Source organism: Thioalkalivibrio sp. ALJ24 (genome assembly GCF_000377785.1).
Lineage (GTDB): Bacteria > Pseudomonadota > Gammaproteobacteria > Ectothiorhodospirales > Ectothiorhodospiraceae > Thioalkalivibrio.
Genome location: NZ_KB898730.1, coordinates 112,769 through 170,439 on the forward strand (window position 1 = coordinate 112,769; position 57,671 = coordinate 170,439).

A 57,671-nucleotide genomic window follows, 5' to 3' on the forward strand; every position below is an offset into this window, starting at 1 on the left:
AGGTGCGGGAATCGCCCCGGTTCCGCATGACCCTGCCCAAGCACGGCATTACTGCGTATGGCCAGGAGACAGAGGGGGAGTTCTTTGTGCTGGAGGGCTCTCAGGCGCGATCCGCGTGGGTAGGGCCAGCCCACGGCTATCAGCGCCTGCACCAGCAACTGTGTGAAGAAGGGGTCGTTGCGGAAGGCGGGGATGGCCTGCTCCGGTTCACGCGAGACTATGCGTTTTCCAGCCCCAGTGCGGCGGCTGCTATGGTGAGCGGAAGGACAGCCAACGGCCGTGCGGAATGGAAGCGCGAAGACACCGGCCAGTCCTACGGGGAGTGGCAGGACGAGTTGGTCAGCGAGGCGGCCGGGGCCGACGCCGACGAGTCTTAATTTCGGGGAGCATTATGGCGGACAGCAGGGAAGCCCAGTTTCAGCAGGACATCATCGACGCGATGACCGCCGATGGCTGGCTGACCGGTCCGGCCAGCGGCTATGACGCCGCCCATGCGCTGTACACCGAGGATCTGGTGGCCTATCTGCAGGAAGCTTGGCCGGAACGGTGGGAGAAGTTCGCCGCCAAGAACCCGCAGGACCCGCAGAAGGCCCTGGTGCGCGCGGTCACCCGCGAGCTGGAGCGCGGCGGCACGCTGGACGTGCTGCGCCACGGGGTGAAGACCCCGGGGGTGAAGCTGGAGCTCTGCAGCTTCAGGCCCGACCACGAGATGAACCCCGAGTCTCTGGCGCGTTACCGCGCCAACCGCCTCCGGGTGGTGCCGGAGGTCTCGTACTCGCCGCACGCGCGCAGCGGCGAGTACAACCCGCGGCTGGATCTGGTGCTGTTCGTCAACGGCATCCCCACCGCCACGCTGGAGCTGAAGAGCGAGTTCAAGCAGTCGGTGGAGAACGCCAAGCGCCAATACCGGCGCGACCGCCCGCTGAAGGATCCGGTCACCCGCAAGCCCGAGCCGCTACTGACCTTCAAGCGCGGGGCGCTGGTGCATTTCGCGGTCAGCCAGGACCAGGTGGCGATGACCACGCGCCTGAACGGCAAGGACACTGTGTTCCTGCCCTTCAATCGGGGCACCGAAGACGGCGGCGCCGGCAACCCCGCACCCCCGGACCCGAACAGCTACGCCACCGGCTACCTGTGGCAGCGCGTGTTCCAGCCTGATGCCTGGCTCCGGATCATCGGCCGCTTCCTGCACCTGGAGCAGAAGACCGAGGAGGACTTCCACGGCAAGCGCCGCAAGAAGGAAGCGTTGATCTTCCCGCGCTTCCACCAGTGGGACGTGGTGAACCGCCTGATCGAAGCCACGCGCGAGGAAGGCGCCGGGCAGCGCTACCTGATCCAGCACAGTGCCGGCTCCGGCAAATCCAACTCCATCGCCTGGATCGCGCACCAGCTCGCCGCGCTGTACGACGAGGCGGGCGGCAAGCTGTTCAACTCCGTGGTGGTGGTCACCGACCGCACGGTGCTGGACAGCCAGCTCCAGGACACCATCTACCAGTTCGACCATGCGCACGGTGTGGTGCGGCCGATCACCCGCGATGTCGGCAGCCAGAGCAAATCGGAGCAACTGGCCGAGGCGCTGGCCGAGCAGACCCGCATCATCATCGTGACCATCCAGACCTTCCCGGCGCTGTTCGACGCGCTGGACAAGCGCCCGGACCTGGCCGCCGGGCGCTACGCGGTGATCGCCGACGAGGCGCATTCCTCGCAGACCGGGTCCTCCGCCACCAAGCTGAAGGCGATTCTCGGAACGGACAAGCCGGAGGACGAGGAGATCAGCGCCGAGGAACTGCTGGACGCGGCCGTGGCCGCGCGCAAGCCGGCCGAGCGCATCAGCTACTACGCCTTCACCGCCACCCCCAAGGCGAAGACCCTGGAGCTGTTCGGCCGCCCGCCGGATCCGGAGCTGCCACCCTCGACGGATAACAAGCCCGAGCCCTTCCACCTGTACTCCATGCGCCAGGCCATCGAGGAAGGCTTCATCCTCGACGTGCTGAAGAACTACACCACGTACTCCACCGCCTGGAAGCTGGCGCACCCGCACGCCGACGACCAGGAGGTGGAGTCGCGCAAGGCCTCGACGAAGATCGCCCGCTGGGTGCGCCTGCACCCCTACAACATCACGCAGAAGGTCGAGGTGATCGTCGAGCACTTCCGTGCCAACGTGCGCCACCTGCTGGATGGCCAGGCGAAGGCCATGGTGGTGACTGGCAGCCGCCAGGAAGCCGTGCGCTACGCGTTGGCCATGCGCGAGTACATTCAGGGGAAGGGCTACCCCGACGTACACGCGCTGGTCGCCTTCTCCGGCTCCGTTCCGCCGGACGAGGTGATCCCCGAGGAGGTAACCGAGACCAGCTCGCTGTTGAACCCGGGGCTGAAGGGCCGCGACCTGGCCGAGGCCTTCGACACCGACGAATACAACGTGATGATCGTTGCCAACAAGTTCCAGACCGGGTTCGACCAGCCCCGGCTCTGCGCCATGTACGTGGACAAGAAGCTGCAGGGCGTGGAGTGCGTGCAGACCCTCTCGCGGCTGAACCGCACCTTCCCGGGCAAGGAGGACACCTTCGTCCTCGACTTCTTCAACGACGCCGAAGACATCCTTGAGGCCTTCCGCCCGTACTACAACAAGGCCGAACTGGCCGACGTCTCCGACCCGCAGATCGTCTACGACCTGCAGAAAAGCCTGGACGCCACCGGCATCTACCACTGGGACGAGGTCGAGAACTTCGCCCGCGCGTTCTTTGATCCGAAGGCCGGCGCCAGCCAGCTCAGCTACTACTGCCAGCCCGCGAAGGAGCGCTACCACGCCCGCTACAAGGCGGTGCTGGAGCAGATCCAGACCTGGAAGGCCGCCTACGACGAGGCCGAACGCAATGGCGACAAGCCGGGTCTGCACCGCGCCGAGCAGGAGCTGAAGGACGCCCACACCACCCGCGACGAGCTCGACCTGTTCCGCAAGAACCTGCAGAGCTTCGTGCGCAGCTACGAGTTCCTGTCACAGATCGTCGACTTCGAGGACCACGAGCTGGAACAGCTCAACGTCTACGCCCGCGCCCTGCATCCGCTGCTGCGCATCGAGAACCTCGAAGAAGAGCAAATCGACGTCGACGAACTGGAGCTGACCCACTACCGCCTGAACAAGCGCGCCGAACAGCGCCTGAGCCTGGAAGAGGAGGGCGCCGATTACGAAGGCCTCAAGCCCGTCTCCGACGTCGGGTCGGGCAAACCGCACGACCCGGAGAAGAAACGCCTCTCCGAGATCATCGACCAGCTCAACGAACTCTTTGGCGCCGAGGTGAGCGACGAAGACAAGCTCCAGTTCGCCAACGGCATCGCCGACCGCATCCGCCGCGACGATGCCGTGATGGCCCAGGTCGAGAACCACAGCCCCGACCAAGTGATGCACGGGCTGTTCCCCAAACGCGTCACCGACACCGTCCTCGACGCCATGACCGAACACGAGAAATTGTCCATGCAGGTCCTAGACGACCCGGAGCGGCAGCGGGACTTTGCCCTCGTGATCCTGCGCCTGCTGACCGGCGCGCCAAGGGAACAACGAACTGCGACCACCTGGCCCGGACAATGAATAAGTGCTTCAGTACATCGTGGCCCCCGTTAACAGGAAAGCGAAAGCCACAATGCTGCCATGCCGTCATTCGTTTTCGCACGGAGTCTCGCATGTGCGCATAGCCAACCGAATCGGATGGAACCTAGATCGCGGAATATCACGGCTATATCTGTGTTAGCCAGATTCTGTCTAATACACTTTTAGGGGGTATGCCCTTGGAAAGTGAGCTGCAAATTGTAGTGACATCGGGATGGACGGGAATTATCACTGCCTTTGCTACTACAACAGCGGTAATAGTCGCCCTTGGATTACATTTCCATAGGCTTTACCGGGATCGCCAGGACGCAACAGCGCAAGCTGATAAAAACGCTACCGTTGCACTCCAAGCAGCTTATTCAGAGATTAGAGCGTTAGATACCTACTTCGGTCTCGTGAAGCTGAATTTACACGATCTCAGCGATTCTGCGGCTGTAGATATCCTGCTCACAGTGGCGGATCCCGAGAATCAGCTTGATCCAGATCTCCCAGTGGTCGTTGTGGAAAGTCGAATGGAAGTGGTTTCCCGGCTGCCGACGAAGCTTTCCGGCGTGTATTCCGGTGCAATGGCGAGGTACCGAATTGTTAGAGAACATTCGGAACGATTAATTAAGCACTACAATGGAAGCAAAGAGGAGCTAATTGCTGATCAAAGCAGAGGGAGTAAGTCCGCGAATTTCCTTCGTGTGGCCGCATTTGTAAGGAAGGCTGCAACCGAAGGAGAAGAATACACTGGGCTGTTGATTGCTGAAGCGGAAAAACGTGATCCGGACTTAAAGCCAGTTAAAGTGTCTGGTAAAGAGGTCATGGATGAAGCAAGCCGGCAAGAAAGTGATAACCGCTAACCATCGGTTGCAGGTGACACTCGTACCTCGCGTACCTGAACCGGAGTGTTAGGTAGAAAAAGCGTCGGAAGCCATGGGTGAATATAACCTAGAATTTGCGGAAGCTATGGCTGAGGCCAGCAATCTAATTCTTCATAGCGAATCCTTGCACGAGGAAGGACAGCGAGCCGCTTTGTATACAGCTTTGGTTGCGTGCGAGATAGCGCTTAAATATGCACTATCTGAGGCAGGGGTAACGGTACCCAAGACGCACGATCTTTCAAAGCTCATGGGTCTCGTGTCAGATTGCTCCATTGAGGACGTGGATTCAAACGGGGCTATCAAGCGCGTCCCGGCGAGTCGCATACGGGGTGTCTCCGCCAGCGACAATTATAGTGATGCCACGCTCGGTAATTTGCTTGAGGCAGAGGAGTTTGGCGCATCTAAATTTCCCAACGAAATTCGCTATGGTCGTACGCTAGAGCACTTCCCAGCATCGGTCATGCAGCAAGCCAGTCTTAAGCTTATTGCCTGGGTTAAATGCTATGCTCCAAGCATTCAAGCCTAACAAAGCGCATCAATAAGGGGCTGACGGGCGCCGGACGCCCTTTTCGTTGAGTCTGCGCATCCACTACAAGGGCGCCGTTGTGCGCTGGCGTTATCAATAAGACCGACGGATCATGATGACTTGGTGGGGGAGAACCGGCTGGCTTATCGGGTGCGCGCTACTCGCATCGATATTGACTGCTGTGGTTGCTGTCGTGTGGCTCGCGCAAGCCTCGATCGGAGTGGACCCGCCGCACTTGTATACTCTAGTCGCAGCTTCTTTCGGTCTCATCATAGCGGTCTGGAGCGGATCGATCTCGTTTAGGGTTTCAAAACAAGCTGAAAGAGATCGATACCCGTTTCCGCTGCCTGAAATTGACCTTCGGAGCAGGCCAGTTCTATACCTGTTTCGCGTAAAAACTACGGAATCAGCGCAGCCAAGAATATTTTTATTAAATGGGATAACGAAGACTACCCAAAGCATAACGATGGCGCAGCGCCGTTTTCTCGAGACGATGGGGGGAGCTATATGCCCGCCCTTGGGGCTGGCCAATCAATTGCGGGGTATCTGGGTTCGGTTGTGGATAAGGAGCGGGCCTTGGGGTATCAATGGAGTGGTGTCGTGAGATTCGAGACTACATTAGGTAAATCTTGTGCGGAGCCCTTCGTGATCGGTGACTCTCAATATAAGAAGCCGCTTTGTACGATACAGAGTGGACAGGAATTGTGGCCGCACTGTCTAAATTCATCCTGATTATCAATGAAGCTCATCCAGGCTCACTGAGTGAGCCACCCCCGGGCGTACGCTGGAGGTCCACATCCAGCGGAGAGCGGCATCATGGCGCAGAACCGGATTCAGTTTCAGCAGGGCCTGTCGTTGCCGGCGTTCCTGGCGCGTTACGGCACGGAGGCTCAGTGCGAATCGGCGCTCGAGGAGGCCCGCTGGCCGGACGGCTTTCGCTGTCCACGCTGCGGGGGCGGGGCCCACTGCGTACTGCACAGGCCGCGCAAGTGGTTTCAGTGCCAGGTCTGCCGGCACCAGGCCTCGCTGACCGCCGGCACCGTGATGCAGGGGACCAAGCTGCCGCTGACCACGTGGTTTCTGGCCATCTATCTGATCGGTCAGGACAAGACCGGGCTTTCGGCCCTGGAGCTGAAGCGTCAGCCGGGAGTCAGCTACCCCACTGCCTGGGCACTGCACCACAAGCTGATGAAGGCGATGGCCGAGCGGGAGGCACACTATACGCTCGACGGCATCGTGCAGGTGGATGATGCCTATCTGGGCGGCGAACGGACCGGGGGCAAAGTGGGACGCGGGTCGGAGAACAAGGTGGCGTTCGTGGCGGCGGTCTCGCTCGACGACGCTGGGCATCCGCGACGAGCCAAGCTGACGCCGGTGAAAACCTCCAGCGCCGAAGTCATGGGCCAGTGGGCCCGCACCTGGCTGGCGCCGGGCAGCACCGTCCGCTCCGACGGTCTGGGCTGCTTCCGGGCGGTCACGCAGGCCGATTGCCGGCATGAGCCCACGGTCGGGGGCGGCCGCAAGTCCCGGGATCTGCCCGAGTTCCAGTGGGTCAACACGGTGCTTGGCAACCTGAAGACCCGCCTGAGCGGAGCGCACCATGCGTTTGCGTTCGTCAGGTACGCCGAGCGATACCTCGCGGCCTTTGCCTATCGCTTCAACCGCCGTTTCGATCTGGCGGCATTGCCCAAGCGGCTGCTAGTCGCTGCCGTGGGCTATGGGCCCGCACCCCTCTGCTCCCTACGGTCGGCGGAGTCTCATTGATAATCAGGAAATTCATGGCGCGTAGACCGAAAAAAGGAGAATGCTAACAAAGGCGTCAACTTGGACTGGCTTAACCTTCGTCTTCGCTACGGGTAAGCTAGCCGGTTACGGTAGGGTTGGCATGCTTGGAGTACCCGTGTGAAAACAGGCGAATACCCAGATCTGTTCTCATCAGGCGATGGGTCTCATGATTGGCAGTTGACCGCATGTCTGAACTTCTCGTTAGACCAACGCCATGGCTACGTTGAGGGATACAAGCGAGCGGCGGAGGTGCTCATCGCCCATGTTGGCGAAGAGCGGCAAGACCAAGACTATTTTGTATATCCCATTGTTTTTATGTACCGGCAGCACTTGGAGTTGCAGCTAAAGGGGATCATTCTCCTCGCGCGCAGGCTTCTACAAAGACCCGAAGAAGGGCATCCAACCCATCACAAACTTAACTGTTTGTGGTCACTAGCCAAAGGCTTGGCCAGGGACGTCTGGGCAGATCATGGTGACCCACCGGAGTTCGCGGCTGCGGATCACTTCATAGAACAGTTTTCCACGGTTGACCCCGAATCCATGGCTTTTCGCTATCCAGATAAGAAGGATGGGTCCCCCTCACTTCCGGGAATCACGCATATCAACTTTGACCATCTGCAGCAATGTATGAACCAGATTATACCATTCCTTGATAGCATTGCATGCGGCGTTGAGAATAAGCTTGATGAAATGGAGAGCCACCCCAACGATTAGTTCTAATGTAGGATGCCAGCAATACGCTCGAGCGGACGCGTTGGCGCGCCACTCAGCGCTAACGTTAGGATTGACAGCAGCCAGGTGAAGGATTCATGAACACGTGCATGACAATTACCTGTGGTACGTGTGAGCAAGATACCGACTGCAGGATTGGATATTCGAATCGACTCATTCAGCCAATCGAGTTTTCATGCCCACATTGTCATTCGCAACTGGAAATCATATTAGACATCTCCGACGCCCCTCGTGCCAAATTCAGTTTTAATGGGTGTGAACCATCTATGCACCAAGCCAATGGCCCTTTCTCCGGGGCAAACCCTTTTGTCGACCTTCATTTGGATTTCCCGGTTAAATTCGGCGAGTATGTGCAAGGCGGCACACCATGGTTTTCTTCACTTGCGCAAGTGGAGGAAGCGACGGGCGGGGACCGAAGGAAAGCTTTTGAGATGTCCCAGTTTCATTCGGATAGGTTGCATGCTCTGAATCAGCTCTATCCAAAGTCCGAAGAGCTGAAGCGGATAATCAATCTTTATCATGGAAAGAATAAGCAACTTTTCCAGCGAAGGGCGGCAGAATATCTTGAGGAAGATGAAGAGCAATCCCTTCTTCCACAAGATCTGAATGCTACCCTTTATCGGGTTATAGCCAAAGCCTTCTTCCCATTTGTCGTGCATGAACATGGGAGGGAGATTTCGGAAAAATTGCCGAGGATGCTCTTCGCACTCGACAGAGCGGCCTTGGATTCGTTTATTGATGAGATATTTAGTTCAGGATTCATAGATGCCCTTCAGAGAGATTGTCTGAAGATATACCCAAAGATATTTGATGCGGAGCTACCATTGCGGCCTGCACTATTTCTAGACCTTATCAAGGGAGAAGAGTCAGAAATTGTGGCTGGGCGCGTTTCGTCAAGCGACTTTTATAGCTTCAAGGACCTCTACAAAGATATTCTAGAAGTTATCGGTAGGCAACTCGTGCTTGTCTCCGGGATAAATAATCTTTTACATAGAGGAGATGCAAACTCGTTTAGGACTATTGATGGGGGCGCATTGAGTAGTCTGCAAAAATTCTCCGAAAAGACTCTTTCCGACAAGTTCAAGTACCTAGATGACTGCTGGTACGACTTCTCCCAACACGTTTTTAACCTTGGGCTGCGCAATGCCGTCGCCCACAATAACGTTCTGTACAACCAATCAACACAGGTTATTACCTATTTTCCAGATGGTGGCCGACTTGATAACGCTCAAGGGGAAGACCTTGCGTTTCTTGATTTCATGCGTTTGCTGCTCATCTCATTCCGAGAAATGCATAATCTACATCACGTCATTAAGTCTCTTTATTATTACAAGTTTCTAATCTACGACCAGCGACCTGCCCATGAACAATCCTAATAATGGCGTGAATGCGGATGATCAAGAACGGCGCCGCCTTGCTCAGCTGTGTTCGGCTGCCGGTTACGCGAAGTGTTAGCTTCCGCGATGAAGTCAAATCTTTCCTTTCGGGTGCTGGAATGTGGCGGCCTTCCGAGCCGATACAATCGATACCGGGGCCCTGTGCCAAAACACCGGAGGCGCCGTTATGACGGCTTCTAGGGGAGCTTCGCACGCAGTTTACTTGAGGGTGGGATCAACAGGTGGGCTTCCCTTGCTGCGAGTAGTCAGGGTTTTCGATGGAAAGCGGTGGCGCAAGAAGCGGATGGGGTCGTGGAGTGGGCTATCGCGGCATCCGCGGTTGACGGCGAGATAAAGCAATACCATTCGATGAACGATGGTGCTTTGAAGTACGGATACACGTTTGGGGAGCGCCTCCGTCGTAGTCCGGTGGGTCGGACCCCGATTGTTCATTCGGAGATAGAGAATGTGGATGTTGCGTCCGCGGTAGAGGGATACCCTGGATATATTGAATTATTTCGGGGTGTTTTGGACCCTGAGAAGTGTCTTGGTGGTGTTCGTTTTTTAGGCTAGTCCTTATGTTTTATATATAAAATGGATTAGGGTGGCTTTCGGATAAGAAGCAAGACGGTCGGAGGAGAGAGGGAAAGCGAATGCTCCAGTCGAAACTCGCTTGGCTTGACCACGACGCGGATGCGCGTGAGCGCAGTATGCGCGTCCTGGCGATGTTCGAGGAGCGCGATACGCGTGACGAGCTGGGTCTCGGTGCGATTCGGGACAACCTGGCGGATCTGCTTTTTCCGGGCACGAGTACGATCCAGACGCGCTTGCGCTACATGCTGCTGGTGGCGTGGGTGTATCAGCAGGTAGAGGCGGAGTTGGCGCAGGGGGCGCTTGCGGCGGAGAAGGTGCCGGCCCGGGCGGCGGATCTGGAGTTTCGCATTGTGGATGTGCTGCGTGAGTCGGACGACCGGGCCGGAGTGTTCGGCATCGGATCCGGCCGTACGCTGCAGCGATTACCCAGTTCGGTGTATTGGGCGGGGCTGGCTTCGTGGGGCATTCGCAAGGTGCCGCTGTCGCAGGAGCGTTACCACCGGAGTGTGGCTGGCCTGGTGGAGCAGCGGCGAGAGTATGGTCGCCTGGAGGGTCAGGGTGGCTCCGGTTCCGGGGATTCGGAGTACCGTACCTGGCACCCGGGCTTGCCGAAGCCACCCGACGGCTTCCCGGGCGGGGTGTCCCTGGCGCTCGAGGTTGGGGAAGCGGAGTTTCTGCTGGACCGGGTGCGCGAGAGCCACCCCACCAGTCTGCTGGCTCACCTGTTCGAAGGTTGCGCCCCGGCGGACGTGACTTATCCCTGGGAGCATCCCGATCGGGCGAGTTTCAGTGAGCGGCAGCAGGCACTGCTGGATCAGGCGGAGAAACTTGCGGTGCTCGCCCAGGGGGCGTTCCTGCTCTACAACCTGGCATTGTCGGAACGTCGCGAACGCGAGGAGTGGGTGGAGTACTACCAGCAGTGGCTGGACGACTGGACCGAGTCGGCTCACGCATTGCCATTCGCGGAATGGAACCTCGACGAACTCTTCGCGCTGACCGAGGTGGGGGCGCTGCGGGTGCCCGAAGGCGCAAGGCGCTTTTTGCGGGACTGGCGGGAACGCGTCGTGGCTTGCGGCAGCGACGGGGCGCGGTTGCGGGCCGATGAGGCGGCGCGTGATCTGGTACGGCGGCGCGAAACACTGCTGAAAAAGGCGCGCTCGCGCTTTACCAACCCACAGGCGCTGACGCAGTGGAGCGGCCAGTCGGGAGCCCATCGCTACAACTATCGGTGGCCGACGGTGATGCGTTTCCACCGGGATCTGCACACGGCGTTGTACGGCGAGGAGGGGTAATGCTGGACCCCAACGGGCGCAACCTGTACACCAGCCTGCTTACGCCACCGCCCGGTTACTCGCTGGACCAGGCGCTGGGCACCACTTTCTCGCTCGACATTCCCACGCTGCTGACCATCCCGGTCCATCTGTCGCTGCTCGGAGCCGGGCGGAGCGATGACGGAATCGCGGTGTACGAATCGGTCCGGCGCACGATGGATCGGGTGACGCTCTATCTCCAGCGCGGCCAGATGCGCGCGCCGAAGGACGGCAACCATCTTTTCGGGCTGCTGGAGCCGTGCATGGTGGAGGTGGACCCGCCCGGCGACGGGGTGTTTCACCCCAAGGTCTGGGTGCTGCGCTTCCAGCCGGACCCGGGGGTACAGGAACCGCCGCTGCTGCGGGTGGCGATCCTGTCGCGCAATGTCACCGATGATCGCTCCTGGGATCTCTCGCTGCAGCTTGATGGCGTGCTGGGCGAGGAAAGCATTGAGTCGAACCGGCCCCTGGCGCGGTTGGTGGAGAGTCTGCCGGGGCTGGCGACGCGGGAATTGGATGCGGATCGGCACGCGCAGGCCCGGGATCTGGCCCGCGATCTGATGACTTGCGACTTCGCGTTGCCCGATGGCGCCGAAACCCTGGAGTTTGTGGTTCCGGGACTGCCGGGGAAGCGCTGGGAATCCGAGCCGGGCGGCCGCCTGGCGGTGATCTCGCCGTTTCTGAAGGATGCGGCGCTGCGTCGGCTGGCCGATGCCAGTTCCGAACCGGTGGCGTTGATTTCGCGGCCGGAGGAGCTGGAGCAGGTATCGCCGGAAGTCTGCGGTGCGTTCGATGCTTGTTATGTGCTGCATGAAGCGGCCGAGACAGAAGACAACGAGGGCGAGATCGACCACGACACTCACGGTCTGCATGCCAAGGCGTGGATCCGCGAGCAGGGCACACGCACGTCGATCACCCTGGGCTCGGCGAACGTGACGGATGCCGCATTGCTGGCGCAGCACAACCTCGAGGTGATGGCGACTTTGACCGGGCCGCGCCGCAAGCTGGGCGGTATCGACGACCTGCTGGGCGAAAAGGGTCTCGGGAGTGTGCTTCAGCACTGGGCACCCGGGGAGGATGTCTCTGACGAGGACGTGGAAAAGGTCCGGGCGCGCGAGCGGCTGGAGCAAGTCCGTACGGCGCTGGCCCGTGGCGGGTTGAAGGTTGTGTGCGAGCCCGGCAGTGCCCAGGGTATGTGGCGTTTGTGGCTGGCCGGGGGCGTCGAGGTGCCGGAATCGGTGGCCTGCCGCGCGTGGCCGGTGAGCCGGCGGCCGAATGAGGCGGTGACGCTTGAGGCGGCTCAGGAAGAACATCGGACGGAGCTGGCCCATGGTGGACCCGCGTACCTGACCGGTGTGATTGCCTTCGAGCTGACGGATCCGGCCGCGGAGCCGCTGCGTTTTGCACTGAACCTGCCGATCGAGGGTTTGCCCGCGGAGGACCGCGAGGCGGCGATTCTGCGTGCCGTGGTGGAGAACCGCGACGGGTTCCTGCGCTATTTGATGCTGCTGCTGGCCGGCGATGATGCCTCCGCAGCGGCCTTCATGCCGATCGCGGGAAGCGGCCATGGACACTGGCACAAGGCTGCGCTGGATGAGCTGCCGCTGCTGGAGGAGATGACCCGCTGTTACAGCCGCGAACCGGAACGCCTGCAGGATATTGCGGAGATGATCGAGCGCTTGCAAAGACGCGTCGGTGGCTCCGAGTTGGTGCCGCCGGAGTTCGAGGCTCTTTGGCGTACGTACCAGGAAGCGATGGAGCGCCGCGATGGATAAGATCGAAAGCTTCGATGCCGGGCCGGTGCTGGACGGGCTCAAGCCGTTTCAGCGACGCACCGTGGATTACGCCTTCCAGCGGCTGTTCGACCCGGCGGGCAGCGGGCGTTTCCTGGTGGCCGACGAGGTGGGGCTCGGCAAGACCCTGGTCGCTCGCGGCGTCATCGCACGCACCCTGGAGGCGTTAAGCGGACGAGGGGAGCGCATCGACATCATCTACGTGTGCTCGAATGCGGCGATTGCCGAGCAGAACGTGCGTCGGATGAACGTGATGGAAGAGGGCGGGTTTGCCCTTGCCAGTCGACTGACGCTGCTGCCGCAGACGGTGCATCATCTCAACCGCAACCCGGTCAATTTCATCAGCCTGACACCCGGGACGACGTTCAATCTGCGCTCCAGCACGGGGAAGGTGCAGGAGCGGGTGTTGCTGTTCCATCTGCTCGACGGGCTGGAGGGGCTCAGTTCGGTGGGGCTGAGCAAGGCTCTCCAGTGCAGCGTCGGCGAAACCTGGCCCCAGTGGCTGGAGAAACGCCCGGAGGCGATCGATCCGGACCTGGCGGAGGCGTTCGTCGAACATCTGCGCCAGCAGGTGCATCTGCGCGAACGGCTTCAGCATATCTGCGAGGTCTACGAAGCCCCTGAAGCCGAGCGCGGCCCGGAGGCGAACACCGAGCGCAATGCCGTGGTGGGTGAGCTACGCCGCCAGCTTGCCCGGGTCTGCCTGGCGGCCCTGCGTCCCTCGTTGGTGATCCTGGACGAGTTTCAGCGGTTTTCCGACCTGTTGAACGGGGAGACGGAAGAGGCGGCACTGGCCAACGACCTTTTCTCGCTGGACGGGGTGCGACTGCTCCTGTTGTCGGCGACCCCGTACCGGATGCTGAGCATGCACGGCGAGTCGGACGAGGATCACCACGAGGAGTTTCGGAACACGGTGGGGTTCCTGTACGGCGACCCGGATGAAAGCGATCGCCTGGGAGACCATCTCGAGGCGTATCGACGCGGCTGCCGACAACTCGCGGAGGGACATCACGAGGGGCTCCATGAGGCGCGCGAACGCCTGCAATCCCATTTGATGAAGGTGATGTGCCGGACCGAGCGGGTGGGCCTGACGCGGCGGCGGGATGCCATGCTGGACGGGGATGAGCGGGTGGTCACTTTGTCGCCTTCGGATCTCGAGTACGCGCGGAACATCGACGCGACGGCGCGTGCGGCCGGTCTGCCGGATGTGATCGAGTACTGGAAGTCGATTCCGTACATGCTCAGTTACATGCGCGACTACCAGTTGCGTCGGGAGCTGGACGCGATCGGCGAGGCGCCGCCGACGGAGCTGAAGCGCGCAATTAGGGATGCGAATGGGGTAAGCACGATCGACCGCCAGCGTGTCGAGAACTATCAGTCGCTGGAAATCCCTCACGCGCGGATGCGCGCGTTCGTCAACGAAACCGTGGATTCCGGTCTCTGGGAGCTCTTGTGGCTTCCGCCTTCATTGCCGTACACGCAGCTCGCGGGGCCCTGGGCACGCGCCGGGCAGGTCACCAAACAACTGGTGTTTTCGGCCTGGAACGCGGTGCCGGATGCGATCGCAACCCTGTGCTCGTACGAGGCCCAGGCCCGGGCGTTTGGTCAGGACGGCGAAGACGTCACCTACAGCAATACCTATGAGCGCGTTCGGCCCCTCCTGCGGTTCCATACGGATGCGGACGGTCGACTGACCGGGATGCCGGCACTGGCGCGGATCATGCCGGCCCCTCGTTTGGCGCGCGAGCTGGATCCGCTTCGCTTGTCCATGGATCTCTCGAATGGCGATCCGCCGAGTTTGGACACGCTTCTTGCAGCCGCTGCCAGGCGATGTCGCGAACTGCTCGCTGAGCTTCCCGAGGGCGAAGCTCATGGAAGAGTGGATGAGCGTTGGTACTGGGCCACCATCGCCATGCTGGAACACGACGATCACCTGGTGGAGTGGATGCGGTCGGCGAGCGGCTGGTCCGAGGCCATTCCCGAACGCGAAAGCGGCGACCACTTCCATGCCCACGTCGATCACATGATCGAGGCGATGCAGGGCGGCCTCGACCTGGGGCGGCGACCGCCGGATCTGGCCGACGTGGTGGCCCGGTTCGCACTGGGCGGACCGGGGGCCTGCGGTGTGCGTGCGCTACGGCGGGTAGCACCGGATGTGGACTGGAACGACCCGGCGTTGCTTTCAGGCGCCGCGCAGGTCGCGAATGGCTTCCGTACCCTGTTCAACCTCCCCGAGAGCGTGGTTCTGATCCAGAATCGGGACGATCTGCCGTACTGGCGCCAGGCGCTCGACTATGCGGTCGAAGGCAACCTGCAGGCGGTGCTGGACGAGCATGTGCATGTGTTGCCGGAACAGCTCGGCCTGGTGGACGCGGCCCCGGCCGAGCGCATCGACGGCGTGGCGCGGGCGATCGCGGAATCGCTGTCGATGCGTTCGGCGCAGCTCAAGGTGGATGAGGTCCAGATGAGGGGGCACCAGGTCGCGGTGGATGACTTCTCCATCCGTTGTCGTTTCGCGCTGCGCTTCGGGGATATGCGCGATGACAGCAGTGGTCCCATCGCGCGCGCCGATGCTGTGCGCGCGGCGTTCAACTCACCCTTCCGGCCGTTTGTGCTGTCCAGTACGTCGGCCGGCCAGGAAGGTCTGGACTTCCACACCTGGTGCCATTCCGTGGTGCACTGGAACCTGCCGTCGAACCCGGTCGACATGGAGCAACGCGAGGGGCGCGTGCACCGCTACAAGGGGCACGCGGTTCGCCGAAACGTCGCTCAGGATATTGGACTGGACGGGCTGTCCGGTTGGCAGGGCGAGGGGGATCCGTGGGAGCGGCTGTTCGCGTGCGCCGAAACCACCGACTTCGGCCAACAGTCCGACCTGGCGCCCTGGTGGATCTACGAGGCGGGAGATGCCCGAATCCTCCGGCGCGTGTTGCTGCTCCCGCTAAGCCGCGATGTCGGGAGACTTCAGCAGATGAAACGCCAGCTTGCCCTCTATCGGATGGTGTTCGGGCAGCCTCGCCAGGAAGACCTGATCGCCTATCTCGATCAGGCGCTGCCAGAGGACGCGCCGGAGGATTGGCAGATCTCGCTCTTGCCTCCTATGAGCAAAGATTGAGAGGCGTGAGCGCCTGGTGGCCTTTGTACCTCATATCTGACGTGCCGCATGGGCGGACCAACACGGATATGTAGCTATCCCGAAGCGCGAGAAGCCGTTCACCACGTAGGTTCCCCGTCGGCAGGGGTGCGTCTGGCAACACCGCTTCGAGTCCCTAGGCCACGCTCGTGCGGTGATCGGCAACTGGATCGGGTACTACAACGAGCAACGGCCGCATCAGGCACTGGGCTATGCGGCACCACACAAAAGGCGTGCAGCCATCTGATAGTGGCCCAGATCAGGTAGTCTGGACCTTCTGGATAAATTCTCCGATCTCCATCAGCCACATCTGCTGAGACTTCGAATACGTGGCGTGGATGGGCAGCGGGACTACGAGCTGGAGGCCATGGGCCAGCATTTCGTCGGTGTGGGTCTGGCTGATCCCGGGCTCAAGGGTGGCGAGGTATTTCCGTTTCAGGCGTTCGCCTTCGGCGAGGACCTGTCGCCACCGTTCCTTGCAGGTGGTCTTTGCACCCAGGAGGAACATGCGGGATGTCGGGAACTGCGGGTCGTGATACTCGGCGAAGCCGGGAAACAGGAAGTCGGGTTTCGATTTGTTTTCGGTGACACGGTTCGGGCCTCCTTTCTCGAAACGCAGGCCGTGTCGCTGGAACAGTTCGGTCAGGTGGTTCTCGAAGGCGTGGCCGACCCGGGATTTCCGCCGGTTGTGGACGCTCAGCGAGAACTGGATGAATTCATCGACATCGCCGGCGAACCCCCGTTCAAGACGCTCATGGACGATTTCGCGTTCATAGGCCCGGAAGAGAGCTTCCTCCCGTTCCATCCATGCCAGGAGGGTCCGGTCCGGATCGCCGAGCGGGTCGGCCTGACTGACCTCCCGGGCGAGCGCGGAAAATTCCGCGGTTGTGGGAAAACGGTCGGGAAAACGGTTGAGGACAAGTTCGAGATCGCCGCCGGCATCGTCCGGGGCGATCGTTTCCACGCCGATGTCTTCCAGCAGGAGTTTCAGCGGCAGGGTTAGAGTGGAGGATGGCATTCCGGCGGCCTGGAAGCGCTCCCCCATCTCGCCGAACCCGAATACGTGCCGGACTTGGGCCTCGACATCCGAATCCGCCGGCGCGAAAACGATGAGCAGACTGCCGTCGCGGGCCTTCGCGATCACCATCAGGTCCCCGGCCCCGATCTGCAGAGTGACCGAATTGTCCCGGTAATACAGCCGGTACTCTGGGGAGCGGTGCGGCTTGCGCCATCGGCTGTCATACCAGGACACCGTATCGCGAACGATTTCTGGAGGTTCATCGTCACGCAGATAAGCCATGGTGGCTGGGAACCTGTGGGCGTCGCTCTTGGAGGGAGTGCCTAGATGGTGCTTGAAGCCGGCGCTTGGAAGGCCTCCGATTTCATGCTGGTTGGATTTGTTCGGTTCGGCGTCCACGTCGCTGAGCCATTTCGCCGCCGCTCCTTCAAACAGTTCCGAAATCGAGTCGATCACGGTGCTTCCTCCCCTTGGGACATTGGCGTCGGCCGCGCCCAGCTGCCGGCTGCCAAGGCCGCGGATCTCATGAGTGGAAGAATGGCCGGTCAGCCATGCCTCCACGCTTTCGAGCATTTCCCCGGGCGGCAGGCGTTCCTTCCCTCTCATCGCGCATTCCCAGACCTCCAGGACGCGCCATCCCCGGGCAAGTAGCTCAGTCCGGTTTTTTCGGTCTCGTTCGCGATTGCGTCCGATCTTGTCCTTCCAGAACTCTTCCCGGGTCGAGGGCATCCGGAAAAGATGGCAGTCATGACCGTGCCAGAAGCATCCGTGCACGAACACCACCGCCGAATACCGGGGGAAAACGAGGTCGGGGCGTCCCGGAAGATCACGGACATTAAGACGGTACCGGAAGCCCCGCGCATGGAGCGCGCGGCGCAGGACGAGCTCAGGCTTCGTGTTTTGCCCGCGTACCCGGCTCATCACCCGGCTGCGGTCTTCCGGGGAGAGCCGGTCGGTCACGCCGTATCCCTGAACTCCATCGGCAGCTCCACCTGACGGTCCTCCTGTTCGGATCGGATGTCCGCGAGGACGTGGGGCACCATCGCGGAGGCGATCTCGCGGATGACCGGGACCACCACGGAGTTGCCGAACTGGCGATAGGCCTGCGTGTCGCTCACCGGGATACGGAAGCTGTCGTCGAAGCCCATCAGCCGGGCGCACTCGCGTGGCGTTAGCCGACGCGGCCGCTCGCCGGCTCCCCGGTCAACCAGGATCTCTGAACCGTCCTTGTGGTACCGGGCGGACAGTGTCCGTGCGGTGTCTTCCGGGCCGACCTTGCTGTAGCCGAATCCGTTGCCCGCGCGCTCGTGCTTGGCCCGATAGTCCTGCAGGTACTTCCAGAGCTTGTCGCTCAGGATGTACTTCTCGCCCACGGTGCCCAGGTCACCCTCGGTGTAAGGGGGCTCGGGCGTTTCCGATCCGTCCTCCCGGTGCAGCACCTCCCGGAGGGTGCGGGCGTCCGGTGGGGGAAAGTCCAGTTGGTTCCAGGTGAAGGGCGTATCCTTCCGGAAGCCGACCATATAGATCCGCTCACGGTGCTGGGGTACGAACCCCTTGCCGTCGATGACCCGGTCATGCACCTGATAGCCGAGTTCTTCCAGCACGCGACGGATCACCTCGTAGGTACGGCCGCCATCATGGCTGCGCAGGTTTTTCACGTTCTCGAGCAGGAATGCCCGTGGACGCTTCACTTCGATGATCCGCGCCACGTCGAAGAACAGGGTTCCCTGTGCTTCGCAGAGGAACCCGTGCTCGCGTCCGAGGCTGTTTTTCTTGGAGACGCCGGCCAGTGAAAAGGGCTGGCAGGGGAACCCGGCCAGCAGGACGTCGTGCTCGGGGATGCGTTCGTCGATGGAGCGGCTGTTCTCCTCGGCGTCATCCGAAACCGCCGTGATCTGACGGATGTCCGTCTGGATTTCCTCGTCTTCGTTTCCGAAATTGGCGCGATAGGTCTGGAGGGCGAACCGGTCCCATTCGGATGAGAAGACGCAGTGGCCGCCGACGCTTTCGAAGCCCTGTCGGATGCCCCCGACGCCGGCGAACAGGTCGATGAAGTTGAACTGCCCGCCAGAGTCAGCCCGCAGGGGAGCCCGTTGGCGCAGGAGCTGGCTCAGCGCCGGTTCCCAGCGAGCGGGCATGGGGATCTCGCCTTTCGTCCAGCGTCGGACCGTGCGTTCATCCACCCCAAGTTCGCGGGCCACGTCCGCCCCGGTGGTCAGCTCCAGGGCGGAGTGGAGCAGGGCGGTGGCGGCATTGGAAGCGTGCATGGCGGATCCTCGGGGAGACGTTCCGGACATCATGCCCGGAATGATTCCCGCCTGTCCAGCATGGCCGGCTGCCGATTCCCGATCCTGGCGGAGGGGAAGCTTGTGCCCCCGCCTACTGCAGGGTGCCGGGGTGCGTCTTCAGGTATTCGGCCTCCGACAGCACAAAAAAATCCTCCGGTTTCCCGTTGAGCGTCACGCCGTCCGACCAGGTAAGTGCGATCATGCCCGGTCCTTCCCCGATGAAATACTGACCGGATCCATCCCTGTGGACCGGATATCGAAGGGTCTTCCAGAAAACCCTGCAACCACGGTCGACGGCGTCCCTGATTTCATGAGCATTCCGCAGGCCACCCCTCCTGACCGTCTGATATGGATCCACACCGCACCTCGCTTCGCTGTCAAAGGTCCTGAATTTACAGAATAACGGCATCGCCTGAACCAAAATGGGCTGCAATGTTATTGGGAATAAACGAGGGTGAGCCGACTGGCCGAGGATGTTCCGGTATTAAGGAAAGCGATTGTCTGACGGTCGCGCTCCTGATCCACCAGCGGATCGCCGCCCAAATGGTCCCGCAGGGCCTCGTACTAGCGCAGCGCCGCGAGCACCTGGACGAACTCGATTTCGTGCAGCAGGACGACGCGGGAGCCGTCGTCGATCCGCACGAACTCGGGGCGCAGGGTGACTCGCTCCAGCGGTTCCAGGTAATCTGCGGGTGTATGGGGATCCGGTTCCATGATCGGCCCCTGGATGTCTGTAGCGACACCGGCCGACGTTCGGAAGTGTGACGCGGCGAACGCGAAGGGTGGCGAGGCGGCTTCGGATTGCAGGCGTCATTGAGGGCCGCGGGTGCTCGGTGCGGCCCGTGTCCTGGCTGTGGCGAAAGAGAGTTACTCGTGCTCGTCTTTCTTCCGTTCGGTGTTCTGGGGTTCGTACAGGACCTCGAACCCGGCGGCCTCGCTGTCCATGCGTCGCTGCAGAGCCTCCCGGCGCTTTTGCAGTTCCTCTTCGCTGGGCGGTTCGCCTCGTCCTTCGTCTTCCCGGGCCATGGAGTTCTCCTGTCTTTGGCGGTCGCGATTGTGTTTGAAATGGGCGGTCTGGCGTCACGCACTGTGAATGCGCCTCAGCGTTTTTGCCGTGACGGTCCGGTGCGCCCGTGATCGCAGTGCGCAGACCCTTTCGGTGGCGTCGGGTATCGAGACTACGATACGGACAAGGCCGCGCGCAGCAGATGGCGACATGTTCTGACGCCCGAGTGTGGTATCCATGGGCGGGTCGACTGTTGATCCGCGGCCGTATTCAGAGTGGGTACAGTCGGTATTGGATCATGGCATCTGGTGGGAGGCGTGCATGCCGACACTCGAAGATCGTTACCGGGGTGCGATGCTGGGGCTGGCCTGCGGTGATGCGCTGGGCACCACCCTTGAGTTCCGGCCACCCGGCAGCTTTGCCCCGATCACGGACATGGTGGGGGGCGGCCCGTTCGATCTGAAATCGGGGCAGTGGACAGACGATACCTCTATGGCGATTGCGCTCGCCGAGAGCCTGGTGGGGAGCGACGGGTTCGATGCGGCCGACCAGATGGACCGCTATGTACGCTGGTGGCGCGAAGGCTATGCCAGCAGTACGGGGCGGTGCTTCGACATCGGGAATACGGTGAGCGCAGCGCTTGCGCGGTACGAAGACTCCGGCAATCCGTTGAGTGGTTCGGAGGATCCCGGAGCGGCGGGTAACGGCTCCCTCATGCGCCTGGTTCCGGTCCCGCTGGCCTACCGCCGTACCCCGGCCCGGGCCCATGAAGCCGCCCGTGTGAGTTCCCGGACCACGCACGCGGCCGCGGAATGTCTCGATGCCTGTCGTTTGTGGACGGCTTATATCCTTGCCGTTCTGGAAGGGGCGGAACGAGCCGAAGTGCTGGAGCGATCCTGGCAGGCGCTCCCCGGCTTCGGGCCGGGCGATGAGCTGGAACCGGCCGTCCTGGCCATCGCCGAGGGCTCCTTCCGCCACCGGGATCCACCGCAGATCCGAGGGACGGGTTATGTGGTCGAGAGTCTGGAGGCGGCCCTGTGGGCCTTCGACCGCAGTGGGGATTTCCCGGAAGGGGCGCTGCTGGCGGCCAATCTGGGCCACGACGCCGACACCACCGCCGCGATCTACGGGCAATTGGCGGGGGCGTACTACGGGGAGGCAGGGATCCCGGCGCAGTGGCGCGACCAACTCAGCCAGTACGACCGAATCGGGGGGCTCGGCGATGCGCTTCTTCAGATCTCGATTGCCGGCCCGTCGGATGTCCCTGTCATGGAATCACCGGAGCGCACTGAATGAACGCCGTTCGGACCAGTACCAGTCATCCGCTGGAAATCGCCGAGATCACGTTGCCGGAGGGCGGCACCATCGGTATCACCCTCTGCCCGGGCAAGCAGCAGGCTCATGCGATGACGGGCGCCTGGGCCCGCGACCTGGAGGCCGATCTGAACCGAATCCGAGCGTGGGGCGCGGCCGGAGTCGTGACCCTGACAACGCTGGAAGAACTGCACGAGCTGGGCGTACCCCGGCTCGGGGAGGCCGTCAGCGAGACCGGAGTGACCTGGTACCACCTGCCCATCCCCGACATGGCCGCTCCCGACCGTCAGTGGGATGACCGCTGGCAGGCGGTGGCCCCGGAGATGCATCGAGTTCTTTATGCAGGCGGGCGCCTCCTCGTGCACTGCAAGGGTGGGCTGGGACGGGCGGGTACGGTGGCCGCCCGTCTCCTGATCGATCGAGGCATGGCCCCGGATGCGGCGGTGGCTGCTGTCCGCCAGGCTCGGCGAGGCGCCATCGAGTCGAGCGAGCAGGAGCGCTATCTGCAAATGGTGCCGCCGGGGCAATAAGCCGATGGAGTGGCCAGGGCTTCTCGCCAGGGAGGAGTTGAGTGAATCCAGCCTGGCTTGTCTGGCCGGCCTGACCGGCGGCCATAGCGGTTGCCGAGGCACATCTCCCCGGAAGGCGCCACCCGTTACGGCGCTTCTCCGGACAAATCCTCCATCGGGTCCAGGCACACCCCGCAGTTCACGGCGGTGTCGGGGCGCGCCCAGACGCGGGCGCCGCAGCTCGGGCAGGTGAGCCGCACGCGGGGATCCGGGCGCGGCTGCGGCGGGCCGAAGACCGCCGGTTTTTCGGGATCCTCCGGATGGGCGAGGGTCTCGGCCGGGGCGGGTGTGCTGGCCACCGCCAGGCCCTGTTCGGCCAGCGCGTCCTGCACCTGCGCGACCGATTCGGGCGAGGTTGGCGCATGGCGGTCGAACCAAGGCAGGGCGAAGCCGGTGGCCAGCAGATCCGCGCAGGCAACGGCGAACGGCCCGTCGGGCCGGATGTAGTGGGTGACCCGGCGCCCGGTCTGCTTGCCGTCCGGCAGTCCCGTGTCACTGGGCACCAGCCCGATGGCCTCCATCTTCTGCGCCCACTCGCGGTTGTGATGGTTTGAGCGGCTCGGCTTGCCGAAGCATTCCTGCCAGTGGTGAACCATCTCGTGCACCAGCGTGGAGAGCGCGACCTCCAGCGGGTTCAGGGTGAAGTACCCCGGATGCACGCCCAGCTCGTGGATGATGGTGCCGTCCGCGGAGATGAACCGCTCCGCATGGTGGTAACCCCGCTGGCGTCGGGAACTGCGCAGCGTGATCAGGCAGGACGGCAGCGCGTTGTCGAACAGCCGTTCGTTGAAGTGATCGAAGGCCTGCTGAAGGGCCGAATACATCGAGAGCGTGGGCGAGTCGGTCATGGCGTTCACCCGGGATGGAGCCGAAGCCGCCGATTGTACAGCCCCCCACATGTCACAAACCCCGTCACAAAACCTCCGAACCGCCTGTCGCCCCGGAAGCCGGAACAATAAGCGCCCGGCAGCAAGTGGGAGCAGCACACGAAGACAAATCAAGCGGCCGGCTAAAGCCCCCAATGTCGGATTAAGCCCTGAGAACAATCTACAGAAGATCCGAAAGTTGGTCCGGCAGTACACCACGCGGCAGAAGCCCACCGCCAAGAAAAACAAAGCTGACTAGAGTCCACCGACAGAATCGAAGCCAAGCACCCAAGAGACAAGCCATGCAGAAAACACAAACCACCAAAAACCCGAACCGGTCGAGCCGGAAGGAGACGAACGCCAGCCAAACCCGGAAGGAAACGAACCCAAAAAAACCACCAGCCAAACAAAGAAAAAAAACAGAAAGAAAAAACACGCAAGCACAAAGACCGCGGACCCAAACCGCAACAAACAGCTCGACGAGGAGAAACACCAGCTCAAGCAGAAGCACCCCAAGCAGTAACCCAAAAACACACCCATCAAGAACCTCAGCAACCGAAAGCGCTGAGACCGAGCGAGAAGCCACTGAATGCAGAAAGGACTACACCGGGGAGGGAGGAACGCGCACTAGAAGGAAGGAATCGAAGGCCGAACAACCAGCCACCAAAAGCACAGACGCAACCAAGCCTCAAGAAACGACAGAAAAGCAGAACCAACCACACGAAACATCGACACAAACACGGAGCCGCCGAGCGCGGCACCTGAGCCAGAAACAAGCCAAAGCCGACAAGCAGACGTCCAAGCACCGCAACCAAGAGCACCGCGACCCGCACGGGCGCAGAGCAAAACAGCCCAATCCCCACCAACCGGAGCGACGCGCCCAAACCCGAACAGCAAAACGCCCGGCGCAGGTGCAGAAGACACGAGAACAGCAAAGCCGAGACCGCCAAGGCACGCCCAGACGGCTACCAACGCACCTACGCCCCCCGCCCCAACGAGAGGAGCAGCCCCCCCGGCCCCAGCCCAAACGAGTAAACGCAGGACAATTCCAAGAGCAACGGAGAAACCCCCTGGACCAACAGGCCCACAGGCGGTAGCCGGCGAAACGCCCAAGTCCAAAACAGCAGCGGCGGACCGACCACCCCCACACACCCGACCGCGACCCCAGCCCACACAGCCACAATCACAGATCGCCGCACGAGAACCACCTCAACCGGCGCGGGCACCAAAAGGAACCAGCACGCGAGCTGCACAGCATCCCCGGCCCAAAGAACGGAACCAAAGAGGACCATGCCCAAAACCAAGGGACGCGCGAGAACGAGCAAAGCCGCCATCAAAGGCCAGCCCGAACCCGAAACCAACAGCGCCATCCACAGCGGACCAGACCCGCAAGAAGCCACCGCCCGCCGGACTCCTGAAACCCCCTCCCAAAGGCCTAAACGCACACACCACGCCAGCGCTCCACGAGCCACAACACCGCCAACCGGCGGAACCGGCGACACAAACCGACCCAGCCCAAGGCAAAAACAGCCCGCCAGGCGATCTAGAGAAACCAAACACGCGCACAAGCCGAACAAACCCGCAACCACCACCGAACCCACTACCAAGACAACGACCCAAAAGCCCCCCAGACACAGCACAAACACCCGCAAGACCAGCTGACGTAAGACGACCCCACAGCCCCGCACTGACCGTCAATCCGGACCAAAAAACCCAGCGAATCAACCCTCCACACCGCCCGACAACACACAGAAAACACCCCGCCCACAACGACCCGCAACACCCGCCGAAGCCCGACGCCCAAAAGCGGCCACACCACGCAGAAACGCCCGCCCCAACGACGGGGTAACCAAGGCCAAAACAAGCGAGAGAACGGGCGGACGGCCACCGAAGGCGGCGAACACACCAAACAGACAAACCACCACGAAACAACCAAAAAAAACCCCAGCGCCCACAGAACACACCACCGAGCAAACACCAGAATTCAACAAAACGCGCGCAGCGAACCACAAAGCACAACGAGTCCCGTCCACAGGGCAGGACGACGAGAAAAACGTAACCAAGAGCAGCCCAACCCCGCTCGCCCGACGGTCCGGCAAACGACCAGCCCACCCAAACACGCCCACAGCCCGAAACCCCAAGGACACCACCGTCGAGAATAAACCCATCCCAGACGAATTCTAAAAAAACCGTAGATGCAACGACGACCGAAGCGGGAAGCAAAACACAGAGGCGAGACAGGAAATGCCCACCCAACCAACTCAGAGGATCCCCAACCCACTTAACTGCAAGCGGGCACCAAGCCAACAGCACCAAGACCAGCACCGCCGCCGCCCTCCTGAAAGCACCACGAAACCTAAAGAGCACCACAACGCGAAACGCAGACAGCACGCAGGAACAGACGCCACCACCATCGCGCAAGATGCTGCAGTCGGGCACAACCCATACCAAACAGCCAATGCCCAAAGCCAGGGCCACAGAACAAAAAAGAAGCGGAAGCACAGGCGACCCCGCAATACAAAAGAAACCCACCACAAGCCAACGAAACAAGTCAAACAAGCTGCAGCACTAATAAAGCGCCACGAAGAACCAACGCAGGCGCCCGAGCACAAAAAGCACCCCGTCAGCGGAAGAGGATTCCGAAGAACGACCGAGCCCCAGGGCAAAAACCAACACCAGGATACAACAATAGCGAACCACAAACAGCACAAAAAACAACAAACCGCGAAACCCAAACGGTGGCGCGACCCAAACAACGAACGAGGAAGACGGCGCACCGCCAACGACAACAACCTCTAACCGAACCAGAGAGCCCCCGGGGGTCCAGGCGGGAACCAAACGAAAACCCAACAACTGGCCACATGCAACGACCCCCAAGCCGGCCACGAAAACCAAACACAGCGCAAGCAAAAAAACCTAAATGAAAGAACAGCAGAGCAGCACGCATCGAAAAACGGGCCAATTCAGGATCCCGCCACCCCCACCCAACCCAAACACACCGACACCAAACAACCGACAGCCGAGCTCCACGACCAAAAAGAACAAAAACTCGCCCAACAGCGCACCGCTCAGCGCGCCAAAAAGCAACCCCAGACAAGCGGAGGCAAGACGAGGAAACAAGCCGACAGCACCCACGCACACGCGCCCAGACAGCGAACACAAGCGGCCCACCAAGAGAAACAAACAGAGAACCGTAGCCACAGCCCGACCCAACCTGGCGAAGAACGCCAGCCTGAGCCACCACGCGGAACCGCCCGGGGAGATCAAAGCCCGCGTCACGCCCAACCCAAAACCACCCGGGGACGACCCCTCGAACCCCAGCGACAAACAGACGCAAAGAACCACACAAGCGTCCCCCTCAGCACAGCAGGGACGCAGCAGACCGAAGACCCCCGGGCGAACCAAGCCCATCAGCCCAAACCAGGACGCAAAGCCGTACATGAAGAGCAGAAAGAACGACGGCACGGATGCCCCCGCCATCGCCAACACGGCCGGCAAACACCCCACCCCCTGCGGACCAGCCAAGTCAAACCGCAAAAAGACTCGCACGCCCGCCACCCGGTGCGCCAAGACCTGGCCACACACCAAGCGCCAAACAAAACCAACACCAACACCGGCTGCCGAAACACGGGATCACCGCACAAGAGGCACTACCACAACACCCGAACGCGAGACCCAACCCAGCAAAGCAGCGCGCCACCAAGAAAACACCCGAAAACCCGCGCAAGAGCGACTCCAGTACCACCAGGAAGCCAACCCCCCAACGGACCACAACAACAAGGAAGAACCACTCAGACCCCAGCACGAAGCCCAGGAAAACAGGCGCCAAACCAGAAAGCCAAGCAAGACCCCCGAATTCAACAAAACACCGACGAACACGAACGACAGGCGATAAAACAGACAGCCGAAGAGAGGAAAAAAAACAAAGAAGCCCACGCCCAGCACAACCCCAAAACCACCCCATAAAGCAGGAACCAGCAAGGCAACCGCCCGCCCGACAAGCTGACCAAGCCAGACAACCGGGACCCAGGCACACAACTCCCCGACCCCAATCACAGCGCGCAGCGCGACACCCCAAAGGCAACAGAAAAACCAAAACCACCCAAGAAAAGCTACCCCCAAACAGAACAAAAGCGCCAGCAGAAGAGACGACAACGACACCCAGCAAAAGCGACGCAAAGAGCAACCCAACCAAGACACCAGGAACGCCAAAACCAGCAAACAGGCGGAAAACAGCCCAAGACCCCCCGCCCACGAAACCGCAACAACCACAGCAACCCGCCCAAACTCGAAAACCACAACAACGCCCGGGCCACCCACCACACCGAACGCCACCAACTCACCACCAAACAACACCCCAAGCGAAAAGACAAGCGCAAGCCCAGACCCACACCCAACAAACCGAAGGCGAACCCGCACTACGACCCGAACGCCCAAGCACAGCACGCAAACCCCCAAGCGCCGAACACCAACCACCCAGACGACCGGGAGCAAGCCCGAGAAGAAGCACTCCTCGCACGGCCCAAGCAGCTCTCGCACCGAAAACCCGGAGACCACCGGCCGCACCCAGAACACAGCGCCGCCGGAGCGCAACCGGCTGGCATGACGCACGCGCAAACCCCACCAGCCACCGACACCAACCCCAAACCAAACCGAAACCACGCGGCAAGCAGCGAAGACCCAACCCAACCCCACACCCACCAGCCCAACACAGCCCAGAGCGCGCGTCGAAGAGGAACGCAAACACAGCAAAAAAGCAAAGTAGCTCCGAAACGGAGACTCAACAGCAAAGGCCCTTACCGGAGCGCCACCCGCCACAACCTAAAAGCAACAGAGGACAGCGGACCAGACAACGACGACGCACGCACCCAAACGGACAAAAGCGTTTTACAACAGATCAAAGACCAAACGCCCGGAACAGACCTGAACAAGAAACAGCCCACCGCAAAAGACACCCGGCCCCGCGCATTCAAAGAGGCGACGGTGCCCATGGAGGTGCATCTCAAACAGCGCGCGGACAGATGAGCGGTTAGGGAGGGCCGAAACAATGACAGATCGGACCAACGACAGGTCGGTCGGAGCATCGGAACAGAGAAGGCGACCAACACGAACAGTAAAGCAAGCGAGCGGCCTGACAAGAGGCGCCCTGGGAAGGCCTTGAACGAACCGAGCATGGGAGATGTCCCCGCAAAGGCGGGAAAAAACGGACACACAAAACAACAAAAGAAAGACTAAAGAGACCCCGCTAACGGGAGTGCGACACAGCTCACGGCCACAAGGGATCCCAAAACCCCATCACCAGCGCGTCCAGAACGAGCGGGGGCAAGACGTGAACAACAAGGAAATAGCCACCAACACCCCGCAAGAAAAAGTCGAAAACAACGGCCAGATACAGCACCCAACCGGGGGAGGCAGGCAAGGGACAAAGAGTAAAGCTGACCAGCGGCTGCCGCGGCGAAGTAACCCCCCACCCGATCCCGCGGGCCCACGGCAACCCACACCCGGATGCACCAAAGCCAACAGCCACACCGAGGGACGAACTGTAGGCCGCCCATCCGAAGAAAACAGCCGACCCGACGCGAGAAAAAGCAAACGAAACGACAGACCGAGCCGCACCAAGAAAAGGCACGGTGAACTACCACCAACCCGAAAAACCGTCAGGGGGCGGGTAGGCCGCATCAGCGAACCAGGCGGCGGCCATGGGCAGAAACGCCAGAGCCGCCCCAACACGACAACGCTCCAAACGCAGCCACGGAAGTGCAGCCAGCGACCCGGTCGTCGCCGCGTCATAACCCACGAACACATCACGAATCGCCAGAGGCACCAACAGACGGACCCAGCGGGCAAGGGACGCGAACCCCGGGAACAGCACCGCCAACAAGCACCCGGGCCGCACCAACGCCAGAATCAGCGGGCCAAACACATCCCCGCAGGCACGCGACGACATGGCAGGTGGACACCCCCCACCAGACAAGCACCAACAGGTCCACCAAAACGTGGCAAACCCAGCGACAGCCCGCGGCGCGAGCAACAAACAGCCCTCAGACGGGCCGCCGCGAAGCAGGCCCACCGGCTGGGGAAGCGGGCGAAAAATAGCCGCGGAACGCTCAAGGGTAAGCCGGGCCCACGGAAAAGCGAACCGGCGCGAAATGGCCTCCGCCGAGTACCCAGTCAGGGGGACGGCGCGCATCAGGAGCAAGCCCCAAACCACGGGGGCCGCCGCGCCCTCCAGCGGGACGGGGGGCCCGCAGCGAGGGCCCGAAACGGCCCGCGCCCGCACGTTCGTCAGGCACGAGCCCGAGTCCAGTAGACCGCCCGAAACGCACGACAGCGCCCCCGCCGGGGCGCAGAAGTTCCACGCCCGACGAACCCCACGGATCCGCGGCGCGCTCCGCCCGGTGATCGCCTCGATCTGTCGGGTGTCGAGTCCGTCGATCATGCGCCGGACAGCACGTCCGAGAAGATCGTCCAGAGTGTGGACGTAATGCTCGATGGTGATCTGGGTGTCGGAATGGCCCATAAGCCGCGAGACCAGACGCAGCGTCCGACGCTGCGTGGGGCTTTGGTCGCCAATGAGTTCGCGGCGAAGCTTTCGGGGATCGGTCGGGGCCGTCATCGAACGGGCCTGTGACCAGGGAGGAAGCGGTTCCTCGCCTTCGCCTTCCAGTTCCCAGAAGTGCAGCAGCGTTCGGGATGCGAACGAGTGGCGCAGATGGTGAAAGCGGATATCGGGATCGCCCGTCACCTGGGTCATGGCCCGGGTTGCCGCATCCAGAAGCTGATCGTTGGGGCGTATCGGCCCGCGGTCCGGCAGCGCGAACAGTGGCGCATCTTCGGACCCATCCGGCTCGGCCCGTCGATGCTCCTGCCATCTCATCAGCCGTTCCAGTAACGCCTCCGGCAACATGGCGTGAAGGGGTAGGACGCGCTGCGCGTTGCCGCTCTTGAGCAGACGCAGGCCGTTCGGCCGCACCAGCAGCGAGTATTCCGGTGGGCCTTCGAGGTCGCCAATCAGGATGCCCGCGGCCTCACTGCGACGTAGACCGCCGTAAAATCCCAAAGCCATGATCAGGGTGAGCACGCTGCCGACCGCGGGATTGTCACGGTACAGCTCGTCCACCCAGTCGAGGGTGCGCTGAAACAGGGCCTCGTCCAAGTAGTTGGCGTCGGGCGGGCCGTGGGTCACAACATGCTGCGGCGACTCCAGCGTCTCCAGCGGGAGCGGCGACCGGGAGTGCGCTTCCATCAGGAATTGATGGAAGCTGCGAAGGCCTCGGGCCACGCGTTTGCGGCTGCGCGCGTTCGGCGTGTCCTCAAGGGCGCTGGTGTAGAGTTCGATGAGGTCGTCCGCCGTGAGGTCTGCCGGATCCGTATCGCCAAGCTGACCGGCGATGCGGCCGGCTACGGCGTTGTAGAGTTCATAGACGGTGCGGCGCCGCGGCTTTCGGCCCGCTCGTGCGGGTGTGCACAGCCGGTTTGCGACCCAGTCGGCGAGCCGCCGGACACTCGGGAGCAAGGGTAGGGGAGTCCGGCCCCCTGTCGGGTTGGCGGTTGGGTGCGCCTCGATCCAGTCGCGAATGGGCTGTGGATCCGGGGGATCGTTTTTTCGGATCAGACGGGTGAGATCGTGCAGTTGCGCGGGCCAGGCTTCATGGCCGTGCGGGTCGGCGTCTTCCTCCGTCGTGGCGCTTTGTGCAGGAGCAGAGCCGTTCTCCGAGACTTCGGACCGATGGCCCGGCTCCGTGGCCCGTGGGGGCAATGAAGTCCGGATCCGATCCGGTGGAAAGATCAGTCGTTCATGCACGCTGACCGGTAGTGACGTGGCCACCCGCTCACCCGCGGCGTGGGCGAGGAGATACGGCGGGACGTAAAGCGCCAGATGAAGGCGGGCGACCTTCTGCAGTTGACTCCAGTTGCGCGGGAGCTGGTCGGAGAAGCCCAGCGTCTCGGCACAGTCCCTGATCCAACGGTAGAGGAGCGGGCCGTCCGCCCGCGTCGCCGGAAGGCCGGGAGGCAGGCCTTTGTTTCCATCGCGGACGAGCAGATGGCGCGTGATCGGATCCGGATACCAGCGCAGGTGCAGTGGCATCGTTTCGTCCTTGACCTGGTGATACAGCTCCATCCAGTGGTGGTGTGCGGGAGCCTGATGGAGAGAGTGGCCGAGAGCCCAGAGCCACCGCGGGCGCAGAAGGCCGCCGAAGAGCAGGGCGCTCAGGAAAATCCGGCCCCACCGGGCCTGAATCCGTTCCGGGTCGATCGGTGAGGCAAGGTGGTTCAGAAAGGTGTCCACCAGGCCCTGATGGCGGACCATGTCGAGAAAGTCATGGTGCTGGAACGGCGAGGAAGGCGCCGGCGGTAAAGGGACGGGCAGGTCCGGAATGACGATCCGCCACCGACCGACGCGGTTGCCGGTATCGAGGATTTCGGCGACCCGTCGCTGGGCAACGAAGCTGCGGCCCGCTGGCGCCTCGGCGCGGACCTTTAACATCAGTGTGCGCGTGTCGCTTTTCGTCCACTCGAGGTCTTCGGGCGGCTCGACCGAGGTGAGCCTCGGGTATTGCTCTTTGAGGATGCGCCAGACGGACAGGAACTCGTCACCATCCTGTGGTTCCTCCCGGGTCGCTTCGGTTGGATCGGGCTGGCGTTCCCCGATCGGGTTCCAGAGGTGCCTCCAGCCGGCCCAGATCGCGCGAGGATCGTCGTCGAGCCCGCCGTCGCCCGGTTCGCCAGACATATCGCTCATGGCGCCACAACCCTGTAGCCGATGTCCTGCATGAGTCTGTCGAGATACGGACGGATCGCCTTTCGGTAACGGACGGGATCGAACGCGGAGGGAGCACCCCAGGGCTCCTCGCCGTAGCTCCAGTGGCCGAGATGCGTGTTGATGATCGTGGCGGGACAGCCCTGAGCGGTGAGATAGCTGCGCAAAAGGTGACGGCCGGCGTTGTCGAGTGGCCAGGCGGCGGGGAGCACGCGATTGCATTCCTCACGCAGACGTCTGCCCGTCAGTTCCACGGGGACCCAGGTCGTCGGATCCTCGGGATCCCCGGCGTCCAGAAAAAAACAGGTGGAGCGAAGCGCCAGTTCATACTGATCGCTCTGATATGCGCTCCGATCCCGGTGCTTGGTGGCGGGGCAGGTGAGGCTCGTGGGCAGCCCTGGAAACGTGGTGAAAAGGACGACCAGGTGCTCCATGTAGGCCTCGATCTGCTGGATCACCTCGGGCGGTAGCACCACGAGTCGGGCATGGGACCCATCCGACCGGTCCTTCTCCTGCAGGGCGATGGTCCCGGTGGCGTGGTGCCGGGCCGAAAGGTCCGGGACCGGCGTCCGGATGGCGCGACCGCCCACCGCCAGGGTCAGTCCGAGGGCGGTGTACGCCGTCATCAGGTTGTGCGCGTTCAACCAACCCGCCGCATCGCGACGGTGGGGCGGGCTTTGGCTGTGGAGTCTGCCGCTGAGTTCAGCAATCAGATCCGAAATGGATTCGGCCCGAGGTAACCGATCATTCCCTGTCCAGCTCTCCGGGATGGCGGTGCCTGGCGCGCGGTAGTTCCAGAGTCTTTCGTACGAGTGGTCGCGTTCTTCATCCAGTCCGCTACCGGCGAGCGCCGTTTCCAGATGCTCATGGTAGATACGCGCCAGCTCACCACGTTCCCACGCCGTGTAGAAATGGTGGGTCCGGGCGAGCGGGTCATCGGTCCCGAATAGCAGGGCCGGCGCAAGATGCTGACCTTCCTCGGTCCAGGCGAACCAGCTTGGCATGATGGTGGCCAGATTTTTGAACTGACGCCATCGTGGTTCCACCCCGGCCTGTTTCAGACGCGGGACGATGTGACTGTCCCACAGTTTCTCGTACGTGCTTTCGTTGTGGGTGAAGTGCCGTTGGGTCTTTCGATCGTAGGGCATGCGGTTGAGGTGCTGGCCAACCCCGAGGATGTCCTCGAAGACAACGCGGGGCCAGTGTTCGATCGCCTGCTTTCGCTCTTCCTGGGCGAGTGGATGTCGGGGCGGAGGGTTGTAGGGCCGCATCCACATCCGGTAACCGGGGTTGTACGCCAGCTCGAACTCCGCCGGCAGTTGGCTTATGCCGGCGACGCACCGGGTTCTCCTGACGGTATCGGGCGGGGACCCGGTGACGAGGGCGATCGCCGCGAGCAACACCGTTTCGCGACGTTTGTTCCGCTCCTCGCGGCGGCTTGTCGGCTCGTCGTGCGGCCCATCAACGGAGACCTCGGAAAAAACTGCTTCGAGGGTTTGAAGAATCCGGTGGAGCTGGGTAAGCCGGATCCGTCGGAGCTCAACACGAAAGCGCTGGCTTTCCATCGCGATGCGCCGGCCTATGCTCCGCGCCCGGGCATAGACCGATCCCAGAGGCGGAAGATCCTTCAGATCGAGCGATGCCCGATCCTTACCCGGTTCATGGCCGAGTATGGCCTCGAACGTGATCTCGGCGCCTTCATCAACCTCATACTCTTCCGGCGCGAGTCCGCTGGCGAGCAGCTCGTTCTGATGATCCTCGCTTGGAACGTGGCGGTTTGTCCGGTATTCGTCGGTACCCCAGCTTGACTGGAGAAACCGTGGATCGCTGTGATACCAGAAACCATGATGGTCCGGCCCCATGACGTCCCACGGGCGTTTTGAGCCTGTTCCGCGCCCTCCTGATCCGCCGGTCCGGGTCCTTTCTGAGATGGCTCGGAAGGGCAGGTCGTGCGCCACGGCCATGATTTCGGCCAGGTAGCCGCAGTCGCGCGCCAGTCGGGTGTGGGGCTCGTCGGTGCGCTGCCCGCGTTTTCGGGGCGGAGCCTCTTCCTTGATCTCGAGAAGCGTTTCCGCGAATGCCTGGGGATTCTCCCGCACGTGACGGACCTTGAGCATCAGCCAGCGGGCCTCAGCTTGATGGGACCGACGCACCGCCCTGCTTGCATTAGACAGATGGTCCTGTCGTCGGGGGCGCACCCCTCTCAAGTGCAGCAGGATGTGGGCAGCCAGCAGATGGGCCTGGGTCCACCGATAGGTCTCGATCTCGTCCCCTGCTTCTTCGTGATGGACGAACCAAAGTGCGCACCAGATCGGATTGCTTGTGACATGCCCATTGACTGGAGCTCGCACTTTTCCTTCAGAAACGATCCCGTGCTTCAGGTGCGTAGCAACCGACCACAGGGGATCTTCGTCAGGAATTGCTCCGATGGCCTCGTGCCACTCGCGCATATCGCGTATTGCGCCGCTTCCTTCGTTTCTAGGAAGGAGTTCCTGAACGTGGGGAAGCAGGTCGCCGAGGTTTTGCGCGATTGGACGTAAGCCGACCAGTGAATTGGGGATCTGTATAAGGGGCCGGACGCGCTCGATCAGGCTTTCCGGGTCAGGAGAATGGTTCCGTCGCAGGGCCTCCAGGAGATGGTGGTCCTGCCGGTCGGAGAGGCGGACCCTTTTACTTCCCGCCATGGCGGTACCGATCTCTGCAGTGGGTTTTGTATGTGGACAGCGATACACCGAGGAAGCGCGCGATCTCAGGTTGGGTCGGCTGCCTACCCAACATGATCGGGAGTACTCCATCCGTATGTGCGGTCTGCCACCGTTTCGGTAGCTCCGCACTACCTGAATGTTCGACGGTCGGGACGAGTAGATCGTCGACCGCATGCCTCAGATCGCTATCGGAGTCGGGAGCACTCAGGACAGGGATTTGCTCGTCCGCCGACAGGCACGCTTTCGCGACGCTGAGGCTTGGTATGCCGGCGACCGGACGGTAGACACTCTTCCCGTGGGCGGTGTCCGGCACGGCGATGATGGGGCGCTGAATGAGGAGTTCCTTCACCGCGTCGGCCGTGAGGCTGGGCGCAACAGGTATGGGAAGGCGCATCGTCACCGGGTCGTCCAGCAGCTCGCCTACAGGCACTCGGATCCATCGTGGCAGGGGGCTTGGCATAGCGCCCTCGTAGCGATCAGGTGGTGCTCAGTCTGTCAGGTCAGAATGCGGCTAGCAACGCGATGGCCCTAGAGCCTTTACGAAAACAGAATTGTGGGTTTCTGTGTGACGCAGGATGACCCTAAATTCCAATAAAGTCGATTATGGCGAGCGTTTTGGGGCTTGTGGGGCGGGGGAGTCAGGGGCTTCCACGGACCATGTCAAGGTGGTGCCGGTGCCGAGGTGGAAGAGCAGAAGTGAGTACCACCGTGTTGGGCCTTAACGGTCGTTCGATGACTCCGAGGGCGGGTGGCCATCTCTGCCACGCCGCTCCAGAAATTCCTCTGAGCGGCGCTTCCGGGGCGTCCAGGCTCACCGGCGCGTGCCGGACCCCGCGATCAGTCACGCCCTTCTTCGTCCAAACCAAACCAGCCTTCGCACATGCGCAGGATGAAGACCCCGAGCGTGAGTACGAAGATCGCACCAACCAGAGTCAGGATCTGCGGGTTCTCCATGTATTTGGCGTCCACCACGAGCACCCGCGTCAGCGCGGTGATCCCGATGTAGACCAGAAAACGCACCGACAACCGGTTGGTCTTGAAGTAGATCGCCACCATCGCGGCGACCTCGATCAGCAGGAACAGCATCAGTACATCGCCGAGATCCGGGCCGCCCTTGTCGATTACCTCGCCCACTTCGATGATCGTCGCCCACAGGACGCCGAAGCTGGCCAGGAAAAGCAGTCCTAGCTGGAAGGTTTCGGCCATCTTGATTCCGGCCAGCTTGCTCAATGAAGTGATCTTGTCCGACATGGCCGGTCCGCCTCCTGCTACATGTGCCTCGCTGGGTGTCACAACCCGCCTGCTTGTGCGAAACCGAGGGCGGCGAGAAGGCGCCAGAGCTGCCCGGATCCACCGGGGGAATATAGTCGAAGCGGGTCAATTCTGTAGGGGGCAGACGACGGGACATCCCGACGGGTTGGCCAAGGGAGGCCTCAGCGGCCGGGGTCCGGTTCGTCTTCCCGTTGGCATCTGCCGGCTCGGGCGCTGGCACAGCTGCACCCCTCGTCACCGGGCGCGCTTCGGGCGAAGGCCCCGGCAAGCCGCGCCCGTCACGGCTTTCGTGGTAGTCGGGTATGCCGTCATTCCGCGCGGCCTTGCCGAGATTCGGGCCATGGCGGACGATGGTCATTTCGCAACACCACGAGGTCGCCAGTGCCGGGAGCGGCGGAATGACGGGGACGCGCCCGAACACCATGCGATCTCTGCTGCTGATTCTCGCGGCTGCAGGTGTGCTCGGCGGGAGTGTTCGGCTCCTTCCGGTCCTGCCGTGCTGGCTGGTGATCCTGCCGATGGCCGTGGTGGCCGGTGTGATCGGGCACGGGCTGTTCGAGTTCCGAAAGACGCGTCGGCGGGCCTGGGCGCGGCAGTACCTGCGAGAGGATGGAGCCCTCGCCCGGTGGGTTCGGCCCGGGTTGCTCATGCGCTTTGTCAGTGCCGGGGGTGGGTTCTTCCTCGCGATTCTGTTGCTGGTCCAGCTTCATCGCTGGGCGATCCCTCAATGGGGCCTCCTCGCGCTCAATATCCCGGTGTTCCTGTTTCTGGCCGTATGGGCGCGGCGACGGCTGGAACCCGAGGTTCGTCCCCAATGGCTCGAGCCGCTCTCGAGGGTTCTGGCCGTGCGTCTGAACGTCGCGATCCTGACGCCTTTCCTGGTGATTCTGGATCTCTTTGCCGAGCAGACGGACTACCGCGGGCAGCCATACGAACGCGTTCTGGAAACGGTGGCGGCTTCGCCCGGCTGGAACTGTCATCTACTGGACCCCGTCCTGCGGGCCATCGTCTACGTAACGGAACTGAGCTACTGGGCCATGCAGAACCTGGTGGGCAGCGTCGAGACCGGAGGGTCATGGGTGGTGGTGGCCTGGATCCTGCTCTTCCTGGCCAGCCTGGGTGCGGCCTGGACGTGGTCGCGGCTGTTGATGGGACTGTGTTACTTCGCAGAAGGAAGGTAGAGGATGGATGAGCGGGCATGGGAAGAATGCGGCACGACGGAGGAGCAGGACTCCGCCGGCGCCGAAACCGAGTCGGAATCCCCCGAGGAACCGACGGCGCCGACGGAGCACGATGCTCGAAGCCGGAGAATCAGTCTCATCCTGGGGGCCTTCTTTGCGGTGATCGCCGTTGGTCTTCTGGCCCTCGTGGTGCCGGGAATCGACGAGGCCCTGGAATCGAAGACCCTGACGGTGGTCGTCGGTGGGGCCGCATGGGAAATCGAAGGCGAAGAAGCGGTCGATCGGGTGCGTGCGAAAGCCGGCGCGAGCCTTGAATCCGAGCAGGCCCGGATTCGACGGGTCCTGCAGCATGAGTACCACACCGGCGTGGACCGGGCCTTCGAGGCCGCGATCGATCAAGTTCCGGCGTTCGTTGATGAATACCACTCGTTCGGCGGCTGGGCCACACGAATGTCACTGCCTTTCTTTGGTGATCTCGACGAGTATCTGGATGAACAGGCGCAGACCTTGTTGGAGGAAGAATCCCGGATCCAGGAACACCTGGATCGGGCGGACCGTCACCTCCGAGAACAGGTGCTGCCCGCAGAAATCGCGAAATCGGGAGCACGCCTCACGGATCACCTTGCGGACGTACTGGATCGGGAGCCGTCGGCCACCCGCGTCGATGAACAGGTCGAAGCAGACGTTGAGTTGTCGGGACTGTCGGCGCAGCTTGAGCAGTGGGTCAGTGAGGACCTCGAACGGCTTTCGCAGAGTGGTGCTTGGGTATCGGGGAAAACCCTCGTAGCCACGTCCGCGGCGGGTGCCATGCCCCTGAGGCAGCGCGTGCTGCGGCGTTCATCGACGGTACAGGCTTTGCGTGCCGGCGGCATCAAGGCGGCTGCACGTGGGATGAGAGCCCCGGCTGCGCGCATTGCCGCGCAAACGGGCGCGGCGACCCTTGCCACTGTCAAAACCGGGCCGATGGCGGGTGTAGTGGGGGGTACGGTCTTCGTGCTCGCGACCGGCGCCGAGGGTGTCCAGGCATACCGGCAGGAGCAGGTGAGGGCAGCGGAACTCACCCGGGAACTGGAATGGGCGTTGCTCGCGGAACGGGAGGCCGTGAAATGCCGGGCAAGTGAGTCAATGGATGGATATCTGGATGCCGTTCTCGATGCATGGGGCGAGCAGGTGGGGGAGCATTCGCGGGTTTCGACGGACACCGGTTCATTCCGGATCTTTGGTGGGTCGTGAAGGATTGCGCGGACTGCGGGCCGGTGAATCAGACCTGATCCTGCATTTGCTCCTGATCGAGCGTCGATTGGCATTGCGGGCGGACCTCGAGAACGTCGGCCCCAATTCGGAGTTCCACGCGGTCCGCAGGCATATCCCGGTAACGGGCAGCTCGGAATGTCGCAGCCGACGATCCTGTCCTGAAGCGTAAATTGCGATCAGTGTCCCTCTACCAGAGGATCGCCTCCGAGGTGTTCGTGCAACGCCTTCTATTCGCGCAGTACCCCAAGGATCTGCTTGAACTCGCCTTCGGGCAGCAGGACGACCCGGGAGTCGTTTTTGACGCGAACGAACGAGGGGTGGGGCTGCAGGCTCATGCGATGACCGGTGCCCGGGCCCGCGACCTGGAGGCCGACCTGGAACGAGTCCGGGCGTGGGTTTAGGCCGGTGTCGTAACCCTCACAACGCTGGAAAAAACTGCGGTCTGAGTTGCGGGTAGGTATCAGGTCCTCGGCTGTCTGCGTGTCCGACAGGCGGGCCAGCGACAGTGGGGATGCCCAGAGCTGGTGGCAGCCACGATCTCGGCACGCGAGAGCCGAAACACCCGGGCAGTGCGCGCCTGAGTGGTGTCGATTTCCTTACCTTAACGCGCCTGCCCGGGTTTTTTGCCCCTGATTGCCTTGAGTGGCTGAGGCAGGAGACCGGATCACTCGGGATCGAACCCCAGGCAACCTCGCGCTTCCGCCGTCTCCGCACTCCAGGGCAGCCAGATGATCTCCGGTCCCTCAGGACGACACAGCGCCGCGGTGCGCCGCAGCGCCGAGGCGGCGGCTTCTTCGTAGGTCTTTTCCTTGGTCATCACCGAATAGCCCAGGGTGACCCTGGGCGGGAGCGGGAAGGGGTAGGGCGACCGGAACACGCCGATCAGTTCATCCCGGACACGCGCGGCATTCCCGCCCGTGATGCGGTCCAGATCCTCAGGGCTCAGGGCCAGTGCCAGCAGTCGCCTGCGCTGCCAGGCATCGACCAGGTAGGTTCCAATCCCGATCCGATCCCCGTTTTCCAGTAGCGGGGACCAGAAGATCGGCGTGAAGCTCGCAGCCGGCACGTTGGCGTTCATCGGGGTGAATCGGTCCCCATAGGCGTATGCGAGGATTTCGCCGGGTGCTTCCGGTTCTCCGTTCTCTCGGGACACGATCTCCCGGGACGGCATCCGCTTCCCGGTTCCGCTGGCCAGCCATTCGAAGTTCACGCCGAGTTTTTCCGCGATCTCAAGGAGCCGGCCGTGCTTCGGAAACGATTCCCCCTCCAGCCATTTGCGGGCGCCCTTGTGGGTCACCTGAAACAGGTGGGCGACCGCCTGCTGGCGGCCTTTGCCCTTGGGCGGTATGCCGATGGCGTCACAGGCCTCGTTGAGGCGCTGTGCAAAGGCCTCAAGCTCGCTGTCCGGCTCGGCCATAAGGCCACACCTCCATTACCTCGAAGTTCCGCTGCAGAAGCGCCCGCGAGTGGAGTCGCAGCAGCGTATGCGGGTGGTCTTCCAGCATCGAAGGGTAGACGCGGAACATCCGGATGTCCGGCGTGATGTACCTGCTGAAGCCGCAAACGGCAAAGAAGCGCGATCCGACCGCCACTCGCACCGGATAACCAGCGCGATTGACAACCGCCCTTCGTTCTTCAGAGCTCGACTAGCTCCACGCGACGGTTCTGCTGGCGGCCGTCCTCGTTACGATTGGTCGCCACCGGCGCCATCATGCCGGCTCCCGCCGACTGCAAGCGGTCTTTGTCGATTCCGTGCTCGTCTTTTAGCCAGGCCGCAACCGCCCGGGCGCGCTCCATCGAGAGGTTCAGGTTGTATTCGAAGTCGCCGACGTTGTCGGTGTGGCCTACGATCAGCAGCTCCAGCTCGGCGTTGTCCTCGAGCACATCGGCGATGGTGGCCAGGGCTTCGGCCGACTCGTCGATGATCTCGGCACTGTCGAACTCGAACAGTATGTCGCGCACGGCCACGCGGCCCTCGGAGATGATCCCGGCCTCGATCTCGTCGGCACTGAGATCCTCGCGATCGTGGGCGGCGACGATTTCGTCGCGCTCGGTCGGCTGCTGCTCGGGCGGCTCGGGCGCGGTCATACCCAGGGCATGCTCGTCTTCCGGCTTTTCCACCACATCGACGCGCATGGCCGGCGAGCCGTCGCTACGGTTGTTGTAGATCAGCACGTTGACGTATACGGCTTCTTCCGCGTGACTGGCGGCCAGAAAGCGCATGTCACGGTCTTCCCGGTTTCCCGGCCAGTTTATCGTCCCCAGTGAAACACCCCTGGGGCGATCGCGATCAAACGTGTCGAAACGGTGAAAGCGCCGGCCCAGGCCGTCGCGACCACTGCCGGCGAAATCGATTTCGAAACCGGCCTGTTCCAGTCCCTGGCGATAGGCACGCTTGACCTGCAGGGTGCTGACATCCGGGTTGCGCAACAGGTAGATCAGCTGAGTATGCTCACCTTCGAACTCACGTGCGTGCGGGTATTCACCGTCCTCGCGTGGACCGAAAGTCAGGCTCACCCGGTCGAACTCGACGAACTGGTAGGAGGTGATTTCGCTGCCGTCGACACGCGGCACCAGCCGATGATCACCCCACTCCTCGGGCTCCTCAGCCAACAGGCCAACGGGTGCCGCAAGCACCAGGGCGGCACCTGCGATGCAGGCCAACATGTTTTTGAAAGGCATATGACCGGAGTCCTGAGTTCGAGTATGAGGTGCTACATGATTGCTCTTGGATGTTTCAGGAGACCGGGTACGTTGTCAAGGAATATTGCGTCTCCCTGGGCGAAGGGTGGGTCGATTCTCGATCAGTGGTACTCCATCCCCAGAGACCGCGGTCGGGGCGCGTGCTTCGGGCAAAATTATGGGAATCAGTTCTTCGCCCGGGGGCGGGATCCTTGACGTCGCTTGCGCACCTGCCAGCGCTGCAGGGGCTCGCGACGCACTCGATCTCCTTCGCCGGGGACGGTCCGGATCACGGTAATGAGTGCCGTGGCCGTCACCTGCGCGCCCATAACGCCGCTGTCGAGTCCTGTCGTGTTCGGCTGCAGAAACGCCGGAAGCCCGTCATTACGGACGTGATCCGTGATACGGGACATGCGCCGTTCCGGATGCGCACCGGATCCGGGAAAGGCGGCACGAGCGGCTGACCGAATATCGTCTGCAGTAACCAACTGAGCCAGGCGCCTGTCTGGTCCGGCCGCTTATTCAAAGGCATCTCACCGAAGTGAACACCGCCCTGAACGGGCCCCGAGCGGTTCCCCGGAGCGTTCCACGGTTCGCTTTGGCCGATCGCATCGGTATTAGGCGCGTACAGAGCATCCCCACATGTCGGCGAAGCGTTTCCGGCCCATGAGCAGGTGAGGGCCAAGCTCCACGCCCCGCGTCCCGCACCCGGCTGTATCAAAGCTGGGAAAGCCGTTCGTACGAGACGACCAGCGGACCGACCCGGGGGTAACGCCCCAAGGATACGGACTTCGCTCACGTCAGCGATGAACGAATTCAGGAGATCAAAATGACGCGCAACCTGCCACCGGGTGATCGGCTGGTTTGCCGCGCCTCGATTGGTTTCCGGACCGATTCTCTGCAAACGTGGAACAAGACCGTCCAGACGGGCTGCAGAAGACTCCAGGAACTCACGGTGAATCCAGACTGCCGAACTGGATAAATCTACCACAAGATCGGGAGGATCTGATCGATGAGTGAGGAAAAGGACGACATCCCTGTTGAAAAGCGCGCCTATCCTGAAGATCTGAATGAGGTTGAGTGCGAACACACCCCCGAAACCGAAAGCCCGACCATCCGGACCATTGAACCCGATCATCTCGGAACATGGCTGGGCAAGGGGTGGCGCGATCTATGGAAAACTCCGGTCGCCCTGATTCACGGCCTGGTCATCGCCATTGTTGGCCTGGTGGCTCTGGGCTTGTCATGGAACGAACCCTGGATGGCCTTTGCCTTTCTTGCCGGTTTGCTGTTTCTGGGCCCGATACTGGCCGTCGGCGTAAACTTTCTGGCAATGCAAAGAGATAGGGGCCACGCGACCGGGACGGGTCTTGGCTGGGTCAGTCACCTGGGAGGTTCGGTCTGGGTGTTTGCGCTGCTTCTGGCTCTGATCTTCGCGATCTGGGCGAGCTTCGTCTGGATGTGGATCGCCGTGCTGAACATCGGCGAACTCGGGGTGACCGGGCAGCTGCATCACCTGTTCGGCGCGATGCTCAGTACGGGCCCGGGAATCATATCCTTGATCGGCGTGGTTGTGGCAGCCGTAATCTTCGGCCTCATTGTGTTCATGCTGAGTCTCATCACCGTGCCTGCAATGATTGATCAACGGGCCCGTGATGAGGCCTCACAGACCACGCTTTTCGATGCGATCGGGATGAGCCTGAAGGCTTTCAACCATAACCGTGGCACACTCCTGCTTTGGGGTCTGATCATCACCGCCTTGTTTGCGGTGTCTGTTGCCACTGCCCTGTTGGCACTTACCGTGATCTTCCCCTGGCTGGGCTTCGCGATGTGGCATGGTTACCGTGACCTGATCAGTACGGCATGAAGGGAGCGTGAACCGGGGCTGGGAGGACTGCGTTAAGGAAGCGTTGATGAAGACCCCTGCATCCGGCTCCGTGGCCCGCCAACGCATTGTTGGAAGGACAATGGGCCGGGATGGCCTGTTGGGTGCCCTGTGACCGCCGGTTTTGGCGGTCACAGGGGCCTTTTTTTTCGGGGCAATGGGCGACCCGGAGCGTCTCTGGCTCCTCAAAAATGCTTCAGGACGGCGAGCGTTGGGTTAGTGAATCGGTTGCTGAGCACGAGAAACTGAACTTGGTACCGCACGGCTGACCGAACGTGTGCCCGGGGGGTTCTCAGCCCGGGCGCGTTCATGAGGGCCGAGTGCGATAGCACTCAGGCTGTTGCGCTGGCCCACATGCCAGGTCACCGGGGTCAGGAACTGGCTCCCGCGCGAGCTTCGCCACCAGCCGCTCGAATTCAAGTCGCGGCACGTATTCGGGTACCGCCGATCAACTTCCGTCCTCGCTTGACCGTGTGCGCGGTCCCTCGGGTGATGACGCCATCGACCAGGCGCGGATTACCGGGAAACGCCTTCGATGTCTCCTCGAACCGCCGGCGTCGGAGTTGCCAGAGGGAAAGGAAGTGGCGCGCGAACTGAAGACCCGGCAGCCCCTCACGGGTGAGATCCACGACATCCGGGTCCCGGAATGGCCAGGCGCCCGAGGGCGGGTTGAAGCGAGCCTGCGGCTCCCCTGCAACGATCCCGCCCTGAAAGCCGAGCATTCCACCGACAAAATCACGGGTCTGTGTGCGCTTGCGGCAAGTCTGTGCGGTGGCGTTCCTGGGACAGTTACATGAGGATGCAGAACGATTGCGTATCTCCGGCCGGGCGGGGCCGACCCCTCGTTGATCAAGGCGTGACCCTGAGTCTGTGAATTCGGGACCCAAATCTTTTGCACTGCCCGCCCTGGCTGGCTGGTAGCGGGTATCGACCTCGGGCAGCATAGGAGGTCAAATGCCGCGACCTCGTGCCGAGGCCCGCCCGACCTTCATTCTCCTTGATCTGGAGACCCGTGATGCCTTCCCACCGTGCCGCGCCAGCCGACTTCACCGTGGATGCCCTCATCGTTGGCGGAGGGCCCGGCGGCATGAGCACCGCTATCACGGCCGCCCGGGTGTGGCCGGGGCGCCGTATCCTGCTGGTACGGCCGGAGGAGACACCGGTCGTCCCCTGCGGCATTCCCTACATCTTTGGAACACTGCACGGTGTGGACGACGATCTTCTGAGCAGTGCCCCGTTTCGCCAGCTGGGCGGCGAGATTCTCTGTGATCGGGTCCAGCATGTCGATCGCGAGACCCGGATTGCGACGCTGGACAGTGGCACCCGCATCCGCTGGCAACGGCTTGTACTTGCCACCGGCACCCATCCGCATCAGCCCCCGGTGCCGGGCGGCGATCGACCCGGGGTATTCGCAATACACAAGGACTACGACGTCCTGGAGACCCTGTTCGAGGACTTGCTGCCGGACGCTCGGCGTCTGGTTGTCGTTGGTGGTGGCTTCATCGGGGTGGAGTTCGCTGATGAGGTGCGCAAGAGTGGTACTGATGTGGCCATTGTCGAACAGTTACCACATCTGCTGCTGCGCAATTTTGATGTCGAGGTGGCCACCCGGGTCGAGGCCAGGTTACGGGAACACGGCATCCAGATCCGGACCGGCCAGGGTGTGACGGAACTGACCGGCACTGGAGCCGATGGTGCCGTCACCGGTGTGCGTTTGGCTGACGGCGAGGTGCTGCCGGCGGACGCGGTACTGGTCGCGATCGGCGATGAGCGCGAGGTGCGCCTGGCCCACGAGATGGGGCTGACGATGGCGCGCGGCGGTGGAATCTGGGTCGATGCCTTCCAGCGCAGCCGCGAGGATTACGCCATCTTCGCGGTTGGGGACTGCGCCTTCAAGCAGGACTTGCTGCTGCGGCGTTCAGCGACCTCCCTGCTTGCCTCAACGGCCGCCGCCGAGGGCCGAACCGCCGGGATGAACCTGTTCGGACTGCGCAATGAGCGCTACAACGCCGGCAGTATCGCGATCTATGCCAGTCAGATCGGTGATCTGGCCTTCGGCTGTGCGGGCATGACCGCCCATGCCGCCCGCAACGAGGGCTTCGACGTGGTGGTCGGCAGCACTGAGGTCCCCGATCATCACCCACCGACCATGCCCGGGACCCGCACCATGACCTGCCGCATGGTCTTCAGCCGCAGCGGGCTTTTGCTCGGCGCTCAGGTGGTTGGCGGCCCCACCACAGCCGAGGTCCTGAATGCCATCGGGGTCGCAATTCAGGCGCGGCTAACCCTGCACGATCTCGTGGGGTTTCAGTTCGGCAGCCACCCGCGTCTGACCGCTCCCGCACACCCCATGGCACTTGCCTCACTCGACGCGTTGCGCCAGATGTCCGAGCCACCGTCCGCTGCGGGCCCGGAAGGCACCGGGGCATAGGTCGCCTTGAATCGTGTTAGTTGTCGCAGTGGTGTTCCGGTTGGTCCAGGGGTAACAGCACGCGGGCCTCGATCCCGCCGCCGGCACGCGGAAGCAGGGAGACGGTCCAGCCGTTGCCCTCGGCCAGCTGGCGGGTGATGGCAAGGCCAAGGCCGCTGCCACCAGTCTGCATGTTTCGCGAGGTCTCGAGCCTGTGGAATGGCTGGAACACGTTCTCGAGCTCCTCTTCGGGGATCCCGGGCCCGCGGTCAAGGATGCGAATGGTGACGGTGGGGCCGCATTCCATCTTGACTTCGATCGGTTTTTCGCCCGCGTAGCGCACCGCGTTTTCCACCAGGTTCGACAGGATGCGCTGCAAGGCGACAGGATTGAGGTGGCGGGGGCAGGACTCGGGGATGTCACCGTGCAGGATTCGGACCTCTTCGCCGCCGGCGTCGGCAATGACCTGTTCCAGCAGGGCGCTGATGTCGACCGTTTTTTCTTCCCGGGTCTCGAGGTCCCGGCTCAGGGCCAGCGACTGGTGGATGATCCGGTCCATCGCCGCAAGATCGTCACAGATGCCGTCAATGAGTTTGGGATCATGGCGTTCGCGAAGGATCTCGAGGGAGAGACGGATCCGGGTGAGGGGAGTCCTCAGGTCATGCGAGATGCCGGCCAGCAGGGTGGTTCGATTCGCAAGCAATTGATGGACTTTAAGGGCCATATTGTTGAAATTGCGCGCCAGGTGGCGGACTTCACGTGGGCCTTTCTCCGGTATGGGGTCGGGGATCTGGCCTTGACCCACGCGAGAGACGGCAGCGTAAAGGCGCCGGATGCGGCGCGTGGTTCCACCCGCCATGAAAAGGGCCGTCAGCAGCACGAGGAGGAAGGTGATGAGCGCGACCGACACAGCGCCCTCGACACGTTGAGTCGCCACCCGGTCCGCAGCCAGGCCGATGCGCAGATTCTGGTTGGCCAGCGCTAGATCGGCCCAGTACCAGCGTTCCCCGTTTCGGACCTGCGGCCGAAGCGGGACTTCGAAACCCACCCGTCGCGACAGTGATTCCTGTACGAACCTGAGATACGGCAGGCGCAGAGTCTCCGCCGGCGGCAGCGGTCCGCTGGCTTCCGTGATCCGGAGCCCGTGTTCACGTTCCAGGCGCTCGTTGAAGTCCCTGCGTGCGGGCGGGGGGATCTCGGCCCAGCTCCGGCCTGACAGCAGCATCAATGCGGCCGTGTCGTCGGCTGCACTGCGGGCGAGGGGGAGGACGGTGAAATGCGCGACGACACCGAGCGTCAGGATCGCGAAAGTCAGGAACGCAACCAGCAGAATGCTCGTTGTCCGTATCAGGATCGAGCTCGGCGCAAGTGAGGTCAGCCACCTCATGTGCCGGCCTCGGCTCCGTCCGGGGCGAACAGGTAACCGCGACCCCAGACGGTGCGGATGTAGCGGGGCTGGCTCGGGTCGTCCTCGATCTTGCGGCGCAGGCGCGCGATGCGCACATCGATGCTGCGATCGTACGGCTGGTGTTCATAGCCCTTGATCAAATCCAGCAGCGTGTTCCGGTCGAGGACGCGGCGGGGATGCTCCACCAGCACCCGTAATAGCGTGAATTCGCCGGTGGTGAGGGCCACTTCCTCGTCATTCCGAAGCAGACGTTGCGAGCTGGTGTGCAGTTCAAAGGGCCCGAAACGGCCGACATCGGGTTCTTCGGACGTTGAATCGGCTTCACTGTCGCCACCGCGTCGTCGCAGGACTGCCCGCACCCGTGCCAGCATTTCCCGCGGATTGAAGGGCTTGGCGATGTAATCGTCTGCCCCCACTTCCAGCCCCACGATGCGGTCGACGTCCTCGCCGCGTGCCGAGACCATGATGACCGGCAGGCGGGTCTTGTTCACGATGCGGCGCAGGAGCGAGAGACCGTCCTCACCGGGCAGCATCACGTCCAGGATCAACAGATCAAACGCGGTTTCCTCCAGGACCTCGTCCATAGCGACGCCGTCCTGAACCGCCGTCACCTGGTACCCCTGCTCCTCAAGATAGCGCTGCAGCAGATCCCGCAGACCGGGATCGTCGTCAACGACAAGTATCCGTGAGGGGGCTGTTGTCTCCATGGGGCTCTTCTGCAGACCTGATGGAAGGGGCGGTGAAACACCTTGTTACAAATTTGGTGAATCAGGAAATCCTTATGTAACGGGGGCCACGTATTGTCGAGGCTGTGCAAGGTTCGGTGCGAACCGGTTAACCCATTACAGGAGGTATCACCATGCATTTCGACCAGATTACCCTGATTGGCGTCGTCGCCGCGTTGGCCGTGGCCGCCGTTGTCGTTCGCCTGATGGCGCAGGAGCCGCATCGCGCTCGGGTCCGGTCTCAGCGGCCGCGTTTCACATCAAGCGAGGTCGGCCACGAGCGGTCCACTTCGCAGCGGCTGCGGTAACCCCCCTCTGGTTGATACGGATCGGGGCATCACGGCGCGTCCGTTTGGTCTCGTCCGGCGCTCCGGGAAACGCTCACGCGTTGGCCCGGAGCGGCTTCCCCGCCATTTCCCTCCCGTGTGGCGCGCAATACCCCCCTGTCTGCCACCGAATTTCACCATGCCCCAGGGTCCTGTCAAGTCGCACTGGGGTCTCTTCCCGGGAGTGCCCCCGAACCCTTCAGGCCTGAATCGGTCCGTCAGGGGCGGGCGAGACGGACTCAGCTACTGCGGCTGCCGTAGGTGACCACGGACTCGATGCGTTCGGCGCGTTCCTGGTCGACGACATCGGTCTGGGCCAGGGTCTCGGCGTCCGCGTTGATCACGTCGCGCACACTGCCGAGGTGGCGCAGCAGGTCACGGGCGTCGTCCGCCGCGACGCCGGGCAGACCGCTCACGATGAATTCGGCGACCTTGCGCCGGTTGTCGGACTTCGCTTCACGATCGATCGGGTCCGGCTCGATCTGTGCGTTCAGCCCGGTCAGGTAGATGAGCATGCCGCTGTTGTCAGGATCGGGACTGGGCAGCACGCTGACGCCGAGGGCGACGGTCAGGTGGGCCAGGGCGCGGTGGATGTCCAGCGCCTGCTGGTAGAAACGCGGTTCGTACAGGTCGCCCTCGACGATGTAGACCACCTGGCGGTAGTTGGCCTTCAGCTTCGCGGCGTTCTCCCACAGGCTCTGGTCGACCACGCTCAGGACCATGTCGGCCGCGGTCTTGCGTTCGATCACGACGCCGTTGGGCAGTACATAATCGCCAACGTCCAGGTCGGTGAATTCCAGTTCCACGCCCTTCAGTTCTTCGATGCGCTGGATGATCTTGCCCTTCTCGCGGTTGTCGACGCGAATCGGCAGATGAATGTTTTCCATTGGGGACTGACTCCGGTTTGGGACCTCGGTGCAGTCTAGGCGCAGCGGCGAGGGTGCCTCGCAATCCCTCATGCAGTCTCGGATACCGCAGCGGATACCGAAGGGTCCCATCATTCCCGGCGCCGTGGCATGCTGGCCACATGTGCGGACGAATGACGCGCTACAGCGCGACCAGCGAGCTGGCCATGCGCTATTTCCAGGTGCCGGTCGATAAGGCTTTCGACGCACCGCGGTACAACGTTGCGCCGGGGACGGAGCTGGAAGCGTTCCGGGCGCGCGACGATGGACGGGCCGCCTTCCAGCCGATGTTCTGGGGCTTTCGTCCCCAACGCGTCGAGGAAGGGCCCCGGCCCATCAATGCGCGGGCCGAGAAAGTGGCCACCAGTCCGTATTTCCGCTCGGCGTTCGCCCATCGCCGCTGCATTGTTCTGGCCGATGGCTGGTACGAATGGCGCCGGACGGAGCAGGGGAAGCAGCCGTACTACATCACCCTGGCCGAGGATGCGCCGCAGGACATCCTGATGATGGCGGGGATCTGGGAGCCCACCGCGGACGGTGGTGCCTGCTGCGCGATCATCACCGAACCCGCGTCCGACCGTCTGGCGCACATCCATGAGCGCAAGCCCCTGGTGCTCGATGCGGCCTGTCGCTGGAACTGGCTGGATCCGGGTATTACCGAAAGGGGAACGATCCGGGCGCGGACGCAGCTCCTGAATCCGGAAGCCCTCCGATATCACCCGGTCTCCACGCGAGTGAACCGGCCGGCAGAAGACGACCCGGCGCTGATCGAAGCGATCGCCTGACGCAGTCGCCGGCTGTCTCGGGCCGGGTATGCACCATCGGCTCAGGAGGGGAGTGGAGCCGTTATGGTCCCTCGCATTGACGTCGGCGCCCGCCTCGATCGCAGCCGTGCCCTCCTTCGGAGTGCCGTGTGTAGTGGCCTCGATAAACCGTTTCTTGTGCCGCCGGATGCATCCTGCGGAGGATGATTCTCCTCGGTCGCTCTGCAACCATGAGACCCAGATTTCAAGCTGCCTTTAGCGGATAATAAAATTAGGAAACATTAAAAAAATGATGTTACCGGTTATTGGGGAATAAATTACCAAGTAGCGCCGTCAGGATTAGGCCGGCACTGGACTACCAGTCGAAGTTCGCAATCCGACCGGATAGTCAGGGTTGGTAGACATGGTCTCAGAATGGGAGAGCGTTACTATGAAGAAGAGGCTCTTGACGGGGTTTGCCCTTCCGGTCCTGGTTGCGTTTGGAATGACCGGAGGCGCGGTCGCCAGCGATGATTATGGTACCCAGAAAGTCGTGTATCACGTTAACTACGACGATACCAGCCGATACATGGCTGCAATGGGGAACATCCAGAACCATATCAATGCGGTAGGTGCAGACAACATGCAGATAAAGGTTGTCATGCATGGTGATGGACTGGGACTTCTTAGCACGGCCAGAGAGCATGACGATCTGCGGAGTCGCATCGACAATCTGAAACTGCAGGATGTTGATTTTCTGGTGTGTGCAAATACTCTGGAAGGACGCGGGATCGATCTCAACAACGACCTGCACGATGCCGCGGATTCGGATGTTATTCCCAGCGGCGTGGCTCACATATCCCATCTCCAGCATAAAGGCTTTAGTTACAGTCGGCCCTGAGTATTGCCTGCCCCGGACGGACGAACCGTTCCGGGGCAGCTTGTGACTTCCCCCCTGATCTTGAGCCAGTTCATGCTGTGGTCCGTCCAGCTCCGAGGGGTCGTATGGAGCGTGAATGCCTGAACTGACGCAAGGAGCAGTGGCCGGCCTCGGGCCGGGTGATGTGTGGGACTTCGCCAGTGTGTTTCGGCGAGTCTTCGGGCTACTTGGGCCCCAGCAGCAGCCAGGCGATCAGTCCGAGCAGCGGCAGGAACAGCAGTATGAGGATCCACAGGACCTTGGCGACGGGCCCGGCGGGGCTCTGGGCGGTGCGGACAATGGCCCAGATGATGATCAGCAGCCAGACAAGCCCGAGGATGCCGGAGATTTCGATGCCCATGCGTATGTTCCTTCTATGTGAGGGAGCGGGCCGTCGGCCCGACTCCCGCGTCAGGGCAGCTCCAGCTCGATGTGCGATCCGTGTTCAAGGATCTCGTCGTCGTCGAACTCGAAGGGTGCCCCGGGCCGGTGACGGTCGTCACGGTCCACCGCGTCGCCGAACAGCATGACCTGGATGTCGTCCGGGTCGGCGGTGATCACGTGCGGATGGTTGGTCAGTTCGGACACCGAGCGGGACTGGCTGGTGCGGTTGCCATCGACCCGTTTGATGTGGACGCCGAGATACGGCTTTTCCAGGGCGTCCTCGTTCCAGCGTAGCACCAGGGCATCGCGCCCTTCTACCTGCCGGAGTTCCGTTTCACCGGTGGGTTCGTCCTGCATCGTGGAACTGTCGATGCGGATGTCGTCGGGGTCGGTATCGGGGTCCAGGGCAATGGCCGCGCTGTCACCCACTGCGGTCGCGATTTCTTCGCCATCCACCTCGATGTGGTAGCGGAAGGCCTCGTCCAGACGTTCCCAGTGCAGTACGGACACGCGTTCCGTGCTCAGTTCGGCCTGCCAGTCATCCGTGGCGGCGGCGGTGCCGGCAATGCCGAGCATGCCCACGATGGCAAACGTGGCGAACGGGAAAAATGCGCTTCGAGACATGATCGACCTCCCTCGGTTCAGGTGTGCCACCCTTCCAGACTAACCATGACGGGCGGGGACTGTGACCCCTCCATTTGCAGGGGGGCCATTCGGTCAGGACGGTGCGGTGTCGGCCGGGCGGGGGCGACGAAACGCGGCGACCCCGGGTTCCAGGTGCCCGGCCCGCTCGCGCAGCAGGCCGAGTTCCAGCGTGCGGGTCAGCGGCGCCTGCAGCCGTTCGCGAGCGTTTTCAGTGAGCCGGATGAAACCCATGCGGTGCAGCGCGTCGTTCATGGCGGTGTCGGCATCGAGCCGGCCGGCCTCGGCGACCGTGCGCACCAGTGAGAGCATGAGTTCGCAGTCCGGCACGTGATCGAGCTGGCGCAGCGGGTCGGGCAGGGCGCTCCAGTCGCGCAGGCAGGGCACGGCGAACTGTTCCGGCCGGCCGGTGAACTCGCCCTGCAGGCGGAATCGTCCGGCGGCACCCAGGGTGGCACGGCGCTGGTGGATGCGGGCCTGGATCCGGGATCCCGCGCGGGCGAAGCCGGCCGCCTGCAGCAGGCGGCGGGTCAGCGGGACGAGGTGCACCGGGCCTTCGGTGTCGACGATGCGCAGGATGGCCGCGTCCAGGTCCTCCTGCGGGATGTCGTCGAAGCGCGGGTGTCCGTCCAGCGCAAGCGATTGTTCGTCCGTCTCGTGATAGGCATGCGTGTCCCAGGTGGTGACCCACTCGCAGCCGTGCTCCCGGCAGAACCGGCGCCAGGCGGCACAGGTTTCGTCCGGGTCGGGGTGACGGATCAGGTACTGGTGCACGCCCACCAGGGCGTCCAGCGCGTCGGGTGCGGGGTCGGTCATCGTTCGCCCTCCAGCAGCAGTTCCACGCCCATGGCCTCGGCGGTCAGGTCGATCAGCGCTTCCTGGAGCAGGGTCTTCGGGCCATCGCGCAGGCTGGCGTCATCCAGGGCCAGCAGGGTCTCGGCAGCCCATTCGGGCGGTTCGTCCCGCGCCAGGCTCTCGGCCAGCAGCGCGAGGATGCCCGCCGCGGGTTGCAGGTCGTCCGGGGGTAGGGTGCCCAGCCAGACCTGCCAGTGTTCGCCTGCGTGGGCGAGGTCTTCGAGCAGTGCGGCGGTGGCGGCGTCGGGGATGCCGTCGCGGGCCGGAGGCCGGGGGGCGCCGGCGGTCCCGCGGCCCAGCACGAGCAGGGCGAAGGCGATGGCCGCCAGGCGATCGCGGGCGGGCCACGCGGCGGGATCGGCCGAGTGGGTGCCGAGCACGGCTTCGCCCTGGCGGCGCACGGTGGCGAGGTCGAAGTACGGTCGCGCGGCCTCTTCCTCGGCGATCCGGCGGCGTCGGCACACGGCGCCGATCAGGCGCACCAGGCCGTTCAGCAGCCTGGTAATCAGGGCCAGCACTGCTCCCAGCAGCCAGACGACACCGAAGACGAGGGCGAAGATGCCCTGGATGCCGGCGGCCTTGTGGCCGCGCATGTGGATCCCGCCGAACTTGACCGACGAGCGCCCGGGGCGCACCCAGTTGAACGAGCCGATCGGGGTCTTCGAGGAGACCGTGACACCGGATTTCGACAGGTTGAGACGGGCGGCGTCGCTGCCGTAGCGTCCGCGCAGCACGAAGCGGCCGTTCTGCAGCGCGACCTGGGTGTTCCGGGCCAGGCGCGTGGAGACCCGTACCCCGTGGCGGGTGTTGCCGGTGAGATTGATGCCGGCGGCGCGGGTCTGCGCCCGCAGGGAGACGCCGCCGGTGCGGCTGGCACGCAGGTAGCGCCCGCTGTGCTCGATGCGCTTCTGGCGACCGTCGCGGTCCTTCTCGCCGATCTTGAACAGTGCCATGGATCCGGTCTCCGGGAGGGGGTGCGGGCCTTGCCCGGCAGCGCGCAGGCCTGTGGCATGATGGAGCCCGAGTGTGGGAGGGCATGCGATGAAGTGGCAAGTACTGACGGTGCTCGCGAGCCTGGTGCTGGTCTGTGCGCCGGTGGTGGCCGCGGATGTCGAGGAGCCGGCGGAGCTCGACGAGGCTGCCGTCGACGAGGTGGTGGACGGGGATGACGGCGAGGAGGAGGCGCTGTCGTTCGACCAGCGTCGCGCGGTGGAACTGCTGGGCGATGCGAGCCGGCACTTCGACGAGCTGACCGAGTTGCCGGAAAGCCGCTGGCTGCGTCGTGATCAGCAGAGCGCCCGGGCGGACATCGACGACCTGATCGATGACGCGCTGGAGGTCATGGACGTGCCCGAGATCGTGTCCATGCGACGCCAGTACCGGGAGCTGGAAAACCGGATCATGACCGAGCAGGAGCGTCGGGCCGATCTGCGCGAGGACCGCATGTTCGCGCCGGATACCGACGCCAGTACCCTGGCCCGCTTCACGCCCACCGAGACCCTGCGCGAGATGACCGCCCGTACGCGCGGCGACTTCGACCGCCTGATCGAGGCGCGCGAGCGCAACATCGCGGCGTACGAGGAGGAACTGGAGACGCTCAAGGGCGAGATGGCCGCGGCGCTGGAGGGCGTGGGGCTGTCCATGCCGCCGGATCAGCTGGAGCTGTGGATGAGCTCGGCGATCGGCGACGACGTGGTATCCATGGCGGTGGTGTTCCGCAGCATCCGCACGCTGACGCAGCGTCTTGAGGAGCTCACCCGCGAGAGCGGAGAAAACCTCAATGTGGCCGGTCGTTACTACGGCATGGTGGTGATCCTGCATCGGCTGGTGGTGACCATGCAGGAGCGCTTTGTCGAACGGGTGGACGAGGAGATCGTCCCCCGCCTGGAGGCCTACCGCGAAGAGGCCGAGGAGATCATCGCCGAATCGCGGGAACTGATCCGCGAGGGCGGACACCGCGACAGTCTGGAGTCCAACATCGCGGCCAACGAGCTGACCCGTCAGGCGATCGACCTGTATCTGGAGGTGGTGACCGGCCAGCGCGACCAGGTGGCCGAGGCCCTGGAGATCAGCCGCTACGAGAAGCAGGTGGCGGTCAACACCTACCGGACCGTGCAGCTCAGCGCCAACGTGGCGGATCTGATCCGCGACGGACTGGACACCTTCGAGACCCTGTCCGAGCTGCAGGTCCCGGAGACCGCGGAATTCCGCAACGACGAGATCCGCGAGGAATTCCGCCGTCTGACCGAACGGCTGGAACGGTGACCGGCATGAAGATCTGGGTGGATGCCGACGCCTGTCCGGGGGCGGTCAAGGAGATCCTGTTCCGCGCTTCGAAACGCACCGGGGTGCCGCTGACCCTGGTCGCCAACCAGCCGCTGCGCACGCCGCCGTCGAAGCTGATCGACTCGATCCGCGTGGGCAGCGGCTTCGACGTGGCGGACAACGAGATCGTTCGCCGACTGGAGGCGGGTGATCTGGTGATCACCGCGGATATCCCGCTGGCGGCCGAGGTGATCGAGAAGGGCGGCGAGGCGCTCAACCCGCGCGGTGAGCTCTATACCCGCGACAACATCCACGAGCGGCTGAGCATGCGCGATTTCATGGACACCCTGCGCTCCAGCGGGGTCGAGACCGGCGGGCCGGCGGCCCTGGGGCCGCGCGACCGTCAGGCGTTCGGCAACGCGCTGGATCGCTGGCTGGCGCGCAATGCGCCTTAGGGCAATACGGCCATCCCTTCAGGCCTGCGATTGCTGGCGCACCCACAGGTGGGTCGCGCCGATGACGGCCGCCGGAACCAGCAGCAGGTTGACCACCGGCACCATCGCCAGGACCGTCGTTCCGGCCCCGAACGCCAGGGTCTCCGGGCGGCGCCTGCCCAGGCCCTTGCGGATCTCGGCAAAGGTGAGCCCGTCGTTGGCCAGCGGAGGCTCCTGGAACTCCACCGCCAGAACCCAGCTGCCGAACACGAACCAGGCGAGCGAGGCCAGCAGGTTGAGGCCGGGGATCACGGTGACCAGCAGCACCGGGATGAACAGCAGCGCGTAGTAGCCGAACTTGCGCAGGGCGGTGGCCGTGGCGTGCCCCATCTCGCCCGCCAGCGAACGCGCGGGCTGGCCCGGTTCGTGGCCGAGGCCCCGGGCGGTGCGGTAGGCCAGTGGTCCCGAGAACGGACTGGCGATGATCGCGGCCAGGGCCACCGCGGAGACCCCGAAGCCCACCAGCAGGGTCAACACGAACAGCGGCCAGAGCAGCCAGGCGAGCCAGTCCCAGCCGGCCGGCAACCAGGCGTCCAGCAGGATTTCGAAGCCGAATCCGGCGGCGATACCGATCCCGACGATGACCCCGATATTGATCAGCAAGGGCCCGATGACCAGGCCGCGCAGGCCGGGATCGAACACGCGCGCGAGGCCGCGAAACGGCGCGAGGAAGGCGAACAGCGCGTTCATGGCGTGGCCCGTACCTGCGCTGCCTCGGTGACGGTCGTCCCTGCGTGCCCCCGGGGCCTTCGATGGACCCGGGGGCCGGTGTCGCGCCGGGATTGGCAGGGCGCAAGCAGCGGATTTTCCAGCAGGGAAAGCAGCATCACCTGGGGCCTGCGCCCGGAGGAAAACCGTTCCCTGTTCTTCCTGCCTCACCCGGCCGGCACCTCGATCGCTTGTGGCTCATCGGGCATGTCCTTCATTTCTTGGGCAGGCATCAGGACCTCTTACGGCCCGCGACTATGCTCCGACCGGTAGTGCATCACGCCGGCGCCAGCCGCACCTCCACCGGCACGGGGTTACGCAGCATGTCCAGCACCGGGCTGGTCTTCTGCACGTATTCGCACAGTTCCACCACCTGCTCCCGCGAGGCATCCGTGATCGCACGGTAGGTGACGCGGCTGCTCTCGTAGCCGGGCCGTTTCTGTTCCGAAAGGCCGAGGAACGCATGGAGATCCAGGTCGCCTTCCACCTCGAAATCCAGTGCATCCACCCGGATGCCGCGGGCCGCGGCGTTGTAGACGAAGCCCACCGTCAGGCACGAGGTGAGGGCGTGCAGGAGCACCTCCACCGCGTTGGCCCCGGCGTTTTCGCCCAGCAGCACCGGCGGTTCGTCGCCGACCAGCATGATCGGCCGGTCGCGGCTGGTGTCCTCGCCGCCGGCGCCGTGGAAGCCCTGGATGCCGGTCTCGCTACGGCCGCCGCCCTTCCACTGCGTGGTTGCACGGAACTGGAACTGCGCGAGCTCCGGGTTTTGCCGGATGGCGCCGACGGTCTCGTGCAGCTGGGTCACGTTGACGCCGTTCAGCACGCCTGCTTGTTCGCTTCTGTTCATGATGACACCTCCGCTGGTGTGAATCGAACCGCTCGCCGTGACCGAACCGGTCACTCGAGGACCGTGTCCAGCATGGTCTCGAACGCGGGCACGCCCTTTTCTACCGCGCGCTCCAGGTTCGGATCGGGTTGCAGGGTGGTCATGAATTTCGGGTGCAGTGTGGAGACCCGTGTCATGCCGTCTTCCTCGTACAGCGCGATGTGAGCGCAGGGCATGAAGGCACCGACGTGCATGCCGGCCGCGAAGATGTCTTCCGCGATGGGCAGGTAGCAGATCTTCACCGCACTGAGCTGGCCTCCAAGCAGGGGGAAGTCGGCGAGATGGATCCAGTCGTCCTCGTGTTCGACGAACTCGAGGATGGCCTGTACCACGTCTTCGCGGTCCTGGTCGGTGTCGCGGATGATGAAGTGATCGTCCGGTTCCGCGCTGACGGCAGGCGCCAGCAGGAGCAGCAGCAGAACGGGCAGGGTGGTTCGAGTGGGCAGGTTCATGGTGATGGCCTCCTGGTGGATGGGCAGCGGCGCGCCGGCCGTTGCCGTGGCTTTCCCTGGAGGCTAGGCCGCCGGAGGCGGGGCGGCTTCCATCTTCTTGCTGTGGTGTTTCGGATCCTGCGGTTTTCCATGGTTCCGGGGCCGGCCGCAGGGGGGGGGCGCCAGTGCTCTTTATTAGACACTTTGCGGTGAGACCTGACCGGATACGGGTCCGTTGATCGGCGTCTCGCTGGACGAGGGCTCCGGCAATGGCGTGTCGAATCCTGCGAGAGCGCGCTGAACGGCCAGCTACGGTCGGGAGCTGTGCTGGCGCCGGTATTCGCTGGGGGTAATACCCGCCGCCTGGCGAAAGTGCCGTGTCAGCTGGGGGGCGGAATAACCGGTTGCGGCGGCAACGGCCGTGACCGGGAGGGAGGTATGCTCCAGGAGTTCGCGGGCGTGCTGGATGCGCAGTCCGGTAAGAAAACGGTGCGGGGCCTGTCCGTGGGTCACGCGGAAGGCGCGTGCAAAGTGCCAGGGCGACAGGTCGCATTGCGCGGCGAGGTCGGACAGGGTGATGCGATGCGCCAGATGGGCCTGCATGTATTCGATCACACGCTTGGAGTGATGAGGTGCCAGGCCGCCCTTGCGGTGCTCCATGTCTCCGGCCTGCCCGTCCAGGCGGGCCAGCCGTACCACCAGCGCCGCAATCATGCTTTCCACAAACACCTGGGCCGCGGCATCGTCACGACCCATTTCCTGCCACAGGGCGGTCAGGGCCTGCCCGATCAGGGGGTCGCTCTGTGGGGCGCTGTGCACGCGACCGAAGTCGAGGGGATCGTTACGGTCGCGTTCCAGGCAGGCCCGGGCCAGTCCCGGCGGGATGCCAATGAACTGCAGCCGCGCCGGATCACGCATCTCGCAGTAGGCGGGCGTTCGGGGCGCGATCACCACGAAATTGCGCGGCAGTCCCCAGCCGGAGAAGGCGCCCGCGCCGATATCGCAGCGAAAGCGGAAGGGGGTGCCCCTGCACTGGCTGATCATCAG

Annotated in this window: 46 protein-coding genes and 1 pseudogene (2 of these 47 running past the window's edge); 24 read left to right on the forward strand and 23 right to left on the reverse strand. The window is 63.0% G+C overall.

The annotated features are described in order from the left end of the window. The 11 genes and pseudogenes from D571_RS0110445 to D571_RS14625 all read left to right on the forward strand — a co-directional run. Positions 1 to 377, forward strand: partial view of a GIY-YIG nuclease family protein gene (locus D571_RS0110445; protein ID WP_018936634.1) — the 3' portion only. 574 nt of this gene lie to the left of the window's left edge; 377 of the gene's 951 nt are visible here — the last part of the coding sequence; its start codon lies beyond the left edge, outside the window; its stop codon occupies positions 375 to 377. A 14-nt stretch (positions 378 to 391) separates the two neighbouring features. Next, positions 392 to 3,586, forward strand: coding sequence for a type I restriction endonuclease subunit R (locus tag D571_RS0110450; protein WP_018936635.1), 3,195 nt, complete (start codon positions 392 to 394; stop codon positions 3,584 to 3,586). Positions 3,587 to 3,783: 197 nt separating this feature from the next. Further along, positions 3,784 to 4,449, forward strand: coding sequence for a hypothetical protein (locus D571_RS14285; RefSeq protein ID WP_156815776.1), 666 nt, complete (start codon positions 3,784 to 3,786; stop codon positions 4,447 to 4,449). 73 nt (positions 4,450 to 4,522) lie between these two features. Beyond that, on the forward strand, positions 4,523 to 4,996 hold the full coding sequence (locus tag D571_RS14120; protein WP_083916895.1) for a HEPN domain-containing protein: 474 nt from the start codon (positions 4,523 to 4,525) through the stop codon (positions 4,994 to 4,996). A gap of 816 nt (positions 4,997 to 5,812) precedes the next feature. Then, a complete protein-coding gene (locus D571_RS0110455) occupies positions 5,813 to 6,760 on the forward strand; it encodes an IS1595 family transposase (RefSeq protein WP_018936636.1) in 948 nt (315 codons plus the stop codon). Positions 6,761 to 6,898: 138 nt separating this feature from the next. Next, complete coding sequence (locus D571_RS14290; RefSeq protein WP_156815777.1) at positions 6,899 to 7,495, forward strand: hypothetical protein; 597 nt, start codon at positions 6,899 to 6,901, stop codon at positions 7,493 to 7,495. A 284-nt stretch (positions 7,496 to 7,779) separates the two neighbouring features. After that, positions 7,780 to 8,889 carry a hypothetical protein gene (locus D571_RS14125; protein ID WP_198003806.1) on the forward strand — a complete coding sequence of 370 codons (1,110 nt, stop codon included), beginning with the start codon at positions 7,780 to 7,782 and terminating at the stop codon, positions 8,887 to 8,889. A gap of 653 nt (positions 8,890 to 9,542) precedes the next feature. Further along, positions 9,543 to 10,775: a DUF6361 family protein gene (locus tag D571_RS0110465; RefSeq protein WP_018936638.1), complete on the forward strand. Its 1,233-nt coding sequence runs from the start codon at positions 9,543 to 9,545 to the stop codon at positions 10,773 to 10,775. Continuing rightward, entirely contained in the window at positions 10,775 to 12,568 is a 1,794-nt protein-coding gene (locus D571_RS0110470) for a phospholipase D family protein (protein ID WP_018936639.1), read from the forward strand. Before D571_RS0110465 ends, D571_RS0110470 begins: the two co-directional genes overlap by 1 nt. Next, positions 12,561 to 15,701: a helicase-related protein gene (locus D571_RS0110475; protein ID WP_018936640.1), complete on the forward strand. Its 3,141-nt coding sequence runs from the start codon at positions 12,561 to 12,563 to the stop codon at positions 15,699 to 15,701. Before D571_RS0110470 ends, D571_RS0110475 begins: the two co-directional genes overlap by 8 nt. Positions 15,702 to 15,831: 130 nt before the next feature. Then, positions 15,832 to 15,966, forward strand: a pseudogene (locus tag D571_RS14625) (integrase core domain-containing protein); the annotation flags it as partial. Between the two features lie 12 nt (positions 15,967 to 15,978). Here D571_RS14625 and D571_RS0110480 read toward each other — a convergent pair. The 4 genes from D571_RS0110480 to D571_RS14470 form a co-directional block, all read right to left on the reverse strand. Beyond that, complete coding sequence (locus tag D571_RS0110480) at positions 15,979 to 17,697, reverse strand: type II restriction endonuclease (protein WP_232196961.1); 1,719 nt, start codon at positions 17,695 to 17,697, stop codon at positions 15,979 to 15,981. Beyond that, positions 17,694 to 19,004 (reverse strand): DNA (cytosine-5-)-methyltransferase, encoded by a 1,311-nt coding sequence (dcm, locus tag D571_RS0110485; RefSeq protein ID WP_018936641.1) that lies wholly within the window; start codon positions 19,002 to 19,004, stop codon positions 17,694 to 17,696. Before dcm ends, D571_RS0110480 begins: the two co-directional genes overlap by 4 nt. 585 nt (positions 19,005 to 19,589) lie before the next feature. Continuing rightward, positions 19,590 to 19,739 carry a hypothetical protein gene (locus D571_RS14465; protein ID WP_018936643.1) on the reverse strand — a complete coding sequence of 50 codons (150 nt, stop codon included), beginning with the start codon at positions 19,737 to 19,739 and terminating at the stop codon, positions 19,590 to 19,592. 153 nt (positions 19,740 to 19,892) lie between these two features. Beyond that, the gene (locus D571_RS14470; RefSeq protein ID WP_018936644.1) at positions 19,893 to 20,051 is read right to left on the reverse strand and encodes a hypothetical protein; all 159 of its coding nucleotides are present in this window, start codon (positions 20,049 to 20,051) and stop codon (positions 19,893 to 19,895) included. Between the two features lie 301 nt (positions 20,052 to 20,352). On the opposite strand from D571_RS14470, the gene D571_RS0110505 reads away from it, so the two are divergent. After that, a complete protein-coding gene (locus D571_RS0110505) occupies positions 20,353 to 21,327 on the forward strand; it encodes an ADP-ribosylglycohydrolase family protein (RefSeq protein ID WP_026287783.1) in 975 nt (324 codons plus the stop codon). Continuing rightward, on the forward strand, positions 21,324 to 21,875 hold the full coding sequence (locus D571_RS0110510) for a cyclin-dependent kinase inhibitor 3 family protein (protein ID WP_018936646.1): 552 nt from the start codon (positions 21,324 to 21,326) through the stop codon (positions 21,873 to 21,875). The genes D571_RS0110505 and D571_RS0110510 overlap by 4 nt, the downstream gene beginning before the upstream one ends. 125 nt (positions 21,876 to 22,000) lie before the next feature. Here D571_RS0110510 and D571_RS0110515 read toward each other — a convergent pair whose 3' ends face one another. Together D571_RS0110515 and D571_RS14295 are read right to left on the reverse strand one after the other, a co-directional pair. After that, positions 22,001 to 22,762: a SprT-like domain-containing protein gene (locus D571_RS0110515; protein WP_018936647.1), complete on the reverse strand. Its 762-nt coding sequence runs from the start codon at positions 22,760 to 22,762 to the stop codon at positions 22,001 to 22,003. Positions 22,763 to 26,413: 3,651 nt separating this feature from the next. After that, complete coding sequence (locus D571_RS14295) at positions 26,414 to 27,115, reverse strand: hypothetical protein (RefSeq protein WP_156815778.1); 702 nt, start codon at positions 27,113 to 27,115, stop codon at positions 26,414 to 26,416. Between the two features lie 267 nt (positions 27,116 to 27,382). Between D571_RS14295 and D571_RS14300 the strand changes: the two genes are divergently transcribed. Next, on the forward strand, positions 27,383 to 27,805 hold the full coding sequence (locus tag D571_RS14300; RefSeq protein WP_156815779.1) for a hypothetical protein: 423 nt from the start codon (positions 27,383 to 27,385) through the stop codon (positions 27,803 to 27,805). A 610-nt stretch (positions 27,806 to 28,415) separates the two neighbouring features. Here D571_RS14300 and D571_RS0110530 read toward each other — a convergent pair. From D571_RS0110530 to D571_RS0110550, 3 genes are all read right to left on the reverse strand, one after another. Then, complete coding sequence (locus tag D571_RS0110530; RefSeq protein ID WP_018936650.1) at positions 28,416 to 31,523, reverse strand: site-specific integrase; 3,108 nt, start codon at positions 31,521 to 31,523, stop codon at positions 28,416 to 28,418. Next, a complete protein-coding gene (locus D571_RS13740; RefSeq protein WP_198003808.1) occupies positions 31,520 to 34,225 on the reverse strand; it encodes a hypothetical protein in 2,706 nt (901 codons plus the stop codon). The genes D571_RS0110530 and D571_RS13740 overlap by 4 nt, the downstream gene beginning before the upstream one ends. Positions 34,226 to 35,083: 858 nt before the next feature. Beyond that, positions 35,084 to 35,497, reverse strand: a complete 414-nt coding sequence (locus D571_RS0110550; RefSeq protein ID WP_018936655.1) for a phosphate-starvation-inducible protein PsiE — start codon at positions 35,495 to 35,497, stop codon at positions 35,084 to 35,086. A gap of 419 nt (positions 35,498 to 35,916) precedes the next feature. Between D571_RS0110550 and D571_RS0110555 the strand changes: the two genes are divergently transcribed. From D571_RS0110555 to D571_RS0110570, 3 genes are all read left to right on the forward strand, one after another. Next, entirely contained in the window at positions 35,917 to 36,699 is a 783-nt protein-coding gene (locus tag D571_RS0110555) for a hypothetical protein (protein WP_018936656.1), read from the forward strand. Between the two features lie 3 nt (positions 36,700 to 36,702). Then, positions 36,703 to 37,932 (forward strand): hypothetical protein, encoded by a 1,230-nt coding sequence (locus D571_RS0110560; protein WP_018936657.1) that lies wholly within the window; start codon positions 36,703 to 36,705, stop codon positions 37,930 to 37,932. A gap of 236 nt (positions 37,933 to 38,168) precedes the next feature. After that, entirely contained in the window at positions 38,169 to 38,354 is a 186-nt protein-coding gene (locus D571_RS0110570) for a hypothetical protein (protein ID WP_156815781.1), read from the forward strand. A gap of 263 nt (positions 38,355 to 38,617) precedes the next feature. Here the strand turns inward: D571_RS0110570 and D571_RS13935 are convergent, their stop codons facing one another. From D571_RS13935 to D571_RS14310, 3 genes are all read right to left on the reverse strand, one after another. Further along, positions 38,618 to 39,370 (reverse strand): helix-turn-helix domain-containing protein, encoded by a 753-nt coding sequence (locus tag D571_RS13935; protein WP_018936660.1) that lies wholly within the window; start codon positions 39,368 to 39,370, stop codon positions 38,618 to 38,620. Between the two features lie 218 nt (positions 39,371 to 39,588). Further along, complete coding sequence (locus D571_RS0110585; RefSeq protein WP_198003809.1) at positions 39,589 to 40,566, reverse strand: OmpA family protein; 978 nt, start codon at positions 40,564 to 40,566, stop codon at positions 39,589 to 39,591. Positions 40,567 to 40,820: 254 nt separating this feature from the next. Next, on the reverse strand, positions 40,821 to 41,048 hold the full coding sequence (locus D571_RS14310; protein WP_156815782.1) for an aromatic amino acid lyase: 228 nt from the start codon (positions 41,046 to 41,048) through the stop codon (positions 40,821 to 40,823). A gap of 599 nt (positions 41,049 to 41,647) precedes the next feature. On the opposite strand from D571_RS14310, the gene D571_RS0110590 reads away from it, so the two are divergent. After that, the gene (locus D571_RS0110590; protein WP_018936662.1) at positions 41,648 to 42,502 is read left to right on the forward strand and encodes a DUF2189 domain-containing protein; all 855 of its coding nucleotides are present in this window, start codon (positions 41,648 to 41,650) and stop codon (positions 42,500 to 42,502) included. A 1,033-nt stretch (positions 42,503 to 43,535) separates the two neighbouring features. Further along, positions 43,536 to 44,951 (forward strand): FAD-dependent oxidoreductase, encoded by a 1,416-nt coding sequence (locus D571_RS0110595; protein ID WP_018936663.1) that lies wholly within the window; start codon positions 43,536 to 43,538, stop codon positions 44,949 to 44,951. A gap of 16 nt (positions 44,952 to 44,967) precedes the next feature. Here the strand turns inward: D571_RS0110595 and D571_RS0110600 are convergent, their stop codons facing one another. Further along, a complete protein-coding gene (locus D571_RS0110600; RefSeq protein WP_018936664.1) occupies positions 44,968 to 46,317 on the reverse strand; it encodes an ATP-binding protein in 1,350 nt (449 codons plus the stop codon). Beyond that, positions 46,314 to 47,045 (reverse strand): response regulator, encoded by a 732-nt coding sequence (locus tag D571_RS0110605; RefSeq protein WP_026287789.1) that lies wholly within the window; start codon positions 47,043 to 47,045, stop codon positions 46,314 to 46,316. Before D571_RS0110605 ends, D571_RS0110600 begins: the two co-directional genes overlap by 4 nt. 152 nt (positions 47,046 to 47,197) lie before the next feature. Here D571_RS0110605 and D571_RS14315 point away from each other — a divergent pair, with 152 nt between their 5' ends. After that, complete coding sequence (locus tag D571_RS14315; protein WP_018936666.1) at positions 47,198 to 47,371, forward strand: hypothetical protein; 174 nt, start codon at positions 47,198 to 47,200, stop codon at positions 47,369 to 47,371. A gap of 257 nt (positions 47,372 to 47,628) precedes the next feature. On the opposite strand, the gene D571_RS0110615 is transcribed toward D571_RS14315, so the two are convergent. Then, the gene (locus D571_RS0110615; RefSeq protein WP_018936667.1) at positions 47,629 to 48,276 is read right to left on the reverse strand and encodes an ERCC4 domain-containing protein; all 648 of its coding nucleotides are present in this window, start codon (positions 48,274 to 48,276) and stop codon (positions 47,629 to 47,631) included. Positions 48,277 to 48,428: 152 nt separating this feature from the next. Between D571_RS0110615 and D571_RS0110620 the strand changes: the two genes are divergently transcribed. Both D571_RS0110620 and D571_RS14140 read left to right on the forward strand, forming a co-directional pair. Further along, complete coding sequence (locus D571_RS0110620) at positions 48,429 to 49,079, forward strand: SOS response-associated peptidase (RefSeq protein ID WP_018936668.1); 651 nt, start codon at positions 48,429 to 48,431, stop codon at positions 49,077 to 49,079. A 409-nt stretch (positions 49,080 to 49,488) separates the two neighbouring features. After that, on the forward strand, positions 49,489 to 49,938 hold the full coding sequence (locus tag D571_RS14140) for a DsrE family protein (protein WP_083916896.1): 450 nt from the start codon (positions 49,489 to 49,491) through the stop codon (positions 49,936 to 49,938). Between the two features lie 202 nt (positions 49,939 to 50,140). On the opposite strand, the gene D571_RS14145 is transcribed toward D571_RS14140, so the two are convergent. The 4 genes from D571_RS14145 to D571_RS0110645 all read right to left on the reverse strand — a co-directional run bounded on the left by D571_RS14145 (position 50,141) and on the right by D571_RS0110645 (position 52,790). Then, positions 50,141 to 50,317 carry a PLDc N-terminal domain-containing protein gene (locus tag D571_RS14145; protein WP_018936670.1) on the reverse strand — a complete coding sequence of 59 codons (177 nt, stop codon included), beginning with the start codon at positions 50,315 to 50,317 and terminating at the stop codon, positions 50,141 to 50,143. A 50-nt stretch (positions 50,318 to 50,367) separates the two neighbouring features. Next, the gene (locus D571_RS0110635) at positions 50,368 to 50,964 is read right to left on the reverse strand and encodes a hypothetical protein (RefSeq protein WP_018936671.1); all 597 of its coding nucleotides are present in this window, start codon (positions 50,962 to 50,964) and stop codon (positions 50,368 to 50,370) included. A 93-nt stretch (positions 50,965 to 51,057) separates the two neighbouring features. After that, complete coding sequence (locus D571_RS0110640; protein ID WP_018936672.1) at positions 51,058 to 51,798, reverse strand: DUF3320 domain-containing protein; 741 nt, start codon at positions 51,796 to 51,798, stop codon at positions 51,058 to 51,060. Beyond that, the gene (locus tag D571_RS0110645) at positions 51,795 to 52,790 is read right to left on the reverse strand and encodes a hypothetical protein (protein ID WP_018936673.1); all 996 of its coding nucleotides are present in this window, start codon (positions 52,788 to 52,790) and stop codon (positions 51,795 to 51,797) included. Before D571_RS0110645 ends, D571_RS0110640 begins: the two co-directional genes overlap by 4 nt. 88 nt (positions 52,791 to 52,878) lie before the next feature. On the opposite strand from D571_RS0110645, the gene D571_RS0110650 reads away from it, so the two are divergent. Together D571_RS0110650 and D571_RS0110655 are read left to right on the forward strand one after the other, a co-directional pair. Beyond that, the gene (locus D571_RS0110650) at positions 52,879 to 54,102 is read left to right on the forward strand and encodes a hypothetical protein (protein ID WP_018936674.1); all 1,224 of its coding nucleotides are present in this window, start codon (positions 52,879 to 52,881) and stop codon (positions 54,100 to 54,102) included. Positions 54,103 to 54,107: 5 nt separating this feature from the next. Then, positions 54,108 to 54,557, forward strand: coding sequence for a YaiI/YqxD family protein (locus tag D571_RS0110655; RefSeq protein ID WP_018936675.1), 450 nt, complete (start codon positions 54,108 to 54,110; stop codon positions 54,555 to 54,557). Positions 54,558 to 54,575: 18 nt separating this feature from the next. Here D571_RS0110655 and cysZ read toward each other — a convergent pair whose 3' ends face one another. The 4 genes from cysZ to D571_RS0110675 form a co-directional block, all read right to left on the reverse strand. Beyond that, positions 54,576 to 55,286: a sulfate transporter CysZ gene (cysZ, locus tag D571_RS0110660; RefSeq protein WP_018936676.1), complete on the reverse strand. Its 711-nt coding sequence runs from the start codon at positions 55,284 to 55,286 to the stop codon at positions 54,576 to 54,578. Positions 55,287 to 55,581: 295 nt separating this feature from the next. Next, positions 55,582 to 56,154, reverse strand: coding sequence for an OsmC family protein (locus tag D571_RS0110665; RefSeq protein ID WP_038047054.1), 573 nt, complete (start codon positions 56,152 to 56,154; stop codon positions 55,582 to 55,584). Between the two features lie 50 nt (positions 56,155 to 56,204). Continuing rightward, positions 56,205 to 56,645 (reverse strand): DUF302 domain-containing protein, encoded by a 441-nt coding sequence (locus D571_RS0110670; RefSeq protein WP_018936678.1) that lies wholly within the window; start codon positions 56,643 to 56,645, stop codon positions 56,205 to 56,207. Between the two features lie 288 nt (positions 56,646 to 56,933). Further along, a protein-coding gene (locus D571_RS0110675) for a helix-turn-helix domain-containing protein (protein WP_026287791.1) crosses the window boundary here: on the reverse strand, positions 56,934 to 57,671 show its 3' portion. The gene runs 132 nt beyond the window's last position; only the last 738 of its 870 coding nucleotides appear in the window; its start codon lies beyond the right edge, outside the window — the gene reads right to left on this strand; its stop codon occupies positions 56,934 to 56,936.

Bases quoted from the DNA above. Each gene is read 5' to 3' on its own strand.
- D571_RS0110650 (WP_018936674.1), top strand. From the start codon at position 52,879: ATGAAGTGGCAAGTACTGACGGTGCTCGCGAGCCTGGTGCTGGTCTGT.
- D571_RS13740 (WP_198003808.1), bottom strand. From the start codon at position 34,225: ATGGCGGGAAGTAAAAGGGTCCGCCTCTCCGACCGGCAGGACCACCAT.
- D571_RS13935 (WP_018936660.1), bottom strand. From the start codon at position 39,370: ATGGCCGAGCCGGACAGCGAGCTTGAGGCCTTTGCACAGCGCCTCAAC.
- D571_RS0110670 (WP_018936678.1), bottom strand. From the start codon at position 56,645: ATGAACCTGCCCACTCGAACCACCCTGCCCGTTCTGCTGCTGCTCCTG.
- D571_RS14140 (WP_083916896.1), top strand. From the start codon at position 49,489: ATGAAGAAGAGGCTCTTGACGGGGTTTGCCCTTCCGGTCCTGGTTGCG.
- D571_RS14145 (WP_018936670.1), bottom strand. From the start codon at position 50,317: ATGGGCATCGAAATCTCCGGCATCCTCGGGCTTGTCTGGCTGCTGATC.
- D571_RS14310 (WP_156815782.1), bottom strand. From the start codon at position 41,048: ATGTCCCGTATCACGGATCACGTCCGTAATGACGGGCTTCCGGCGTTT.
- D571_RS0110555 (WP_018936656.1), top strand. From the start codon at position 35,917: ATGACGGGGACGCGCCCGAACACCATGCGATCTCTGCTGCTGATTCTC.
- D571_RS0110655 (WP_018936675.1), top strand. From the start codon at position 54,108: ATGAAGATCTGGGTGGATGCCGACGCCTGTCCGGGGGCGGTCAAGGAG.
- D571_RS0110600 (WP_018936664.1), bottom strand. From the start codon at position 46,317: ATGAGGTGGCTGACCTCACTTGCGCCGAGCTCGATCCTGATACGGACA.
- D571_RS0110505 (WP_026287783.1), top strand. From the start codon at position 20,353: ATGCCGACACTCGAAGATCGTTACCGGGGTGCGATGCTGGGGCTGGCC.
- D571_RS0110530 (WP_018936650.1), bottom strand. From the start codon at position 31,523: ATGAGCGATATGTCTGGCGAACCGGGCGACGGCGGGCTCGACGACGAT.
- dcm (WP_018936641.1), bottom strand. From the start codon at position 19,004: ATGCACGCTTCCAATGCCGCCACCGCCCTGCTCCACTCCGCCCTGGAG.
- D571_RS0110475 (WP_018936640.1), top strand. From the start codon at position 12,561: ATGGATAAGATCGAAAGCTTCGATGCCGGGCCGGTGCTGGACGGGCTC.
- D571_RS0110590 (WP_018936662.1), top strand. From the start codon at position 41,648: ATGAGTGAGGAAAAGGACGACATCCCTGTTGAAAAGCGCGCCTATCCT.
- D571_RS0110515 (WP_018936647.1), bottom strand. From the start codon at position 22,762: ATGACCGACTCGCCCACGCTCTCGATGTATTCGGCCCTTCAGCAGGCC.
- D571_RS14470 (WP_018936644.1), bottom strand. From the start codon at position 20,051: ATGGCCCGGGAAGACGAAGGACGAGGCGAACCGCCCAGCGAAGAGGAA.
- D571_RS0110595 (WP_018936663.1), top strand. From the start codon at position 43,536: ATGCCTTCCCACCGTGCCGCGCCAGCCGACTTCACCGTGGATGCCCTC.
- D571_RS0110620 (WP_018936668.1), top strand. From the start codon at position 48,429: ATGACGCGCTACAGCGCGACCAGCGAGCTGGCCATGCGCTATTTCCAG.
- D571_RS14315 (WP_018936666.1), top strand. From the start codon at position 47,198: ATGCATTTCGACCAGATTACCCTGATTGGCGTCGTCGCCGCGTTGGCC.
- D571_RS0110665 (WP_038047054.1), bottom strand. From the start codon at position 56,154: ATGAACAGAAGCGAACAAGCAGGCGTGCTGAACGGCGTCAACGTGACC.
- D571_RS0110550 (WP_018936655.1), bottom strand. From the start codon at position 35,497: ATGTCGGACAAGATCACTTCATTGAGCAAGCTGGCCGGAATCAAGATG.
- D571_RS0110450 (WP_018936635.1), top strand. From the start codon at position 392: ATGGCGGACAGCAGGGAAGCCCAGTTTCAGCAGGACATCATCGACGCG.
- D571_RS14125 (WP_198003806.1), top strand. From the start codon at position 7,780: ATGCACCAAGCCAATGGCCCTTTCTCCGGGGCAAACCCTTTTGTCGAC.
- cysZ (WP_018936676.1), bottom strand. From the start codon at position 55,286: ATGAACGCGCTGTTCGCCTTCCTCGCGCCGTTTCGCGGCCTCGCGCGC.
- D571_RS0110615 (WP_018936667.1), bottom strand. From the start codon at position 48,276: ATGGAAAACATTCATCTGCCGATTCGCGTCGACAACCGCGAGAAGGGC.
- D571_RS0110465 (WP_018936638.1), top strand. From the start codon at position 9,543: ATGCTCCAGTCGAAACTCGCTTGGCTTGACCACGACGCGGATGCGCGT.
- D571_RS0110455 (WP_018936636.1), top strand. From the start codon at position 5,813: ATGGCGCAGAACCGGATTCAGTTTCAGCAGGGCCTGTCGTTGCCGGCG.
- D571_RS14300 (WP_156815779.1), top strand. From the start codon at position 27,383: ATGACGCACGCGCAAACCCCACCAGCCACCGACACCAACCCCAAACCA.
- D571_RS14465 (WP_018936643.1), bottom strand. From the start codon at position 19,739: ATGGAACCGGATCCCCATACACCCGCAGATTACCTGGAACCGCTGGAG.
- D571_RS14120 (WP_083916895.1), top strand. From the start codon at position 4,523: ATGGGTGAATATAACCTAGAATTTGCGGAAGCTATGGCTGAGGCCAGC.
- D571_RS0110640 (WP_018936672.1), bottom strand. From the start codon at position 51,798: ATGACCGACCCCGCACCCGACGCGCTGGACGCCCTGGTGGGCGTGCAC.
- D571_RS0110470 (WP_018936639.1), top strand. From the start codon at position 10,775: ATGCTGGACCCCAACGGGCGCAACCTGTACACCAGCCTGCTTACGCCA.
- D571_RS0110560 (WP_018936657.1), top strand. From the start codon at position 36,703: ATGGATGAGCGGGCATGGGAAGAATGCGGCACGACGGAGGAGCAGGAC.
- D571_RS0110635 (WP_018936671.1), bottom strand. From the start codon at position 50,964: ATGTCTCGAAGCGCATTTTTCCCGTTCGCCACGTTTGCCATCGTGGGC.
- D571_RS0110605 (WP_026287789.1), bottom strand. From the start codon at position 47,045: ATGGAGACAACAGCCCCCTCACGGATACTTGTCGTTGACGACGATCCC.
- D571_RS0110510 (WP_018936646.1), top strand. From the start codon at position 21,324: ATGAACGCCGTTCGGACCAGTACCAGTCATCCGCTGGAAATCGCCGAG.
- D571_RS0110645 (WP_018936673.1), bottom strand. From the start codon at position 52,790: ATGGCACTGTTCAAGATCGGCGAGAAGGACCGCGACGGTCGCCAGAAG.